The organism is Arthrobacter methylotrophus (assembly GCF_039539965.1).
GTDB lineage: Bacteria > Actinomycetota > Actinomycetes > Actinomycetales > Micrococcaceae > Arthrobacter > Arthrobacter methylotrophus.
In genome coordinates, this window is sequence record NZ_BAABED010000001.1 from 4,683,460 (window position 1) to 4,740,059 (window position 56,600).

General features: G+C 63.6%; 53 protein-coding genes and 1 riboswitch (1 of these 54 running past the window's edge). Of the genes, 34 read left to right on the forward strand and 19 right to left on the reverse strand.

The window, feature by feature from the left end; translation table 11 throughout:
• Window positions 1–295 precede the first annotated feature (295 nt).
• A complete protein-coding gene (locus tag ABD884_RS24115; RefSeq protein WP_345053433.1) occupies window positions 296–2,830 on the forward strand; it encodes a polysaccharide deacetylase family protein in 2,535 nt (844 codons plus the stop codon).
• A 111-nt stretch (window positions 2,831–2,941) separates the two neighbouring features.
• Here ABD884_RS24115 and ABD884_RS24120 read toward each other — a convergent pair whose 3' ends face one another.
• Window positions 2,942–3,646, reverse strand: a complete 705-nt coding sequence (locus ABD884_RS24120) for an alpha/beta fold hydrolase (protein WP_345053437.1) — start codon at window positions 3,644–3,646, stop codon at window positions 2,942–2,944.
• 74 nt (window positions 3,647–3,720) lie between these two features.
• On the reverse strand, window positions 3,721–5,655 hold the full coding sequence (locus tag ABD884_RS24125) for an FAD-binding monooxygenase (RefSeq protein WP_345053441.1): 1,935 nt from the start codon (window positions 5,653–5,655) through the stop codon (window positions 3,721–3,723).
• 221 nt (window positions 5,656–5,876) lie between these two features.
• Between ABD884_RS24125 and ABD884_RS24130 the strand changes: the two genes are divergently transcribed.
• The 6 genes from ABD884_RS24130 (at window position 5,877) to ABD884_RS24155 (ending at window position 12,399) form a co-directional block, all read left to right on the forward strand.
• Window positions 5,877–7,334, forward strand: coding sequence for a fumarylacetoacetate hydrolase family protein (locus ABD884_RS24130; RefSeq protein WP_345053446.1), 1,458 nt, complete (start codon window positions 5,877–5,879; stop codon window positions 7,332–7,334).
• A complete protein-coding gene (locus ABD884_RS24135) occupies window positions 7,331–8,032 on the forward strand; it encodes a GntR family transcriptional regulator (RefSeq protein WP_345053449.1) in 702 nt (233 codons plus the stop codon). The genes ABD884_RS24130 and ABD884_RS24135 overlap by 4 nt, the downstream gene beginning before the upstream one ends.
• Before the next feature lie 59 nt (window positions 8,033–8,091).
• A complete protein-coding gene (gene hpaE, locus ABD884_RS24140; protein WP_345053452.1) occupies window positions 8,092–9,618 on the forward strand; it encodes a 5-carboxymethyl-2-hydroxymuconate semialdehyde dehydrogenase in 1,527 nt (508 codons plus the stop codon).
• A 110-nt stretch (window positions 9,619–9,728) separates the two neighbouring features.
• Window positions 9,729–10,820, forward strand: a complete 1,092-nt coding sequence (gene hpaD / locus ABD884_RS24145; RefSeq protein ID WP_345053455.1) for a 3,4-dihydroxyphenylacetate 2,3-dioxygenase — start codon at window positions 9,729–9,731, stop codon at window positions 10,818–10,820.
• Between the two features lie 2 nt (window positions 10,821–10,822).
• Window positions 10,823–11,608, forward strand: coding sequence for a 2-oxo-hept-4-ene-1,7-dioate hydratase (gene hpaH / locus ABD884_RS24150; protein WP_345053460.1), 786 nt, complete (start codon window positions 10,823–10,825; stop codon window positions 11,606–11,608).
• Window positions 11,593–12,399, forward strand: coding sequence for an HpcH/HpaI aldolase family protein (locus tag ABD884_RS24155; protein ID WP_345053463.1), 807 nt, complete (start codon window positions 11,593–11,595; stop codon window positions 12,397–12,399). The genes hpaH and ABD884_RS24155 overlap by 16 nt, the downstream gene beginning before the upstream one ends.
• A 90-nt stretch (window positions 12,400–12,489) precedes the next feature.
• On the opposite strand, the gene ABD884_RS24160 is transcribed toward ABD884_RS24155, so the two are convergent.
• Window positions 12,490–12,924, reverse strand: coding sequence for an acyl-CoA thioesterase (locus ABD884_RS24160; protein WP_345053468.1), 435 nt, complete (start codon window positions 12,922–12,924; stop codon window positions 12,490–12,492).
• A gap of 226 nt (window positions 12,925–13,150) precedes the next feature.
• Between ABD884_RS24160 and ABD884_RS24165 the strand changes: the two genes are divergently transcribed.
• Window positions 13,151–14,044, forward strand: coding sequence for a cytochrome c oxidase assembly protein (locus ABD884_RS24165; protein ID WP_345053484.1), 894 nt, complete (start codon window positions 13,151–13,153; stop codon window positions 14,042–14,044).
• 46 nt (window positions 14,045–14,090) lie between these two features.
• On the opposite strand, the gene ABD884_RS24170 is transcribed toward ABD884_RS24165, so the two are convergent.
• From ABD884_RS24170 to purB, 3 genes are all read right to left on the reverse strand, one after another.
• Window positions 14,091–14,594: a GNAT family N-acetyltransferase gene (locus ABD884_RS24170; protein WP_345053488.1), complete on the reverse strand. Its 504-nt coding sequence runs from the start codon at window positions 14,592–14,594 to the stop codon at window positions 14,091–14,093.
• Window positions 14,595–14,717: 123 nt separating this feature from the next.
• Window positions 14,718–15,377 carry a histidine phosphatase family protein gene (locus ABD884_RS24175; protein WP_345053494.1) on the reverse strand — a complete coding sequence of 220 codons (660 nt, stop codon included), beginning with the start codon at window positions 15,375–15,377 and terminating at the stop codon, window positions 14,718–14,720.
• 179 nt (window positions 15,378–15,556) lie between these two features.
• A complete protein-coding gene (gene purB, locus ABD884_RS24180; protein ID WP_345053497.1) occupies window positions 15,557–16,999 on the reverse strand; it encodes an adenylosuccinate lyase in 1,443 nt (480 codons plus the stop codon).
• Window positions 17,000–17,195: 196 nt separating this feature from the next.
• Here purB and ABD884_RS24185 point away from each other — a divergent pair, with 196 nt between their 5' ends.
• Both ABD884_RS24185 and ABD884_RS24190 read left to right on the forward strand, forming a co-directional pair.
• Complete coding sequence (locus ABD884_RS24185; RefSeq protein ID WP_345053500.1) at window positions 17,196–17,504, forward strand: hypothetical protein; 309 nt, start codon at window positions 17,196–17,198, stop codon at window positions 17,502–17,504.
• A complete protein-coding gene (locus ABD884_RS24190; RefSeq protein WP_345053503.1) occupies window positions 17,504–18,925 on the forward strand; it encodes an alpha/beta hydrolase family protein in 1,422 nt (473 codons plus the stop codon). Before ABD884_RS24185 ends, ABD884_RS24190 begins: the two co-directional genes overlap by 1 nt.
• A gap of 26 nt (window positions 18,926–18,951) precedes the next feature.
• On the opposite strand, the gene ABD884_RS24195 is transcribed toward ABD884_RS24190, so the two are convergent.
• Window positions 18,952–19,380, reverse strand: a complete 429-nt coding sequence (locus ABD884_RS24195; RefSeq protein WP_345053507.1) for a phage holin family protein — start codon at window positions 19,378–19,380, stop codon at window positions 18,952–18,954.
• 74 nt (window positions 19,381–19,454) lie between these two features.
• On the opposite strand from ABD884_RS24195, the gene ABD884_RS24200 reads away from it, so the two are divergent.
• From ABD884_RS24200 to ABD884_RS24220, 5 genes are all read left to right on the forward strand, one after another.
• The gene (locus tag ABD884_RS24200; RefSeq protein WP_345053513.1) at window positions 19,455–20,573 is read left to right on the forward strand and encodes a histidinol-phosphate transaminase; all 1,119 of its coding nucleotides are present in this window, start codon (window positions 19,455–19,457) and stop codon (window positions 20,571–20,573) included.
• A 144-nt stretch (window positions 20,574–20,717) separates the two neighbouring features.
• Window positions 20,718–21,929 (forward strand): pyruvate dehydrogenase (acetyl-transferring) E1 component subunit alpha, encoded by a 1,212-nt coding sequence (gene pdhA / locus ABD884_RS24205; RefSeq protein WP_345053520.1) that lies wholly within the window; start codon window positions 20,718–20,720, stop codon window positions 21,927–21,929.
• Window positions 21,926–22,906, forward strand: coding sequence for an alpha-ketoacid dehydrogenase subunit beta (locus ABD884_RS24210; protein WP_345053525.1), 981 nt, complete (start codon window positions 21,926–21,928; stop codon window positions 22,904–22,906). Before pdhA ends, ABD884_RS24210 begins: the two co-directional genes overlap by 4 nt.
• Window positions 22,907–22,963: 57 nt before the next feature.
• Window positions 22,964–24,559 carry a dihydrolipoamide acetyltransferase family protein gene (locus ABD884_RS24215; protein WP_345053529.1) on the forward strand — a complete coding sequence of 532 codons (1,596 nt, stop codon included), beginning with the start codon at window positions 22,964–22,966 and terminating at the stop codon, window positions 24,557–24,559.
• Window positions 24,560–24,659: 100 nt separating this feature from the next.
• Window positions 24,660–25,247, forward strand: coding sequence for a phosphatase PAP2 family protein (locus ABD884_RS24220; protein ID WP_345055273.1), 588 nt, complete (start codon window positions 24,660–24,662; stop codon window positions 25,245–25,247).
• Here ABD884_RS24220 and ABD884_RS24225 read toward each other — a convergent pair.
• The 3 genes from ABD884_RS24225 to ABD884_RS24235 form a co-directional block, all read right to left on the reverse strand.
• Window positions 25,244–25,582, reverse strand: coding sequence for a hypothetical protein (locus ABD884_RS24225; protein ID WP_028267736.1), 339 nt, complete (start codon window positions 25,580–25,582; stop codon window positions 25,244–25,246). The two genes, ABD884_RS24220 and ABD884_RS24225, sit on opposite strands and share 4 nt — an antisense overlap.
• A gap of 140 nt (window positions 25,583–25,722) precedes the next feature.
• On the reverse strand, window positions 25,723–26,151 hold the full coding sequence (locus tag ABD884_RS24230; RefSeq protein WP_345053538.1) for a universal stress protein: 429 nt from the start codon (window positions 26,149–26,151) through the stop codon (window positions 25,723–25,725).
• Window positions 26,148–27,455 (reverse strand): aminotransferase-like domain-containing protein, encoded by a 1,308-nt coding sequence (locus tag ABD884_RS24235; RefSeq protein WP_345053552.1) that lies wholly within the window; start codon window positions 27,453–27,455, stop codon window positions 26,148–26,150. Before ABD884_RS24235 ends, ABD884_RS24230 begins: the two co-directional genes overlap by 4 nt.
• Window positions 27,456–27,568: 113 nt before the next feature.
• On the opposite strand from ABD884_RS24235, the gene ABD884_RS24240 reads away from it, so the two are divergent.
• Window positions 27,569–28,396 (forward strand): isocitrate lyase/PEP mutase family protein, encoded by an 828-nt coding sequence (locus ABD884_RS24240; protein WP_345053557.1) that lies wholly within the window; start codon window positions 27,569–27,571, stop codon window positions 28,394–28,396.
• On the opposite strand, the gene ABD884_RS24245 is transcribed toward ABD884_RS24240, so the two are convergent.
• On the reverse strand, window positions 28,385–28,783 hold the full coding sequence (locus tag ABD884_RS24245; protein ID WP_345053563.1) for a GerMN domain-containing protein: 399 nt from the start codon (window positions 28,781–28,783) through the stop codon (window positions 28,385–28,387). The two genes, ABD884_RS24240 and ABD884_RS24245, sit on opposite strands and share 12 nt — an antisense overlap.
• Window positions 28,784–28,793: 10 nt before the next feature.
• Here ABD884_RS24245 and ABD884_RS24250 point away from each other — a divergent pair, with 10 nt between their 5' ends.
• On the forward strand, window positions 28,794–29,126 hold the full coding sequence (locus ABD884_RS24250) for a hypothetical protein (RefSeq protein WP_345053568.1): 333 nt from the start codon (window positions 28,794–28,796) through the stop codon (window positions 29,124–29,126).
• Window positions 29,127–29,368: 242 nt separating this feature from the next.
• On the opposite strand, the gene ABD884_RS24255 is transcribed toward ABD884_RS24250, so the two are convergent.
• Window positions 29,369–29,935 (reverse strand): NAD(P)H-dependent oxidoreductase, encoded by a 567-nt coding sequence (locus ABD884_RS24255; protein WP_345053574.1) that lies wholly within the window; start codon window positions 29,933–29,935, stop codon window positions 29,369–29,371.
• A gap of 125 nt (window positions 29,936–30,060) precedes the next feature.
• Here ABD884_RS24255 and ABD884_RS24260 point away from each other — a divergent pair, with 125 nt between their 5' ends.
• The 5 genes from ABD884_RS24260 (at window position 30,061) to ABD884_RS24280 (ending at window position 34,028) form a co-directional block, all read left to right on the forward strand.
• Window positions 30,061–30,666 (forward strand): TetR/AcrR family transcriptional regulator, encoded by a 606-nt coding sequence (locus ABD884_RS24260; RefSeq protein WP_345053587.1) that lies wholly within the window; start codon window positions 30,061–30,063, stop codon window positions 30,664–30,666.
• A 48-nt stretch (window positions 30,667–30,714) separates the two neighbouring features.
• The gene (locus tag ABD884_RS24265) at window positions 30,715–31,761 is read left to right on the forward strand and encodes a Gfo/Idh/MocA family protein (RefSeq protein ID WP_345053591.1); all 1,047 of its coding nucleotides are present in this window, start codon (window positions 30,715–30,717) and stop codon (window positions 31,759–31,761) included.
• Between the two features lie 215 nt (window positions 31,762–31,976).
• A complete protein-coding gene (locus ABD884_RS24270) occupies window positions 31,977–32,633 on the forward strand; it encodes a hypothetical protein (protein ID WP_345053597.1) in 657 nt (218 codons plus the stop codon).
• Window positions 32,634–32,766: 133 nt separating this feature from the next.
• On the forward strand, window positions 32,767–33,318 hold the full coding sequence (locus tag ABD884_RS24275) for an RNA polymerase sigma factor (protein ID WP_345055277.1): 552 nt from the start codon (window positions 32,767–32,769) through the stop codon (window positions 33,316–33,318).
• Entirely contained in the window at window positions 33,315–34,028 is a 714-nt protein-coding gene (locus tag ABD884_RS24280) for a hypothetical protein (protein ID WP_345053605.1), read from the forward strand. The genes ABD884_RS24275 and ABD884_RS24280 overlap by 4 nt, the downstream gene beginning before the upstream one ends.
• Before the next feature lie 97 nt (window positions 34,029–34,125).
• Here ABD884_RS24280 and ald read toward each other — a convergent pair whose 3' ends face one another.
• Window positions 34,126–35,244, reverse strand: a complete 1,119-nt coding sequence (ald, locus tag ABD884_RS24285) for an alanine dehydrogenase (protein WP_345053613.1) — start codon at window positions 35,242–35,244, stop codon at window positions 34,126–34,128.
• 218 nt (window positions 35,245–35,462) lie between these two features.
• Here ald and ABD884_RS24290 point away from each other — a divergent pair, with 218 nt between their 5' ends.
• Entirely contained in the window at window positions 35,463–36,677 is a 1,215-nt protein-coding gene (locus ABD884_RS24290; protein ID WP_345055282.1) for a PucR family transcriptional regulator, read from the forward strand.
• A gap of 143 nt (window positions 36,678–36,820) precedes the next feature.
• Here ABD884_RS24290 and ABD884_RS24295 read toward each other — a convergent pair whose 3' ends face one another.
• Both ABD884_RS24295 and ABD884_RS24300 read right to left on the reverse strand, forming a co-directional pair.
• The gene (locus tag ABD884_RS24295) at window positions 36,821–37,792 is read right to left on the reverse strand and encodes a hypothetical protein (protein ID WP_345053619.1); all 972 of its coding nucleotides are present in this window, start codon (window positions 37,790–37,792) and stop codon (window positions 36,821–36,823) included.
• Between the two features lie 2 nt (window positions 37,793–37,794).
• Window positions 37,795–37,945, reverse strand: a riboswitch (cyclic di-AMP (ydaO/yuaA leader).
• A gap of 201 nt (window positions 37,946–38,146) precedes the next feature.
• Window positions 38,147–38,548, reverse strand: a complete 402-nt coding sequence (locus ABD884_RS24300) for a helix-turn-helix domain-containing protein (protein ID WP_345053627.1) — start codon at window positions 38,546–38,548, stop codon at window positions 38,147–38,149.
• Between the two features lie 48 nt (window positions 38,549–38,596).
• Here ABD884_RS24300 and ABD884_RS24305 point away from each other — a divergent pair, with 48 nt between their 5' ends.
• Together ABD884_RS24305 and ABD884_RS24310 are read left to right on the forward strand one after the other, a co-directional pair.
• Entirely contained in the window at window positions 38,597–39,367 is a 771-nt protein-coding gene (locus tag ABD884_RS24305) for a TetR family transcriptional regulator (RefSeq protein WP_345053636.1), read from the forward strand.
• 111 nt (window positions 39,368–39,478) lie between these two features.
• On the forward strand, window positions 39,479–40,726 hold the full coding sequence (locus ABD884_RS24310; protein WP_345053644.1) for an acyl-CoA dehydrogenase family protein: 1,248 nt from the start codon (window positions 39,479–39,481) through the stop codon (window positions 40,724–40,726).
• Window positions 40,727–40,977: 251 nt separating this feature from the next.
• Here ABD884_RS24310 and ptsP read toward each other — a convergent pair whose 3' ends face one another.
• Complete coding sequence (gene ptsP, locus ABD884_RS24315) at window positions 40,978–42,666, reverse strand: phosphoenolpyruvate--protein phosphotransferase (protein WP_345053650.1); 1,689 nt, start codon at window positions 42,664–42,666, stop codon at window positions 40,978–40,980.
• Between the two features lie 117 nt (window positions 42,667–42,783).
• Here ptsP and ABD884_RS24320 point away from each other — a divergent pair, with 117 nt between their 5' ends.
• The 3 genes from ABD884_RS24320 to ABD884_RS24330 all read left to right on the forward strand — a co-directional run bounded on the left by ABD884_RS24320 (window position 42,784) and on the right by ABD884_RS24330 (window position 46,693).
• The gene (locus ABD884_RS24320; RefSeq protein ID WP_345053655.1) at window positions 42,784–43,506 is read left to right on the forward strand and encodes a TetR/AcrR family transcriptional regulator; all 723 of its coding nucleotides are present in this window, start codon (window positions 42,784–42,786) and stop codon (window positions 43,504–43,506) included.
• 68 nt (window positions 43,507–43,574) lie between these two features.
• A complete protein-coding gene (locus ABD884_RS24325; protein WP_345053660.1) occupies window positions 43,575–45,545 on the forward strand; it encodes a PTS mannitol transporter subunit IICBA in 1,971 nt (656 codons plus the stop codon).
• Window positions 45,545–46,693: a mannitol-1-phosphate 5-dehydrogenase gene (locus ABD884_RS24330; RefSeq protein WP_345053664.1), complete on the forward strand. Its 1,149-nt coding sequence runs from the start codon at window positions 45,545–45,547 to the stop codon at window positions 46,691–46,693. The genes ABD884_RS24325 and ABD884_RS24330 overlap by 1 nt, the downstream gene beginning before the upstream one ends.
• 174 nt (window positions 46,694–46,867) lie before the next feature.
• Here ABD884_RS24330 and ABD884_RS24335 read toward each other — a convergent pair whose 3' ends face one another.
• A complete protein-coding gene (locus ABD884_RS24335) occupies window positions 46,868–48,352 on the reverse strand; it encodes an amino acid permease (protein WP_345053669.1) in 1,485 nt (494 codons plus the stop codon).
• 159 nt (window positions 48,353–48,511) lie between these two features.
• Here ABD884_RS24335 and ABD884_RS24340 point away from each other — a divergent pair, with 159 nt between their 5' ends.
• The 3 genes from ABD884_RS24340 (at window position 48,512) to ABD884_RS24350 (ending at window position 50,794) form a co-directional block, all read left to right on the forward strand.
• Window positions 48,512–49,015: a GNAT family N-acetyltransferase gene (locus ABD884_RS24340; protein WP_345053672.1), complete on the forward strand. Its 504-nt coding sequence runs from the start codon at window positions 48,512–48,514 to the stop codon at window positions 49,013–49,015.
• A gap of 74 nt (window positions 49,016–49,089) precedes the next feature.
• Window positions 49,090–49,545: a MarR family winged helix-turn-helix transcriptional regulator gene (locus ABD884_RS24345; RefSeq protein WP_345053677.1), complete on the forward strand. Its 456-nt coding sequence runs from the start codon at window positions 49,090–49,092 to the stop codon at window positions 49,543–49,545.
• A gap of 28 nt (window positions 49,546–49,573) precedes the next feature.
• On the forward strand, window positions 49,574–50,794 hold the full coding sequence (locus tag ABD884_RS24350) for an MFS transporter (RefSeq protein ID WP_345053680.1): 1,221 nt from the start codon (window positions 49,574–49,576) through the stop codon (window positions 50,792–50,794).
• An 88-nt stretch (window positions 50,795–50,882) separates the two neighbouring features.
• On the opposite strand, the gene ABD884_RS24355 is transcribed toward ABD884_RS24350, so the two are convergent.
• Together ABD884_RS24355 and rraA are read right to left on the reverse strand one after the other, a co-directional pair.
• Complete coding sequence (locus ABD884_RS24355) at window positions 50,883–52,535, reverse strand: MDR family MFS transporter (protein ID WP_345053685.1); 1,653 nt, start codon at window positions 52,533–52,535, stop codon at window positions 50,883–50,885.
• Window positions 52,536–52,641: 106 nt separating this feature from the next.
• On the reverse strand, window positions 52,642–53,124 hold the full coding sequence (gene rraA, locus ABD884_RS24360; protein WP_345053690.1) for a ribonuclease E activity regulator RraA: 483 nt from the start codon (window positions 53,122–53,124) through the stop codon (window positions 52,642–52,644).
• Between the two features lie 178 nt (window positions 53,125–53,302).
• On the opposite strand from rraA, the gene ABD884_RS24365 reads away from it, so the two are divergent.
• The 3 genes from ABD884_RS24365 to ABD884_RS24375 all read left to right on the forward strand — a co-directional run.
• Window positions 53,303–54,577 carry an MFS transporter gene (locus ABD884_RS24365; protein ID WP_345053697.1) on the forward strand — a complete coding sequence of 425 codons (1,275 nt, stop codon included), beginning with the start codon at window positions 53,303–53,305 and terminating at the stop codon, window positions 54,575–54,577.
• Between the two features lie 116 nt (window positions 54,578–54,693).
• The gene (locus ABD884_RS24370; RefSeq protein ID WP_345053703.1) at window positions 54,694–55,296 is read left to right on the forward strand and encodes a TetR/AcrR family transcriptional regulator; all 603 of its coding nucleotides are present in this window, start codon (window positions 54,694–54,696) and stop codon (window positions 55,294–55,296) included.
• Window positions 55,297–55,536: 240 nt separating this feature from the next.
• Window positions 55,537–56,600: the 5' portion of an NAD(P)-dependent malic enzyme gene (locus ABD884_RS24375; RefSeq protein WP_345053709.1), read on the forward strand. Its footprint extends 130 nt past the window's final position; 1,064 of the gene's 1,194 nt are visible here — the first part of the coding sequence; it begins with the start codon at window positions 55,537–55,539; its stop codon lies beyond the right edge, outside the window.

Genomic DNA, 56,600 nt, shown 5'->3' on the forward strand with positions numbered 1-56,600 from the left:
CTGCGAAAAACGACTGTACACGCCGGTTGCGTGGGCGACTAGCCCGTCTGCACTGCGGCTTTCGACGCTGAGCGTCTCTCCTTACTTGATGCCGGGGGGATACCCGTGAAACTAGAGTGGTGGCCCCGAAAGACAGGTAGCGGCCACTCAATCCGATGCTTGGAAACGAAAGTAGCTTGGGAGCGTCGGCCACCGGAGCGTTCAGGTGGCGGAGAGAATGCCCGTTCAGGTTCGTTCGGGCCATATCCTGGCAGGACGTGGGGACGAGCCGAAGTTGTGAATCGAGTTCGGTCCCATGCAACGATCCAGGCAGAGCGATACGCTATTCCAACAAACCTCTGCGGGGGCGGACCGGTGGACGGTTGCTTCGGTCCCGGAACGGGGCTGGCCATGGAAAATTCACAGAACCCACTGGACCGCCGCCGCTGCCATGGGCACGGCGTTATTTGTTCTGGCGACATTCTTCAACGTGGTCCTGCTGGCACCGGCGGCCCAGGCGGCCAGCCTCGTCACCGTGACCCTTACGTTCGATGATGCCCACGTCGATCAGATGGCTGCCGCGGCCTACATGAACTCCAAAGGCCTTCACGGAACGTTCTATACGCCGTCAGGCTTTCTAAACTCCGACAGCCTGCACATGACAACTGCGCAGGCTCTCGCGCTTCAGGCAGCGGGAAATGAGATTGGGGGACACATCATCACCCACCCCGACCTCGCCCAAGCTGACGCGGGTGAGGTTACCCGGCAGGTTTGCGATGACCGCACAAACCTGACAAACATGGGGTTGCGCGTAACGAACTTTGCATACCCATACGCCTCGTCAACCCCGGCTATAGAGACCATTGTTCAAGGTTGCGGATACAACAGCGCTCGTGGACTGGGTGATATCGCTAGCCAGATTCCTGCATCAGCGGGTATGCCCCTCGCCGAGACCATGCCTCCCGCGGACCCCTATCTCACGAAGGCGCCGGACCAAGTCGACAGCACATGGACGCTGCAGAATTTGGAGGACCTGACGCTCAAAGCCGAGCCGGCCGGCGGCTGGATGCAATACACCTTCCACCACATCAACGTCGCGAATAACCCGCTCAACGTGACTACCGCAAACTTCAATTCCCTCATTGATTTTCTGGTGGCCGAGCAGGCTGCGGGACGGATCATTGTCAAAACCGTCGACCAAGTGATTGGCGGCACTGTAAAGACCAATCCGGCCGGCCCGCCGCCGCCTGCGCCCATTACGTCCGGAAATCTGCTCCGTAATCCCGGATTTGAGACCGCCGGCCCTGTCGTGGGAGGGGCGCCTTCGTGTTGGGTTCCGGGAGGCTACGGCAACAACACCTATACCTACAGCACGGTGGCCGCGGCCCACACCGGGACCGCTGCCGAACAACTGGTGATGACCACCTACGCGGACGGTGACGCCAAAATACTGCCACCACTTGATACGGGCCAATGCACCCCAACGGTAACGCCGGGCAAGAGATACACGATGTCGGCTTGGTACAACTCGACGACGAATACCCAATTCGAGCTCTACTACAGACTGGGCCAGGGCAACTGGCAGTACTGGACGTCGAGTCCGCTCTATCCTGCCTCCGCGGCCTACACCCAGGTCACCTATACCTCTCCACCCGTGCCTGCCGGTGCCACTGCCATGACTATGGCCCTGACCCTTACCAGCTTGGGAACGCTGGTTACGGACGACTACAGCCTCACGGAAGCAGTGCTACCGCCCGGCGCGTTCCAGCCCTTGACGCCGATGCGATTGCTCGACACCAGGATCAGCAGCGGCCCCGTGGCTCCCAACGGGACAGTCTCATTCCAGGTCGGTGGAGTGAACGGAATACCGGCAAGCGTGTCGGCGGTGACCTTTAACCTGACGGTCGCGAACACAACATCATTCGGGTTCGTCACGGCCTACGCCTCTGGCACTGCGAGACCTAACGCATCCAACGTGAACTATGCCACCGGACAAATCGTCCCGAACCGCGTCACGGTTCCTGTTGGGGCAGATGGCAAGGTCACGCTGTACAACCAGTCCACCGGCACCGCCCAGCTGATCGCCGATGTTTCCGGGTATTACGTCGCTGGAACAGCTGCTGCCGCCGGAGCCTTCCAAGCCATCGCGCCAACCAGGTTCCTTGATACAAGGAGCACCCCCACGCCGGTGGCTCCGAACGGAACCGTATCGTTCCAGGTGGGCGGAGCCAGCGGAATTCCGGCAAGCGTTTCGGCGGTGACCTTTAACCTGACGGTCGCGAACCCAACTTCATTCGGGTTCGTCACGGCCTACGCCTCTGGCACTGCGAGACCTAACGCATCCAACGTGAACTACGCCACCGGACAAATCGTCCCGAACAGCGTCACGGTTCCGGTTGGAGCAGATGGCAAGGTCACGCTGTACAACCAGTCCACCGGCACTGCGCAACTCATAGCCGATGTTTCGGGATACTACCTGGCAGGCGTAGCAACGCTCCCGGGTACGTTCCAGCCGATCGCCCCAACGCGGTTCCTTGATACAAGGAACACCACGGCTGTGCCGGGGGACGGAACAATCTCGTTCCAAGTAGGTGGAGTTGGAGGTGTCCCGGCGACCGCGGCAGCGACGGTCTTCAACCTCACAGTTGCCAATCCGACATCGTTCGGTTTTGTTACGGCCTATCCCTCGGGAGCAGCCCTCCCGAATGCCTCGAACCTGAACTACGCTACCGGACAGATTGTCCCTAATAGCGTCGCTATTCCAATAGGACCAGATGGAAAGGTCAATCTGTACAACCGTTCCTCCGGTACCGCACAACTCATCGCGGACGTCTCGGGGTATTTCCTCTAAGCAAGGCGCACGAACGACCCCCACCAACAAAATCGGCGGGGGTCGTTCCGTGTCTGGACGTCCGTATTGGGGGAGTCTTGCTCAAACCTGGCCGTCCGGGCGGCGGGCGCCCTATCCCGTCCGCTCAACCGCAGCGAGAATGGCTTTCCCGAGTTCAACCGGTTTGGTGAATTGGGGCCAGTGTCCGGTAGGCACATCCATGAATTCGACGTCGTTGATGCGTGCGAGCTCGGCCACAAAGGGGTGGCCCGAGTCGATCCATTCGGCGAGCAGGCTTGAGGGGAACTCGCACGCGATGATGGTTGCGGGGACGTCGTAGCGGCGAACATCATGCAAGTGCTGCTTGTCCGTGGCGACATTTTTTGGCTCCGGGATGGCGCGGGCGCGGAAGTCGGTCCGCAGCTCTTCGTTGAGGTCCACAAGGTCTTCATCCTCGAAAAGCTCCCAAGGGGGCAAAGGCACGGCGTCGCCCTCAGCAGGCAGTTCGTCGTTGATGACACCGCCTTCGCCGAGCGGGCCACTGTCCACGTAGACCGCCCGGACTACACGGTCCGGGCGGGCGTCGACGGCGCCGTGGATGATGGCACCCCCGCCGGAGTGGCCAACCAGGACCACGGGATTGCCGACTGCGTCCACAGCCGCCACTACTGCGTCGATGTGGTCCCTGAGGCCGATGCCGGACCTGGGGGCGTCAATGGCCTCCAGTCCAGGGAGGGTAAGCGGGTGCACCGTGTGGCCCGCAGCAACGAGCGGCGGCGTGACCTCCGACCACGACGAGGCGTCCAACCAAAATCCGGGAACCATGATGATGTCCATGCCGGTACCCTACGACGAGCTACGGACAGAATGAACCCGTTCGCAGGTCAATCGAGGCGGCCCGCTCCAACGGTTCACACTGTTTCGGACGCTCCGACGCGAAGGAGCGGTGCGAAGAACGCGGCGAGCTCCGCCGTCGCGGTCAAGGGCAGCACGTTCGCCACGTACTGGTCCGGACGCACCACCACCACCACGCCGCCACGGTCCAGGCCACGCAACTCAAAGATGTCCGCCGTCGGATCCGTGGCGTAGACGTTCTCGAGGTAGCTGAGCTTGAACGGCCCCACTTGCGGCTTGAACGCCGACGGCACGGCGCCGATTTCAACGCCCGTGTGATCCTGCTGGTAGATCACCTTCACGTCGAACCATGCGTCCCGGTCAGCACCCGACGGCGTTGCGGCCAGCGGTGAGTCCGGTGAGTTCGTGATCCACTCGGCAAAGTCGGCGACGGGCGCCCCGTGTGCCGTTTCCTGTTGTGCCGTTCCGGCGGATGCCGTTCCGGCGGATGCCGCGTCAGCGAAGACGTAGATCCGCCAGCGGCCGTCCGCCTTGGCCTGGTGGCCGAGCTGCAGCGGGTTGGTGTCGCAGACCCGGATCACGGGCGCCGACTTGAAGCGTTTCCCGATGGTGAAGCCGGTTGCTAGGCCTTGGTGTGCTGGCTCGGCGATGAGTCGCGAGGGGGCGTACTGGGTCATGAAACCGGCGGGGAATTCGGCGGTGCTGACATAGAAGTCCTCAAGCTCGGAGGGGTTTTCGAATTCCTCGGGCTTCTTCGCCATGAGCGTGGACCACTGTTTGTCGAAGTCGATGAGGTTCTTCGCGATTACCTGGCGTTCGGCCGAGTACGTGGACAGCAGGCTCTCCGGACTGCGGCCCTCCAGCACGTGCCCGAGCTTCCACGCCAGGTTGAAGCCGTCCTGCATGGAAACGTTCATGCCCTGCCCGGCTTTGGCGCTATGGGTGTGGCAGGCATCGCCGGTAATGAACACACGCGGCGTGCGGGTGCCGCGCCCGTCCGGCAGGACGTCGTCGAACCTGTCCGTGAGGCGGTGGCCCACTTCGTACACGCTGTGCCAGGCGACGTTTCGCACATCGAGGGTGTACGGATGGATGATTTCGTTGGCCTTGGCGATAATCTCCTCGATGGAGGTGTTGCGGACGGCGCCCTTGTCATGGGAGTCGACCTCGCCGAGGTCCACGTACATGCGGAAGAGGTGCCCGCCTTCGCGCGGGATCAGCAGGATGCTGCCTGCCTCGCCCTGGATGGCACACTTCAAGCGGATGTCCGGGAAGTCCGTGACGGCAAGGACGTCCATGACGCCCCAAGCATGGTTGGCTTGGTCGCCGGCGAGCGTGCAGCCGATCGACTCCCGCACCTTGCTGCGTGCGCCGTCAGCGCCGACGACGTATTTGGCCCGGACAACGCGCTCTTGGCCCGCGTGGGGACCGGCCGTGTGGAGGAGCGTCACGGTGACCGGGTAGTCGCCTTCGCCGGTGACGTTGAGGCCGCGGAACTCGTAGCCGTAGTCGGGTGACATGCGGGTGGGGGAGTTCGCCATGAACTCTGCGAAGTAGTCCAGTACGCGGGCCTGATTGACGATGAGGTGAGGGAACTCGCTGATGCCCATTTCGTCGTCGACGGCGCGGGCCGCCCGGTTGATGCGCGAGGGGTCGGCGGGGTCCGGCTTCCAGAATGCCATCTCGGTGATCCGGTACGCCTCTGCGATGATCCGCTCGGCGAAGCCGAAGGCCTGGAAGGTCTCGACACTTCGGGCTTGGATGCCGTCCGCCTGGCCAATCGCGAGCCTCCCGTCGCGGCGCTCCACGATCCGTGTGGTGATGCCCGGGAACTGGGACAGCTGTGCGGCGGCGAGCATACCCGCGGGCCCGCTGCCGACGATGAGCACATCGACCTCGTCGGGAAGGTCTGCTGGTCGGTTGATTCCGACGCCGGCAACCGCTTGGACTCGCGGGTCACCGGATACGTATCCGTGGTGATGGAACTGCACGGGCTTTTCCTCACTTCGTTGTGTGGTGGTCTATCGTCTTCGAGTTCGATAATGGAACGCAAAGTTCTATTATCGAAACAACTCCTTGATCCAAGACTCTACGGCAGGTGTGGCGCAGGTTACAAGTGATCCCGGAAGTGCCCGAGAGTACGGGGTTGACGACCCGAAATTCCTGGGTAATAGTTATCGTATACGATTTCGTACTCGATGAGGAGTGAAACTTGGAACAGGTCACCGACCACACCCTGGCCGCGGCCCGCAAGGTCATCGCGGTGCATATCAACTACCCCAGCCGGGCAGCGCAGCGCGGCCGCACACCGGAACAGCCCTCGTATTTCCTGAAGCCTTCGTCGTCCCTTGCGCTCAGCGGGTCACGGGTGGAGCGCCCGGCCGGCTGTGAACTCCTTGGTTACGAGGGCGAGATTGCGCTGGTCATTGGCAAGACCGCCCGCCGGGTCGGTGTTGAGGATGCCTGGGGCCATGTCGGCTGGGTCACGGCGAGCAACGACCTCGGCGTTTACGACCTCCGCTACGCGGACAAGGGCTCCAACCTCCGCTCCAAGGGCGGGGATTGCTTCACGCCGGTGGGCCCGGGGCTGATCCCGGCGGCCGACGTCGACCCCTCCGCGCTGCGGATCCGCACCTGGCACAACGGCGAACTGGTCCAGGACGACACCACCGAAGACCTCCTGTTCCCTTTTGCACGCCTCGTCGCTGATCTTTCCCAGCTCCTCACGCTCGAAACCGGCGACATCATCCTGACCGGCACCCCGGCCGGGGCGTCGGTCGCGAAGCCGGGTGACGTCGTCGAGGTCGAGGTCACCGCAGGCGGCCTCAGCAGCGGCCGCCTGACCACCACCGTGACGGAGGGTACGACGGCGTTCGCGGACTTCGGTGCCCGGCCCAAGTCCGATGACACCCAGCGGGAGGAAGCGTACGGTTCGCGGGAAGCGGCGGGCTTGCCTCCTGTGGAAGGCATCGTTCCGGTCCTGAGCCCGGAGCTGAAGAAGAAACTGGAAGGCGTCGCCACGGCCACCCTGTCCTCCCAGTTGCGCAAGCGCGGGCTGAACAACGTGAGTATCGACGGTCTGCAGGCCACCCGCCCGGACCGTCGCGTCGTCGGTCTGGCCCGGACCCTGCGGTACGTTCCCAACCGCGAGGATCTGTTCACAACCCATGGCGGTGGTTTCAATGCGCAGAAGAAGGCGATCGATTCCGTGAACGAGGGCGAAATCCTGGTCATGGAAGCCCGGGGCGAGAAGGGCACCGGGACCGTGGGGGACATCCTGGCCCTGCGTGCCCAGGTCCGGGGTGCTGCGGCCATCATCACCGACGGCGGGGTGCGCGACTACACGGCGGTGGCAGGACTGGACATGCCCACCTATTTCGCCAATCCGCACCCGGCCGTGCTCGGCCGACGCCACATCCCGTGGGACACGGACATCACCATCGCCTGCGGCGGCGCCACGGTCCAGCCCGGGGACATTATCGTGGCGGATTCGGACGGCATCCTGGTGATTCCGCCGGCCGTCGCCGAAGAGCTCGTGGACGATTGCATCGAGCAGGAGAAGGAAGAGGCCTTTATTTTCGAGATGGTCAAGCAGGGCAACAGCGTGGACGGTCTCTATCCGATGAACGCGCAGTGGCGTGCCCGCTACGAGCAAACGAGCCCAAAGTGACTGAAACCGCCGTCGGGAGCGTCGCCGCGGGCGAGAAGACCGGGAGCAAGTCCGAGCAGGCTTATGCGGCCGTGAAAGCGCGCATCGTGGAGGGTACCTACACCCCGGGTTACCGGCTGGTACTGGCCAAGATTGCCGAGGATCTGGGCGTCAGCGTGGTCCCGGTCCGGGAGGCCATCCGCCGACTGGAGGCCGAGGGGCTCGTGAAGTTCGAGCGGAATGTCGGCGCTACCGTGTCCGGGATCGACCCGACCGAGTACCTCTATACGATGCAGACCCTGAGCATCGTCGAAGGGGCGGCGACCGCGTTGTCCGCACCGCTGATCGGCGCGGCGGACATAGCCCGGGCCCGTGCGGTGAACGCGCAGATGCGGGACTGCCTGGAGCATTTCGATCCGGTCCGCTTCACGGCTTTGAACCAGGATTTTCACGGCGTCCTCTTTGAACACTGCCCCAATCCGCACATCCTGGACCTCGTGCACCGGGGCTGGAACCGGCTCGCGTCGATCAGAGCCTCGACCTTTCGCTTCGTCCCCGGCCGCGCCCAGGAATCCGTACAGGAACACGATGCGCTGCTGCAGCTCATCGAGTCCGGTGCCGATTCCGACACCATCGAACAGGCCGCCCGCCGCCACCGCAGCGCCACCCTGGAAGCGTACCTCGCCCAAAGCAACGCGGGGTCACTTAGCGCCCATTAGACGGCCCAACTTAGGCCGTAAGTGACCCCGCGTTGCGACTAGTACTAAGGAAAGAAACAATGACGTTCACTGCACCAGAAACCACCACTCATTACGTCCCGAAGGACCTTCCCACCCATATCCAGCACTTCATCAACGGCCAGTTCGTTGACTCGGTCAGTGGGGCGACCTTCGACGTCCTGGACCCGGTATCCAACAGCAACTACGCCACCGCCGCCGCCGGCCAGAAGGAAGACATCGACCTCGCCGTGGCCGCGGCGCGCGAAGCTTTCGTGAACGGTCCGTGGCCGAAGATGAAGCCGCGCGAACGTGCCCGGGTCCTGAACAGGATCGCCGACGCCGTCGAAGCCCAGGAAGAGCGTCTCGCTGAACTCGAGACCTTCGACACAGGCCTGCCGATCACCCAGGCCAAGGGCCAGGCGCTGCGTGCGGCGGAGAACTTCCGCTTCTTCGCGGACCTGATCGTGGCGCAGTTCGACGACGCCATGAAGGTCCCTGGCGCCCAGATCAACTACGTGAACCGCAAGCCGATCGGCGTCGCGGGCCTCATCACGCCGTGGAACACCCCGTTCATGCTCGAGTCCTGGAAGCTCGCCCCGGCCTTGGCCACGGGCAATACCGTGGTCCTCAAGCCAGCCGAGTTCACCCCGCTTTCGGCCTCGCTCTGGGCGACCATCTTCAAGGACGCCGGCCTGCCCGACGGCGTGTTCAACCTGGTCAACGGCCTGGGCGAGGAAGCCGGCGACGCCCTCGTGAAGCACCCGGACGTGCCGCTGATCTCCTTCACAGGCGAGACCACCACGGGCCAGACGATCTTCCGCAACGCCGCCGCCAACCTCAAGGGCCTGTCCATGGAACTTGGTGGGAAATCCCCGTGCGTCGTATTCGCCGACGCCGACCTGGACGCCGCGATCGATTCGGCACTGTTCGGGGTCTTCTCACTCAACGGGGAACGATGCACCGCCGGCTCCCGCATCCTGGTCGAACGTGCCATCTACGAGGAGTTCTGCGAAAAGTACGCCGAGCGCGCGAAGAACATTGTCGTCGGGGACCCGCACGACCCCAAGACCGAGGTCGGCGCTCTCGTCCACCCCGAGCACTATGCCAAGGTGGCCTCCTACGTGGAGATCGGCAAGACCGAAGGCCGGCTGCTCGCCGGCGGCGGACGCCCGGAACACCTGCCCGAAGGGCTCAACAACAGCAATTACATCGCACCGACGGTGTTCGCCGACGTCGCGCCCGAGGCGCGGATCTTCCAGGAGGAGATCTTCGGTCCCGTCGTCGCGATCACCCCGTTCGAGGACGACGACGAAGCGCTCGCCCTGGCGAACAACACCAAGTACGGCCTGGCGGCCTACATCTGGACCCAGAACCTGACCCGGGCCCACAACTTCGCCCAGAACGTCGAGGCCGGCATGGTGTGGCTCAACTCCCACAACGTGCGGGACCTGCGTACCCCGTTCGGCGGCGTCAAAGCCTCGGGCCTGGGTCACGAAGGTGGCTACCGCTCCATCGATTTCTACACCGACCAGCAGGCCGTGCACATCACCCTCGGCACCGTCCACACCCCCAAATTCGGCGCCTAGCGTCTGCTAGCCCAACTAGCTCGCACTTGTTGTCGTTCTGAGCCTCCAAAACGACGACAACTGCCAGTCAGTTGGGTGTTGAAGACCCCTTTCAAAGAAGAGAGAACCCCATGAACAAGCAAGTTCCACAGGACAATGTCATCCCCAAGCCCTCCGTTCCGGCCCCGGACATCGTCCGCTGCGCCTACATGGACATCGTGGTCACGGACCTCGCCAAGTCCCGCGAGTTCTACGTGGACCTCCTGGGCCTGCACGTCACCGAAGAAGACGAGAACACCATCTACCTGCGCTCCCTGGAGGAGTTCATCCACCACAACCTGGTGTTGCGCAAGGGACCGATCGCTGCCGTCGCAGCGTTCGCCTACCGGGTAAAATCCCCGGCCGAAGTGGATGCTGCCGAGGCCTACTACCGGGAGCTTGGCTGCCGGGTTGAGCGCCGCAAGGACGGTTTCACCAAGGGCGTCGGCGATTCCGTCCGCGTCGAGGACCCGCTGGGCTTCCCCTACGAGTTCTTCTACGACGTGGAGCACGTCGAACGCCTCACCCAGCGCTACGATCTGTACACCGCCGGTGAACTGGTCCGCCTGGACCACTTCAACCAGGTCACCCCGGATGTCCCGCGGGGCCGGAAGTACCTTGAGGACCTGGGCTTCCGGGTTTCGGAAGACATCAAGGATTCCGACGGCGTCACTTATGCCGCGTGGATGCACCGCAAGCAGACCGTGCACGACACCGCCCTGACCGGCGGCGACGGCCCGCGCATGCACCACGTCGCGTTCGCCACGCACGAAAAACACAACATCATCCAGATCTGCGACAAGATGGGCGCCCTGCGCATCAGCGACCGGATCGAACGCGGCCCCGGCCGGCACGGCGTCTCCAACGCCTTCTACCTGTACATCCTGGACCCGGACGGCCACCGGATCGAGATCTACACCCAGGACTACTACACCGGGGACCCGGACAACCCGGTGATCACTTGGGACGTCCACGACAACCAGCGTCGTGATTGGTGGGGCAACCCCGTGGTCCCCTCCTGGTACACCGAGGCCTCCCTCGTCCTGGACTTGGACGGGAACCCGCGGCCCATCACCAAGCGCGAGGACAAAAGCGAAATGGCTGTCACCGTCGGCGCCGACGGCTTCTCCTACACCCGCGAACCGGGCGAGGAAGTCGGCTTCAAACTCGGAGCGCAGCTGTAGCCATGCTCGATGCCAAGACGATAGAGGCCATCGCCGATGAACTCCTCGAGGCCGGCCGGTCCCGGACCCCGGTTCCGTTGTTGACTGCCCGGTATCCGGGCATGACGGTGGAGGATTCCTATGCCGTGCAGCGGTTGTGGCGGCGCCGGAACGAGGAGGCGGGCCGGAAGTTGGTGGGGCGCAAGATCGGGCTGACGTCCAGGGCGATGCAGGCGGCCACGGGCATCACGGAACCGGACTACGGCGCGATTTTTGATGACATGGTCCTGGAAACGGGCTGCTCGGTGGCTTGGGACCGGTACACGCACCCCCGGGTGGAGGTGGAGTTGGCGTTCGTGCTCAAGAAGGACCTTTCCGGCCCGGGTTGCACCATCTTCGATGTTTTGAACGCGACGGACTATGTGGTTCCGGCCTTGGAGATCCTGGATTCGAGGATCGAGATGGAGGGCCGGACCATCGTGGACACCATCTCTGACAACGCGGCCATGGGCGCCATGGTGATCGGCGGCAACCCGGTCAAGCCCGACGCCGTGGACCTGCGCTGGATCTCGGCGATCCTGTATAAGAACCAGACCGTGGAGGAAACCGGCGTCGCGGCCGGGGTCCTGGACCACCCGGCGAACGGTGTGCATTGGCTGGCAAACAAGATCGCCGCGCACGGGGACGGGATGAAGGCCGGGGACATCATCCTCGCCGGTTCCTTCACCCGGCCGATGTGGGTGCACAAGGGAGATACCGTCCACGCAGACTACGGAAACCTGGGAGTCATCACATGCCGCTTCGAGTAGAGGACACCTTTCGCGATGCTTTAGCCGCTACGCACCGCCCGCTCGTGGGCATGTGGGTGTGCTCCGGCAGCCCGCTCATCGCCGAACTGTGCGCCGGGGCCGGGCTGGACTGGCTGCTGATCGACGCCGAACACAGCCCCAACGACCTCGAATCGATCCTGGCCCAGCTCCAGGCCGTCAACGGCTACCCGGTCCACACCCTGGTCCGGCCGCCGGTGAATGAGACTGTGCTGATCAAGCAATACCTGGACCTGGGCGTGCAGAACCTGCTCATCCCCATGGTGAACTCCGCGGACCAAGCCGAGGCTGCCGTCGCTGCGACCCGCTACCCACCACACGGGGTCCGCGGTGTCGGCTCGGCCCTGGCACGGTCCGCACGCTGGAACCGGATCCCGGACTACCTCACCCGCGCCAACGAGACCATCAGCCTCACCGTCCAGATCGAAACCAGCGCGGCCGTGGCTGCGGTCGAGGAGATCCTGGCGGTCGAGGGCGTCGACGGCATCTTCCTGGGGCCATCCGACCTCGCCGCGTCCCTGGGACTGCTGGGCCAGCAGGAGCACCCGAAGGTGCGCGCCGCCGTCGAGCACTGCCTTTCTGCGGCGAAGACGGCAGGCAAACCTGCCGGCGTGAACGCTTTCAACGAGGGCACGGCCCGGGCGTATATGGCCGCGGGCGCGTCCTTTGTGCTGGTCGGCGCCGATGTCGCGCTGCTCGCCCGCGGCACGGAAGCCCTCGCCGACAAGTTCATCCCCGCAACCCCCGACGGCGCAGCGCCCGCCAGCTACTAAGTCTCCATTTGGCTCACAGGTTCCCAACTAGCTCGCAGTTGTTGTCGTTTTGAGCCCCCAAAACGACAACAACTGTCAGCTAGTTGGGGCTCAGTCCTCTTGAAGGGCTCGCGTCAGGTGGTGCGTGGGGATGCGGTCGCGCTCGTAGGTGATCTCGGTATAGCCGTGCGGTTCCGGCCGACCATCGCGGCCGAGGTTGACGAATACTATTTCCTCGATGGTCAGGATGCTCTCGCGGGTGATCATGTTGCGCACCTCCGCTCGCATGGTCAGCGATGTCCGGCCAAAGCGAACTGCAGTCAGGCCCATTTCCACCAAATCGCCCTGCACCGCTGAGCTGACGAAGTTGATTTCGGAGATGTACTTGGTGACCGCGCGGCCGTTTCCGAGTTGGAGGATCGCGTAGATAGCTGCTTCCTCGTCGATCCATTTCAGAAGGCTTCCACCGAAGAGAGTGCCGTTGGCGTTGAGGTCCTCCGGACGTATCCATTTGCGGGTTCGGAACGTGATGTCGGCCTTTTCCATAATGCGAGATTAGCCGAGGCCGGGCGCCCACGTCTTCTGCGGCGTGCCATGGTGAGCGCGACTCCGTAACATGGATACGGTGCACCCGGTTCAGCTCACGACACGAAACGCCGATTCGCGCACCATGCGGCACGCCGGGAACACGCTGGAGGAAGACCATGAAGATCGATAAAACCCACAATAAGGCCGGGCTGACCGCCCAGCCTTCCGGCCGGGACTGCTGATCATGCCACCATTGGACGTTGTGCTGGGATCCTGGTCCATGAACTGGCCTGCCTCGGTCATTCTCATTGCCGCCGCCATCTTGTATTCAAAAGGCCTGGTGGCCGCCAAACGCCGGGATATCCGCTGGCCCTGGTGGAACTCCATTGCCTTTTTTGTCCTTGGCCTGGGTAGTTTCGCTGCCTTGAGCTTTGGATTCCCGGGCACCTACAGCCACGACCTGCGGTGGGCTTTCACCCTCAAGGTGACGTCATACCTGTTTGTGGTTCCGTTGTTGATTGCCTTGGGAAAGCCCCTGACGCTTGCGCGGCAGACCCTGGGCCCCCTCGGCGCAGCAAGGGTGGAAGCGGTCCTCGGCCACAGGCTCGTCCGCATGCTCAGCAACACGCTCGTGGCGGCCTTTCTGGGTCTCGCCATGTTCACCCTGTTCTTGACCCCGTTCTTCTACGTGCTCCGGACCAACCCAGGCGCCGACGTCGTCCTGACTTTGCTGGTGCCTGTCATGGGACTCTTCATGACAGTTCCGATCATGGAAGACGGTGCAGGGCGCGCGGGGTCACTCATTGTGGTCGAGTTCATCTTTGTGTTCATCGAGTTGCTCGCCGACGCCGTGCCGGGAGTCCTGATGCGGCTCAGCCCGGGAATTCTCGACGGCGCCACCTCGATCTTGGGCAACCATCCAGCCTGGTTCCCCTCACCGCTGCGCGACCAACAACTCGCCGGAGACCTGATGTGGTTCCTCGCGGAGACCGTTGACCTCCCGCTCATCATCCTGATGTTCGTCCGATTCTCACGCAGCGACAGACACGAAGCCCGGAGCTTCGATGACCTCAGCGACGACGAAATCGAAGCCCTGAACCGGGCGCATTTAGGGCAGGGTGGCCGAAGCCTGAATTGATATCGCCTGCCTTAGCTGTGAGTCGACTGCGCCGAGGGCCCGGCCTTTAGGCCATCGCCGTGTGGGAAGCGCTGCGCGAATCGATCGGCTTCGAGTAACACTGCGAATGGCTAACGCCGACGTACGGGCCAAAGTTGGGGACCGCCGCGAAGCCGGCGCTCTCGTAGAAGCTGCGCCCGTCCGATTGGGCCGATCCAGCCTCCGCGGTGATGACGCTGAATCCATAGGAGTGCGCTTGCGCCTCGAGCGCGGCAAGGATGGAGCTCGCCACTCCCGAGCCCCTCGCGTAAGGAACAACGTAGAGGCGCTTGATTTCCGCGGTCTCGGCGTCCAGAATCCTTAGCCCGCCGCAACCCAGAGGCTGGCCTGAGCACTTTTCGTAGGCCACGACGAAAACAGCGGTATCAGCCTCCGACGGCGCGGGTCCGGGCTCGTGTTCCGAGTTGCCGAATCGTGTGTCCAGTTCCGCTTGCTGCGCTGCGCGGAGGTCTGCACCCACGGGGTTAGCCCACGTGACCTGTCTGATGTTGAGCCGCGGATTGGGTTGCATCGGAACCTCATTCGCCGGAGGGGTTATGCAAATCAAGCTTAGGAAGCTGGGGTTACCGCGGTGTTTCCTGCGGGTAAGGGTCCGGAGAAATAGCGGGGCGTTGGGGTTGGTTTCAAGCAGCCGTCATTCGACGGCGTCGCCGGTGGGATCTTCTGCCGTCCGGCCGGCCAGGGCAAGTCCGCTCACGGGGCTTTGGTCCCAATGATGCAGGTGCCAGCCGCGCTCCGGGTCGCCCTCGAGCGCGACGATTCCGGTGTTCTGCAGCTGGTGGGTCGCGGCGAACTCGCGGCCGACATCATACGCGCGGCGCCCGGCCCAGCAACGGATCGCGGCACCATGACTGACCACGACGGCGGACTCGTCGCCTGCCGCGACTACCTTGGCAATGGCTGCGTCGTAGCGGGCAAAGAACTCGTGACCGTCACCGGCTCCTGGCATTCGGATATCCAGGTCCCCGTCTGTCCAGGCGAAAACGGTGCTCATGTATTGGTGGTGCGATTCGTGGTCTGTGAGCTTTTCCAAAGCCCCGGCCTCAATCTCCTGGAGACCGTCCAAGACGGTGGCCTCCAGCCCGAGAGCATTGGCGAGCGGGCTGGCGGTCAGTTGGGTGCGGATCAACGTGGATGCGTAGATGGCCGTGAAGTCTTCGCCGGCAAGGGAGTTGGGGAGTGCAGCGGCTTGACGTTCGCCGAGTTCAGTCAGCCCCGGACCGGGAAAGGCTGTGTCTAATTGCCCCAAGACGTTTCCAGAGGTTTGTCCGTGGCGGATAAGCAAGAGCCTCATGCTGACACAGTTCCTTACATCGATTCGGAAATGCCGGGTTCACGCGGCGTTTTGACCCGGTGATTCTCAGCCAATCAGGACCGGAGCCCTGACGCGAGGCCGACACCCGGCCCGGACGGCAGCGCTGCGGAGGCAGCCGGGCGACAGCATCGGCCGACTGCCCTCCGCGGCGCTGGGTCCTACCTCAGGTGGTCGACGAGTTGCTCGGCGATACCGGTGTACTTGCCTGGCGTCAGCGCGAGCAGCCGAGCCTCGGCTTCGGGAGACAATCCCAGGCCGGAGACGAACTCTTGCATACGGGCGGCGTCGACCCGCTGTCCGCGGGTGAGATCTTTGAGGCGCTCGTACGGGTTCTCCATACCCTTCACACCGGCGATGGCCTCGGCGCGCATGACCATCTGGATGGCTTCGCCCAGGACCTCCCAGTTGGTGTCGAGGTCGGCCGCGAGCACATCCTCGGCAACGTTCAAAGCCAGCAGTCCCTTGGCGACGTTCGAGATCGCAAGAAGCGAATGCCCGAATGCGACACCGATGTTGCGCTGCGAGGAAGAATCCGTGAGGTCTCGCTGCCAACGGGACGTCACCAGGGTGGCCCCCAAGGTGTCCAACAACCCGTTGGAGATCTCCAAGTTGGCCTCGGCGTTTTCGAAGCGGATCGGGTTGACCTTGTGCGGCATGGTGGAGGAGCCTGTGGCGCCAGCGACCGGGATCTGCCGGAAGTAGCCGATGGAGATGTAGCTCCAAACGTCCGTGCAGAGGTTGTGCAGTATGCGGTTGAAGCGCGCGACGTCGGCGTAGAGTTCAGCCTGCCAGTCGTGGCTTTCGATCTGGGTGGTCAGCGGGTTCCAGGTCAGTCCCAGGCTCTCCACGAATGACTGGGATACGGCCTGCCAGTCGGCGCCGGGAACCGAAGCAACATGCGCAGCATAGGTTCCGGTAGCGCCGTTGATTTTGCCCAAGTACTGGGTCTTGGAAACGCGGTCCAGCTGGCGGCGCAGGCGGTGGGCGGTGACTGCCAGTTCCTTGCCAAGCGTGGTGGGTGTGGCCGGCTGGCCGTGGGTGCGGGAGAGCATCGGGACGGCGCGGGTTTCTTCGGCCATCGCTGAGATCTGCGCCACCAAGCCACTGGCAGCGGGGAGCCAGACATCTTCCACTGCACCTTTGACGCCCAAGGCGTATGAGAGATTATTGATGTCTTCGGAGGTGCAGCCGAAGTGCACCAGCGCAGTCAGCCTTTCGATACCGATCGCGGGCAGGCGACGGCCGATGTAGTACTCAACAGCTTTGACGTCGTGGACCGTGACGGCTTCGATTTCGGCGAGTTCGGTGACCGCCGCGGCGTCGAACTCGGTGACGATGTCGCGGAGCTTCTCCTGCTGATCGGCGGTCAGGGGACCGGCGCCTGGGAGCACACTGTTGTTGGTGAGGTGGATGAGCCACTCGACTTCGACGGCCACACGGTCGCGGTTGAGGGCGGCCTCCGACAGGTAGTCGACCAAGGGAGCGACGGCGGACTGATACCGCCCGTCCAGCGGCCCCAAAGCGATCGGCTCCGGCGAGGCGGCAAGAGCTAGGCGTCCAGAGGGCGTACGGGTAACGGCGGCGGCGACGGTTTCAGGCATGAGCCAATTCTTTCATGAACTAGGCCCGCGCCATTAAGCCGCGCTTCTCTATGTGCATAACACCAGCACTTTCCCTTCACAGCAGCGTTATCGACAGTTTTGTCCACATAACGCGGCACGGCGGTTCCGCGCCTTAGAGGCTCGACGTAGCGTCGGTGCCAGCAACAACCATCGAGCCTGGAGGGCGAGCAACGTCATGAGCGTTACATTGATGCCGGTCGGTGGACCGGATGTGGATTCCGAAGTGTGTACTTCACGCGCAGGGGAAGTGCAGCAGCTCGCATGGCGGATGACCGTCTGTGCAGACCAAGTTGATGCCGTGCTTGCCAAGCTGGCGCAGCTACAACTGAATCAATGGGAGTCCCCGGCCGGCCGTGCCTACCGGACCACCATTGCGTTGCAAGCCGCTTCCCTCCGACGGGGGCGTGATGCTTTAAGCGAGGCCGCTGCAGCAACGCTTCGGCACGCCGCGAAACTGACATCGAACACCCCGTCCGGCTTCTGATGGCCGAGATCGCTCCCGTGGGTGGCGGTACGGCACCCCATCCCCAACCTCCGGGGCCGGATGGGACCCTGCGCATCCGCGGCGGCGTCGGCGGAATCAACTTCCAGTTTGAAGAGTTGCTTGCTGGCGCGGCCGCCCTGGACGAACTTGTACTCCAATTGCAGGCTGTTGAGAGGGAGGCTGAGGCGGTGCGAACTGCCCTATTCCCTTACCAGGCTTCCTCCTACGGGAGCGGAAGCAACGCCATTATTGCCGTCGGGGAAAGCGGCAGGGACATTGGGCGCGTCCGCGAACAGCTTCAGCGGATCGGCAGCGACGTCAGGGCAAGCCACAGGGAATATGAGTTTGCGGAATCGCATCTGGCTATCAGGCTGCGAACGGGCATGGGACTGCCGGTCCTCAGCGACGGTCCGAATCGCTTGGATCTTGGCGCGCGGGGCGCCACTGAAGGAATTGTCCAGGATCTGCCCCGGATCTTGGCATCGATGATGGGGCTACCGCCGGTAGCCGCCAACCTCGTAGGTGCCATCGTTGGACCAACCGACGTCGGCGCCGTTGTCAGGACCATCGCCGCAATTCCGGCGTTTGACTTCCTCAAGCCCCGCCCCATTACGGTCAGCGGTGGCGGGACCATCAGCAAGAGCGTGGACCTGTCAGCGGCAGGAATGTTGGAGGAACTGAGGCACGTATCGGCTGGTTCGGAGGGCGAAATTGCGGTCGTGCAGGTGGACAAGGACGGAGAACGGGCTTGGGTGGTATTGATCCCGGGTACCCAGCTTGGCAACCCTCCAGGGGGGAGCAATCCGTGGGACGAGGCCGGTATTGCCGACGCACTGGGCTACAACTCGAAGGAAACCAGCAAAGCCATCCGGCAGGCGTTGCTCGAGGCGGGTGCGGTGGCGGGCGAGACGGTGGTGGCCGTGGGCCACAGCCAGGGCGGGATCCATGCCATGAATCTGAGCCAAGACAAGGCGTTCCTTGCCGAGTACAACCTCAAGTTCGTCGTAACGGCTGGATCACCTGTCGGGGGAATCACGCCGCAGGCCGGGATCGGAAGCTTGCACTTGGAGCACGAACACGATGTAGTCCCGGGCGCTGACGGCAAAGTGAACTCGGATACCAAGGACAGAGTCACTGTCACCATGACCAACCCGGTGGATCTGGCACCGGGTGAAAACCTGCCGATCGGTCCAGCACACAAGCTTTCCGGTTATGAGGAAGGGGCAAAACTGGTGCAGCTCAGTTCTGATCCTTCGCTCGTGGCATCCACAGCCGCTCTGGGCGGGTTGCTAGGCGTTGGGGGAATGGCCAAGGTAAGCAGATTCAAGCTGAGCCGTGACGCTCCACAGCCCGCGGCCACCCCGTCGCGAACTAAGCCAGCCGTTCCCTCAGACATCCGTTCAGGATCGGGAGCGCGGTGAGGCACGACGGTGAGACTCAGGGCCTTCTACCGCCTGTTGGCGCCTGGAATCCAGCTTGCCACCATGGAGATCAGGCTGATGATGATCGCCGCGAGAACCGCGGTCCAGAAAAAGTTGTCGATGGTGAGGTGCACCGGTGTGTAGCTGCTCAACCAGGCTGTGAGGGAGAGCATGGCCGCGTTGATGACAATCGTGAACAGGCCGAGCGTGAGGACCGTGATCGGGAGCGAAAGCAGACTGACCAAAGGCCGGACCAACGCATTGACGATGCCGAAAATCAGGCCTATGAAAAGGTACGCAAGAACCAAGCCCAAGGTGTCGCCGCCTTGGGTGACCCCCGCTTTGTTGACTGCGTTGGTGGTCGCCGAGGTGGAAATATCCATCCCGGGCAGAATCCAGCTGGCAACCCAGAGGGCCAGGCCGTTGATCAGGACACGCACAATGAATGAACCCATGCGCCCATGCTTTCACATGCGCAGTCTGGTCGGCTCGCCCGCATGGCTCGAAGCCCTACAAGTAGGCTGGTGTCATGAATTCTTCTGACAACGCACCGGTGGGGGTGCGTCCCCGCCCGGTGGTGGACAGGCTCCCTAAATATGCTGCAGGCAAGCCGCCTGTAGCGATAGAAGGCCTTACCAGCTACAAACTGTCGTCCAACGAAAACCCGCTGCCGCCGATTCCCGCTGTGCTTCAGGCAATTGCCGATCAGTCGGATATCAACCGGTACCCGGACCCCTTGTCCACCAAGTTGCGCACGGCCCTCGCTGACTTCTTGGAAATCCCCGCTGACGACGTCGTCACCGGAGCCGGAAGCCTCGGCGCGCTGAACCAGATCCTTTCAACGTTTGCGGGACAGAATCACGACGGCAAGGCCGATGAGGTCATCTACGCCTGGCGCTCGTTCGAGGCCTACCCCATCAGCGTGGGGCTTGTCGGGGCTGAGAGTGTGCAGATCCCGCTACTTTCCGACGGACGGCACGATCTTGAAGCCATGGCGGCTGCTGTTACCGTCCGCACCAAGGTGATTTTGCTCTGCACGCCTAACAACCCCACAGGCCCTATCCTCACCGCGGAGGAAACCGAAAGGTTCATCCAATCCGTACCGACGGGCGTCGTTGTTGTTATCGACGAGGCCTACCAGGAGTTTGTCAGGGACGAGAATGCCGTGGACGGCATCAAGCTGTACCGCAAGTATCCCAACGTCGTTGTTCTCCGTACGTTCTCCAAGGCACACGGCCTCGCAGGGCTCCGCGTTGGATACAGCGTTTCCGGTCCGGACCTCACCCAGCATCTGCGCGTGGCCGCCACGCCGTTTGCGGTTTCGCAAATCGCCGAACGCGCAGCCATCACCTCGCTGGAGAATTTCGACCAGGTTGTTGAAAGGGTACAAAGCCTGGTTGACGAGCGGGACCGGGTGACGGTAGGACTCCGGGAGTTGGGATGGTTCGTTCCTGAGGCCCAAGGCAACTTCGTGTGGCTGAACCTGGGAGAGAACAGTGCCGAATTTGCTGGACTAGCAGCCGAGCGGGCGTTGTCCGTGCGGGCCTTCGGCAACGAAGGCGTCCGGGTCAGCATAGGAGAGGTTGAAGCCAATACTCGATTCCTCGAGCTCTGTGCTTCCTATACAAAAGCGCCGCAGGCTTCCTAGCGGTTAACAAATGCCCCTGCGTCCCTTACTGCGGATAAAGTAAGGGACGAAAGCCAAGATATGCCGATTCGGGAATGCATTCCCGAATCGGCATATATCAGCGAATATTGCTCAGCGTCGGGCTGCAGCAGGCAAGGAGACGGAATGGGCGCAACTCAATTGCCCACGCCCGGGACCAACGGCGCGGCGGTGGATCAGCAGGTTCCCTCGGGGTGCGTCTTGAGCGATCCCGCAGCCGAGATGATCCAGCTGCTGGGGCCGGACGGCAAGTTAGGAACCGATCCTGTCTTCTCGGACTACGCCAAGCGCCTTGAACCTGGGCAGCTGCGGGGTTTCTACGCCGACATGGCCAAAGTACGCCGTTTCGATCAGGAGGCCACGGCCCTCCAGCGCCAGGGCGAGCTTGCTCTTTGGGTTCCCCTGACCGGACAAGAGGCCGCCCAGATCGGTTCCGGACGTGCCACCCAGCGGCAGGACTACATCTTTCCCACGTACCGGGAGCACGGCGTTGCGTTGACCCGGGATGTGGATCTGGCCGAACTCTTGAAGCTGTTCCGCGGAATTTCGAATGGCGGCTGGGACCCCACCGAGAATAACTTCCATCTCTACACGCTGGTCCTGGCGGCCCAGACGCTCCATTCCGTTGGCTACGCGATGGGCATTCAGCGGGATCAGAAGCTCGCGGAAGCCGGCGGTTCCAACGAACCGAAGGCTGCTGTTGTTGCCTATTTCGGCGACGGCGCCAGCTCCGAAGGAGATGTCCACGAATCCATGGTCTTCGCAGCGTCTTACAACGCTCCCGTGGTGTTCTTCTGCCAGAACAATCACTGGGCCATCTCAGTCCCTACCGAGGTCCAGACCAAGGTTCCCCTGTTCAACCGGGCCAAGGGATACGGCTTCCCGGGAATCCGGGTGGATGGAAACGACGTCATCGCGGTCCACGCAGTCACTGAATGGGCGCTCGAACACGCACGGGAGGGTCGCGGGCCTGTGCTCATTGAGGCATACACCTACCGCGTCGGTGCCCACACCACGGCGGACGATCCCACCAAGTACCGCGACTCGGCGGAAGAGGTCGCCTGGCGGGGCAAGGATCCGTTGGATCGCTTGGAAAAATACCTCCGAAGCGAAGGCTTGGCCGACGACGCTTTCTTCGAGGAAGTCAGGGTTGACGGGGACAAACTCGCAGCCCACGTCCGTAGCACCACCCAAAGCCTTACGGGCCCGAACATCCGCGAGTCGTTTGCCGGTGTCTACGCCGAGCCGCACCCGCTGGTGGCTGAGGAACTTGCTTGGTTCGAAGAATACTCCGCCGGATTCGAAGCCGACGACGAAGAGGAGGCCGGCAACCGATGACCACCATGACCATCGCCAAGGCCATCAACGAGGGCCTGCGTGCTTCCCTCACCAACAACCCGAAATCCCTGCTCATGGGAGAAGACATCGGACCGCTGGGCGGCGTCTACCGTGTGACTGATGGCCTCATCAAGGAGTTCGGGGCAGACCGGGTCGTGGATACCCCTCTGGCGGAGTCCGGCATCGTCGGCACCGCGATAGGGTTGGCGCTCCGCGGCTACCGGCCCATTTGCGAAATCCAGTTCGACGGCTTTGTCTTCCCCGGATTCAACCAGATCACCACGCAGCTGGCCAAGATGCATTCGCGCAGCGCGGGCAAGCTGACTGTTCCTGTGGTCATCCGGATTCCCTATGGCGGCGGTATCGGCTCGATAGAACATCATTCGGAATCACCGGAAGCCCTGTTCGCCCACACTGCGGGCCTGCGCATCATCACGCCCTCCAATGCGCACGACGCCTACTGGATGATCCAGCAAGCCGTTGACTGCACGGACCCGGTCATCTTCTTTGAACCCAAGCGCCGATACTGGCTCAAGGGCGAGGTAGACACCGAAAATCCCGGACCGGCGTCGGACCCGTTCCAGGCGCACATCCTTCGCGAAGGTTCCGACGCCACGATCGTGGCTTACGGTCCGCTGGTTCCGGTCGCACTGGCTGCCGCAGCCGCGGCGCAAGAGGATGGACATAGCGTAGAGGTGATCGATCTTCGCTCGATTTCCCCCATCGACTTCGACACAGTCACGGCATCCGTCAAGAAGACCGGCCGCTTGATCGTTGCGCACGAGGCGCCGACGTTCGGTGGGATCGGCGGCGAGATCGCTGCGCGGATCAGCGAGCGTGCATTCCTGCATCTTGAGGCTCCGGTGATCCGCGTGGGCGGTTTCCACATGCCGTATCCCGTGGCGAAGGTGGAAGAGGACTACTTGCCGGACATCGACAAGATCCTCGAAGCCTTGGACCGTTCCCTGGCGTACTAGCCGCCCCTGATTGCACCCGCCGCCCTGCGGACGGGTCAGCCGAGATCGAGGACCTAAGTGACTGTTAAGAAATTCAACCTGCCGGACGTCGGCGAAGGCCTGACTGAAGCGGAAATTGTCTCCTGGAAGGTCAAGCCCGGCGACACTGTGGCGATCAACGACGTCATTTGTGAAATCGAGACCGCCAAGTCCCTTGTGGAATTACCGTCCCCGTATGCCGGGACGGTGGCTGAATTGCTCGTCGCCGAAGGCATCACGGTCGAAGTGGGAACCGCGATTATCGGCATTTCGGACCTTGCCGCGGGAGAGCCAGAGCCCAACCTAACGCCCGCAGCGCCCACGGCCGCACCCGCCGTTACGCAACAAACTACGCAACCAGCCGCAGAACCGCTCGCCGAGACCTTGATGTACGGCAACTTACCCGACGACGCCGTACCGTCCGACGCTGGGCCTGCCGCCAGCCCGCTGGTCGGTTCCGGTCCCAAGGCCGACGCCGTCAAGCGCCGCCCGCGTAAGCGCCCGGAAGGTGTCGGTGAGCCAGCCGCATCCGTCCTGCCAGCGCAGGCTCGCGCCTCAACGACGGCGCCCGCCGTCGTTGAGCCCGTGGTCGAACCCACCGTTCCGGCCCTTCCGCTGCGCACCATCGCCGAACAACAGCCCCCCACCGCAAACCAGGGAGCGGCAGACCAGGGAGCGGCAAGCCAGGCGCCGGGCTTCACCACCGGACTTGGTGCAACGGTCAGCGGCCTCGTCTACCGGGTGTTGGCCAAGCCTCCTGTGCGCAAGATTGCCCGAGATCTTGGCATTGACCTCGCCGACGTCGTTCCTACGGGAGCCCGCGGCGAAGTGACGCGTGACGATCTGGTCAGTTACCAGGCGCAGCGCGATGCCGAGGTGGACCAAGCAGACAGGTTCTGGGGTGCGTCCAAGAAACCGCAGGACCAGCGCGTGGAACGGATCCCCGTCAAGGGCGTCCGCAAGGCCACTGCCAAGGCCATGGTGGAATCGGCCTTCACGGCGCCGCATGTGAGTATCTTCGTCGACGTCGATGCCAGCCGCACCATGGAATTCGTGAAGCGGCTCAAGGCCTCCAGGGACTTCGAGGGCATCAAGGTGTCGCCGTTGCTGATCCTCTCCAAAGCCGTCATCTGGGCGGCGGCCCGCAACCCGAGCGTCAACGCGACGTGGGTGGAGAACGCCGACGGCAAGGGCGGTGCGGAGATCCACGTCAAGCACTTCATGAACCTGGGAATTGCCGCGGCCACGCCGCGCGGACTCATGGTGCCCAACATCAAGGATGCGCAGGACCTTTCCCTCAAGGAACTGGCCCTCGCGCTCAACGAACTGGCCAGCACGGCGCGGGCGGGCAGGACGCAGCCTTCGGCAATGCAGGGTGGTTCGCTGACCATCACCAATGTCGGGGCGCTCGGTATCGACACGGGAACGCCCATCATCAATCCGGGTGAGGTCGCGATCGTCGCGTTCGGCACCATCAAGCAAAAGCCGTGGGTGCTCGACGGCGAAGTCATCCCGCGGTGGATTACCACGCTTGGTGGCTCGTTCGACCACCGTGTGGTGGACGGGGACCTCTCCGCCCGCTTCATGGCGGACGTAGCATCCATTCTCGAAGAACCGGCGCTGTTGCTTGACTGAGCAGGGCGGCGTGCGGGGACAGCGGCACGGCGACGGCGGTGCGGCGGCCCAGCCGGTGACCCACCCGGTAGCCAAGCCTGCAGTCAGGCCCGCCTCCGCGGTGCCGCACCGTGTTGCCCGGATCCTGACGGAAGTCTTCCAACCGCCCGTGGTGGTGTCCATCTTGCTGCTTGTCAGCCCTGCGGTGGAACCGGGCTTCCCGGGGACGATGTGGTTCGGGGCCCTCGGGGCGTTCTTTGTCTGCGTACTGCCGCTGGCCTATGTCCTGGCCATGGTGAGGCTCGGCAGACTGAGCGACCATCACGTCAGCGACCGCAGGGAGCGGGCACCTCTGCTGATGCTGGCACTCGTCTCCGTGGTTTTGGGGCTGTTGGTCCTGAACGCCATCCACGCTCCGACGAGCGTTTCAGTGATGATCCTTGCGTTGATCGGCGGCATCGCGGTGTTGGCTGCGGTCAGCATTGTGTGGAAGATCAGCGGTCATGCGTCGGCGATCTCCGCGGCCGCGGTCATTGCGGCTCTCATTTTTGGACCGGCGTGGCTGCCGTTGCTGCTTCTGGTCCCGGCGGTCGGTTGGTCGCGGGTAATGCTGCGGGACCACACGCTCGGCCAGGTCATCGCAGGCTCGTTGTTCGGCGGTGGGGTCATCGCAGGACTCTGGTGGGAACTGCGGAGTTGGCTGGTCTAGTAGGCCGTGTAGCTGAGCGCAAGATCGCGCAGTTGCTGAGCGCCCATGCCGCCGATCATTCCAAACGACAGCAGCATGGCCAGGGTTCCAACGGCCAACATGGCGGAACTGACCGCAAGCAACAATTTCCAGTCGGAACGCATGACGCTTCGGAAAGTCTCCGGCATCTGGAGCAGTGGGGTAATCATGTTCGGGGCGCTGTCCACTGAGCCATCGTCGAGCAATGCCACGATGCGGTCATTGGCCCGGTCGAAGCGCATGGAGCTGATGTGGTTGCCGTGGCGGGCAAGCAAGATGTCATGTCCGACGCGCTGGCGTGGCTGCAGAGTAAGCAAAGGGATCCCCTACGGGTTGTTGTGGTGGGCGGCTCACGCCCTTGGGGGCCACCTCAATTCTACCGGCAGCGTCCTAGCCGCACGGTTAAAATCGGGGTGAGACCGCCCACCACAACACGTGATCCCCGTCAAGTGCGGGCTTATGGTTCGTCTGTCTTAGCGATGTAGACGTCGCACGGCGCCTTATGGGCGACCGTGTTGGCAACGCTGCCCAGGACGCGTCCCAGTCCGTGCATCCGGCGGTTGCCGACGACGATCACTTGGGCTCCCACGCGTTCGGCTTCTTTGACCAGTGCGTCTCCGGCCTTGCCGAAGACGGCTCCATAGCTTGTGGTCAGCTGGTCGGAGGCGAGTTCCGCGGCCAAGGTGCGGGCTACCTTTTCGGCGGCGTCGGCGTCGGAGAGAATCCATTTGTCCCCTCCGCTTTCGACAACCTCCACGTGGTCACCTTCAAACGCGGTGATCACGCGCAATTCCGCACCCAATGCTGTCGCCAAATTCTTTGCTGAATCGGCGGCCCGTCTTGCTGTTTCGCTGCCGTCGACTCCGACGATGACTATTCCGGTCATATCTGTGCTCCTTTGCTGATGACATCGATGGCTTCTTGCAAAACCGGCGCCAGCCGGCGGACGCCTTCGGCGATGGATTCCGGTGGCACTGCGCTGAAGGCCAGTCTCAGTTTGTTGGATGGCTCGTCAGAGTGCGTGAACGCCGCGCCGGGGATGAACACGACCCCGGCCTCGATCGCCTTCTTGAGTAGCGGGTAGGTGTCCACGCCATCTGGCAAGGTGACCCAGACGAAGAAGCCGCCCTCGGGCTTGGTCCAGCTGAGGCCGGGTGGCATGTGTTCTGCGAGGGCCACCAGCAGGGCGTTGCAGCGTTCCTCGTACAAGGCCCGGTAGGTGTCAATCTGCGCACGCCAGTCGTAGTCCCGGAGATATGCCGAGATGATCATCTGATTCAGCGTGGGAGGGCAGAGGGTTACGGCTTCCGATGCAAGGTAGAAACGGCGCTGCAGGTGTTCGGGAACGAGGGCCCATCCGATCCGTAGACCCGGGGCGAAGATCTTGGAGAATGATCCCATGTAGATGACGTCATGCGCGTTGGCGGCCCGCATTGGTGCCAGCGGCTTGCCGTCGAAACGCAAGAGCCCGTACGGGTTGTCCTCGAGTACCAAGATATTCGCATTGCTGCATATATCGACGATGTGTTGACGCCTGGCTGGGGAGAGCGTTATGCCGGACGGGTTGTTGAAGTTCGGGATCGTGTAGAGGAACTTGATGTTCTTGCCCTCGGCCTGAAGCTCCGCGATCTTGGCTTCCAGCAGCTCCGGGACTAGTCCGTTGTCGTCCATGTCCACGGTCTCGACCTGCACCTGGTAGGCCTCGAAGGTGTTGAGCGCGCCCACATAGGTGGGGTTTTCCACGAGGACGACGTCGCCCGGATTGCAAAAGACCTTGGTGGCCACATCCTGGGCGGATTGGGAGCCTGCGGTGATCACGACGTTCTCCGGACGGGCGTCCGTAATGCCTTCCGCGGCCATGATCTCGCAGATTTGGGTACGCAGTTCCTCGGTGCCTTGCCCGCCTCCGTACTGCAGCGCCGTCATGCCTTCTTCGGTGATGATGCGAGCGGCGGTCTGGCCGAGTTTCTCAAGGGGCAGGGATTGCAGGTAGGGGTTTCCGCCGGCGAGGGACACGAGTCCCGGACGCATTGAGATGTCGAAGACATCACGTACGGCTGACTGCTTGATGTGGGCGGCGCGCTCCGAGAAGAGTCCCTCGTGGCGGTGGGCGGCGGTTGCTGCCCGCTCGATTGCGTCGATTGCTTCAGCGGGCAACTCCGGCCCGGCATCCAATGTTTCGTGGGTCACATTGACAGGATACTCCCCGAAGTTGTCAGTTGAGCAACGAATGTTTCATTAGAAGGTTTAAGTTCCCGCGCGCTGCGCTTTACCTTGGGACCGCGGAAGGCTGGAATAGAGCCATGACGACGCATCCTGAACTCGAATCCAAGGTACGCCTCTTCCACGAGCTCCATGCTGCGCCGCAAGCGCCCTTGGTGTTGGTGAATGCATGGGATGTTGCATCGGCTCGGATGGTGGAGGAAGCAGGCGCGACGGCGGTGGCCACCTCCAGCTCGGCCGTCTCCTGGAGCCTGGGGTTCCAGGACGGCGACCACCTTCCACGGCAACTCGCCATGGAGGCGCTGTCGCGGATAGCTGCTGCCACTCGCTTGCCCGTGACTGCAGACATCGAGACGGGCTATGGGCGTACTGACGAAGAGCTCCAAGCCACGGTCCGGGCAGTGCTGGATGCGGGCGCCGTCGGAATCAATATCGAAGACTCGGCGGAACAGCCGCTGAGCGATATCGCCGAACAGTCCAGCCGCATTGCCCTGATCAGGCAGGTTGCCGACGACGCCGGCGTCGGGCTTTTCATCAATGCGCGTACGGACACTTATTGGTCCGGAAAGTTTCCGGACACCGCCTATGAAGAAACGCTGCGACGTGCCGATGCCTACCAGCAGGCCGGAGCGGACGGAATATTCGTGCCGGGATTGGTGGATCTCCATATTCTCCACGAACTTTCCCGCCGGATCCCCGCGCCACTCAATGCGCTGGCAGGCTTGGGCTCGCCCTCGCCGGGTGAATTGCATGACGCCGGCGTGCGGCGCATCAGCATCGGCGGCAGCACTGCGAGGGCCGCGTACGCGACGGTCTCCAAGTTGGCGTTGGAAGTTCTTGGCGACGGAAACTGGTCCGGTTTGGCCGGTACCCGGAGCTATGCCGAGATGGATGCGTTATTCGGGTGAGTGGCCACCTAGGCGCAAACTCAAGGCGTCCGCCAGGGTGTTCCCGTCAATGTAGATCGCGGCCTGGGATGCTCCCGAAGCAGCCACTGCGGTCTGCGCCAGCTGCGTTTCGATCCGCGTTTGGTCGCACAAGCCTCCGGGGCGAAGTGACCCGCTCAAGTTCACGACGGCGGTAGTGCCGTCGAGGTAGCCCGAAACGTAGCGCAGTCCGGAGCCCGCGAGCGCGTTGTACCAGCCTGCCCGGGCCGCGGTGTCGGCGGGTGCAAGCAGCTGCCCCATCGCCACGGCCAGCGGGTCGCTGCCCGGAAGTGCAGTGATGTGAACAGGCACGAGGCTATCGTCGCAGCCGAACCGTACACCGCGGCTGCCGCCGTCGCCGATTGCCACGAAATACACGGTGGTCCCGGTCGATGCGCCGGTGGTCGGGAGGGCTGCAGGTGCCTGCGGGTTTGCCGTGGTTGGCGGCAATGGTGCGGGTGGCGGGTTGAAATACGGGGGAGGTGCAGGGCGGGGCATCGGAACGGGCCCGGCTACCGGCTCCAGCGTCGCTTGGGCGGAGTCCGGCGAAGCCGGCCGTGCGGTGGGCGAAGCGGCCGGGGAAGCGCAGCCAGCCAGGCAGAGCGCGAGGGATAGGCACAGGGCGGCGATCGCCGTCGTCGTGCTTTCCGCGCCGCGCCTGGCCCGCATGACAGCCTCCGATCCTGCCCTGATCGCGTTTGGTGCCCTGTAAATCAACGTTACGGCTGGCCGTCCAGGTGGGGACTGCTCCGCCCATGACGGTTCGGCCTCAGCTCAGTCACGGAACGGTTGCGGACGGGCTAATCCCGCCCCTTTGATCTTCCGCCCCGCTGGGGCCAGGCCGTCATGTGTCGCCAAAAATGCCCCTGCCCACGCCTCAATGGCGGGACAAGGGCATTCCTCGCGCGCGGCCGGCACGCTTGGCGCGCAACCGGGGCGCGTGAACGGTGGGGACTAGGCTGCTGCTTCGTCTTCCTGGACGGCGGTCAGGGGCTCGAAGATGCCCTTGATCTGCTCAACAACTTCGGCGTCGTCCTTGGGGTGCAGTTCGGCGAAGCGGATCATGGAACCCGGAACGGCGAGCTTGACGTCTTCAAGGACCTTGGCGCCGGCGATGCCTGCGGCCTTGCGGGCTTCGTCTTGTGCCCAGACTCCACCGAACTGGCCAAACGCGGTTCCGACGACGGCGGTCGGCTTGCCCGCGAGGGCGCCGGCGCCGTAGGGGCGGGACAGCCAGTCGATGGCGTTCTTGAGGGAAGCGGTCAGGGTGCCGTTGTGTTCGGGCGTGACAAACAGGAGGGTGTCAGCTTCGGATGCGGCTGCACGCAAAGCCGCGGCTTCAGCGGGAACCTGGCCTTCGACGTCGATGTCTTCGTTGTAGAACGGGATGTTGCCGAGGGAACCGTGGATCTGGACGTCCACGTTTTCCGGGGCGTTGAGCTGGATGGCTTCGGCGAGCTTGCGGTTGTGGGAATCGGCGCGGAGGCTGCCGACAAGGGCGAGAACGGTGTTCTTGGACATAGGAACTCCTTGGGGTCTGGCCGCGGACGGTGCCGCAGGCGCTCGGTTTCTGAGGCATTTTCTGCCTTCGTAGGTTCTAAACGGACTACGGTCCGGTTAATATTCCCACGGCTAGAATGTTTCTTGTGAGCCTCATCCCCATCCGGCCCGAGTTGCCCTCGGGGGCACCGCCGGAGCGTAGCGACGCCGCGCGCAACCGCGAACGGCTCCTCCAAGCTGCCAGGGAACTGGTGGCAGAGCACGGTGTGGACGCCGTCACCATGGACATGCTCGCTTGCCGTGCCGACGTCGGGAAGGGGACGGTCTTCCGTCGCTTTGGCAGCAGGGCGGGACTCATGATGACCCTCCTGAGCGACGCCGAGGCGGACTTCCAGCACCAATTCATCTTCGGTCCGCCACCCCTCGGCCCGGGAGCGCCTCCACTTGAGCGGCTCATTGCCTTCGGCGAGGCCCGCATCAAATACGTCGAAGAGTACGGCGAGCTGGCCCGCGCCGCGGCAGAGCATTCCCCGCAAAACCGGCACGACGCCCCGCCAGTGGTCTTGTGGCACCGGCACCTCGAGATGCTGTTACGGGAAGCCGGCCTCAGCCGAGATCCGTGGCTACTGGCCCATTCACTCGGCGCCACCCTGGATCCCGAGCGCATGCTCCATTCCCTCCGGGAGCACGGCATCACGCCGGAACGCTTGGCGGCCTCCTGGCGCGAGCTTGTCACCCGATTGTTGCGGTAACGCTGACACGACCTTCGCCCGGCTACCTTGGCCCGGTAGCGTAGCGGCATGACCCACACAGCCATCCGCACCGCCGTCGTCGGCTACGGCCTTTCGGGCAGCGTCTTTCATGCTCCGTTCATCGCCGCCCATCCCGCGTATTCCCTTGACGTCATCGCCACCTCGGACGCGGGCCGCAAAGCCAAAGCGCAGGAGCGGTATCCCGGCACGAGGATCGTGGACAGCCCGGACGACGTCCTGGCGCTTGCAGGGCAACTGGATCTCGTGGTCCTTGGTACGCCGCCCGCAACGCACCACCCGCTCGCGAAGGCCGCGCTGGAAGCCGGGCTCGACGTCGTCGTGGACAAGCCATTCGCCGTGACCAGCGCACAGGGGCAGGAGCTGGTTGAACTGGCCGGGCGACTGGGCCGGGTGCTCACGGTCTACCAAAACCGCCGCTGGGACGGCGACGCGCTGACCGTGAAGAAACTCCTCGACGCCGGAACCCTGGGCGAGGTCATGCGTTGCGAAGCCTCCATGGAGCGGTGGGCGCCTGCCATCAGCAAAGCGTGGAAGGCAAGCGCCACGGTCGACGACGGCGGCGGCCTGCTTTTCGACCTGGGCACCCATTTGCTGGACTTGTCCCTGCAGATGTTCGGCCCTGCCGAGGTTACTTATGCCGAAATCCTGGCGCGACGGCCCCAAGAGAAGGCTGATGACGACGTTTTCCTTGTCCTGAAGCACGTTTCCGGCCTGATCAGCCACGTGGCGATGAACGTCAACAGCCGGCTTCACGCTCCACGGTTTCGCATCCTGGGCAGCAAGGGCGGCTTCGTCAAGTACGGAATCGATCCGCAGGAGCCGTTCATCGTGGCGGGCGGACTCCCGACGGACGACGGCTACGGCGTCGACGATCCACAGCACTACGGCACCCTGGAAATCGACGGCGTCCGGACCACCGTTGCCACGGAGCGCGGCGCCTACCAGGAGTTCTACCGAATCTTGGCCGAGAAGATCGTCGACGGCGGCGCCACCTCTGCTTTGCCGCTCCCGGTGGATCCGGCCGGGCCAGTTGAGGTACTCAAGCTGATCGAGCAGGCCAGAGCCCTCGCCTAGACCCGCGCGAACTGGCAGCAGATTCCCCCAAACCGCGTGGGAAAGGTCAACTGCTGCCAGTTCGCGCGAAGAGGAGGGTGAAAATTTCTTGGATCGGGCGTAACCTCGCCGCGACCGCCAGCGATGTAGAGGGAGTGCGGACCGTGTCCGCACTGATCATCCGGTAGCGACAAAGCCGCCGCCGGAGCAGTCCCAAAACGTTTGTCGGAGGTTTCATGTCCTTGTTCACTGTCCTTGCCACCAGCAAAATCGCAGCCGGCGTCCTTGCCGCCGGAGCTGTAGCGGTTGGCGGAACCGGCGTCGCAGCCTTCAACGGAGCGCTTCCCGGCGATCTGCAGAAGAGCGCCCACGACCTAGTCGGGGCTCCTGCGCCGATCGCCTCGAACGCTGCAGACGCCTCCAAGACCGCCACGTCGAAGGCCACTGACGCCGCTGCCGACGCCCGGTCGAAGGCCACTGACGCCGCGGACGATGCAAAGTCCACGTCCACCGCAGCAGCCACCTCGGCCAAAGCCACCGCCCCTGAAGCATTCGGCCTCTGCACCGCCCTCCTCAACGGTGGCCTGAAGGCTGACGCCAAGGTTCCCGGCTACTCCTCCCTGGTTGTGGCCGCCGGCGGCGAAACCAACGTCAAGGCCCACTGCGCAACCGTGGTGGCCGAGGGCAAGGCTGCCGGGCTGAAGGCCGACGGTTCGGCTTCCGCCAAGGCCGACGCCGATGGAACCGCCGCGCTGCCGGCAACCCCCGCCGTGCCGGCCGTTCCCGCAGTGCCGTCCACCCCGGCTGTACCGGCTGTACCGGCCGTTCCCGCCGTGCCGTCGCAGGTTCCCACCACGCCCGTGCACGTGCCGGCTGATTCTGTCCGCCCGTAACACCACGGCTACGCTTGAACGGCGGGGTTCCTTGCCGAAATGACAAGGAGCCCCGCAATGCAACAGACGGCGGCAGTGGTCATTTCCCCGGCCAAGGAAGATGACCGTGCTGCGTGGGATGGAGGGGTCGCGGGTGCTTGACCCTTTGGCTGAAGAATATTTGCAGGCGGACGAGGATGATCGAGCCCTGCTCTTCACGGCTGCCTACAACAACTTTTCCGGACAGGTTCTTGGATACCTGCGCGCCCGCGGAGTAGACGATCCGGAAGCAGTCACGCAGGACGTGTTCCTGGCCCTCTATCCCAAACTGGATTCCCTCCGCGGAGGCCTCCAGGGGGCGAAGTCCCTGCTTTTCTCCATCGCGCATGCCCGGATGGTGGATCATTACCGCAAGCGCGAGCGGACTCCGGATTCCGCGCCCTATGAACCCGATCTGGACGTGCGGAGTGCGCCTTCGGCTGAGGACCAGGCATTCGGACATAGGGACGGACTGGGCGTGACCGAGTTACTGGCCGACCTCAGCACCGACCACCGCGAGGTCCTGGCATTGAGGGTCGTCGCGGACCTCTCGGTAGAAGAAACAGCGGACATCATGGGCAAGTCCCAAGGAGCCGTGAAGCAGTTGCAGCGCAGGGCATTGAGTGCACTCAGAGAACGTGCACTACTAAGGAACGGCACACCATGAGCGAAAAATCCGCGTCCTGCGGCGAACAGGGCATCGACCGCCTGCTTGCTGAAGCCGGACTCGATGAAGCGTACGAGATCCGGCCGGAGCTGCTGGAACTGCGCGCCCTCGCGGGCGCCCGGCCACAGCCATCGGCCGCCGTGCAAGCCCTGATGGTGCCTGCACGCGTCGCGGCTGTCCCTCGCGCGGCTGCACCTGCACCTGTTGACGAACTGGCGGCCCGCCGTCGTCAGAAGGGCCGCATGACCTTCGCCGCCGTTGCCGTTGCAGCGTCCCTGGCGGCCGGGGCCACTGCCGCTGCGGCGTCCGACGGCGGCATCCCAGGCACCATTGAGCATCTGGGCGCGGCAGTGGGGGCCGTCGTCAAGCAGCTCACGCCCGGATCGGGCGGCAGCGCTCCACGACAGCAGGGGACACCTTCCGGACAGGGTCCCACGCCAAGCCGCGAGACCAGCGTTCCCACATCGCCCACCCCGGCGCCGAGCAGCCCGGACACTCCCGGCAGCAGCACGCATCCCACGCCGCATTCGACTCCCGGGACCACAGCACCCGGTTCCCGGACGGGGGATCCCCACAAAGGACTGCAGGACGTAGCGAAGGGCCGGCCTTCACCGGTGACGATTCCGACGCCCGCATTCCCCACGCCCACGCTCCCATTGCCTCAGCCCGTTCCCTCGGTGGTTCTCCCGGGCAACCCGGTCAAACCGTAGTAACGGTGTAACCACTTAAATCACGACGGCGGGGTGCGGCTTCCCAAGGAAGCCGCACCCACACACCGTTTATCGGACAGTCCCGGCTTGTTAAAAGCTAGGCGGAGACCAGGTTGTGCCAGTCGGCCACGAGGGGCAAGCCGTGTGCTTCGGATACCGAGCGGTGTGTGACCTTGCCTGCGGCGATGTTGAGGCCGGCTGCGAGGGCGGGGTCGCGGTCGAACGCGGCCTTGACGCCGAGGTTGGCCAGGGCCACGGCGTAGCGCAGGGTGACGTTGGTCAGTGCGTAGGTGGAGGTGTTCGGAACGGCGCCGGGCATGTTGGCGACGCAGTAGAAGATCGTGTTGTGGACCTTGTAGGTGGGTTCCTGGTGGGTGGTGGGGTGGGTGTCCTCGAAGCAGCCGCCCTGGTCTACGGCGATGTCCACGAGCACGGAGCCGGGCTTCATGCGGGAGACCAGCTCGTTGGTGACCAGTTTGGGGGCTTTGGCGCCCGGGATCAGGACGGAGCCGATCACGAGGTCCGCGTCGATGACTGACTTTTCGATTTCGTACGCGTTGGAGGCGACAGTCTTCAGGCGGCCTTGGTAGAGGGTGTCCAGTTCGCGCAGGCGGTTGATGTTGATGTCCATGATGGTGACGTCGGCGCCGAGGCCTAGGGCCATGGCGGCTGCGTTGGTTCCGGCGACGCCGGCGCCGAGGACAACGACTTTGGCGGGGCGGACACCCGGAACGCCGCCCAGCAGGACGCCCTTGCCACCCGCCGGAGCCATGAGGGAGGAGGCGCCGACGACGACCGACAGGCGGCCGGCGACCTCGGACATCGGTGCCAGGAGGGGAAGGGTGCGGCCGTCCTGGACGGTTTCGTAGGCGATGGCCGTGACGCCGGAGTTGATGAGTTCCTGGGTCAGTTCAGGTTCCGCCGCGAGGTGCAGGTAGGTGAAGAGGATCAGGTCCTTGCGGAAGCGGTGGTATTCGGCCTTGATGGGTTCCTTGACCTTCATGACCATGTCGGCGCCTGCCCAGACGTCGTCGGCTTCGGCTACGATTTCCGCGCCGGCAACGGCGTATTCCTCGTCTGTGATGCCGGAGCCCACGCCTGCGCCCCGCTCGACCAACACGGTGTGTCCGTGGGTGCGGAACTCATGAACCCCCGCGGCGGTGATGGCAACGCGGAATTCGTTGTTCTTGATCTCTTTGGGGACACCGATAATCATTTTGGGCTCCATGTTCGAAAGGCTTCAACGGCCTTTTTCTGCGGGGGACTGTGTTTCCAGAATAAATCCGCTGTGAGGCAGGCGACACGAAAGGTGATAGCCGTCTTAGCGGACTTCCGCATGATTTCAAGGTTTTCGCCTTGGCAGACTCGACATTTGTCGATGCTGGAAGCGTCAGGTGTCGCCTGATGTTCGTCGAGCAAAGTAGTCTTTCCTCCATGCAACAGGACGTGGAAAAGATCGTCGAGGATGTCGCGCTCAAGTTGGGCCGCGGCCTCTCCCTGGAAGATCTCGACGGCGTCCTCCTCGCCTACAGTTCCAACCAGTCCCACGCCGACAGGGTGCGCGTGAATTTCCTGCTGAGCAAAAGGGTCCCACTGGACGTCAGTGCATGGCAGCTCTCGCACGGCATCGCCACCGCGGTGCGTCCCGTCGTCGTGCCTGCCAACGAAGAACTCGGCATGGTGGGGCGGGTCTGCGTCCCGCTGCTGGTCCGCGGTTTCCGCGTGGGATACCTCTGGGTCCAACAGGACCTTGACGAGCAAACGGCGACGGCGATCCTCGCCCAGCTGCCGGGCGTCCGGGACGAGTTGGACCTCCTTTCGGGGCTGCTGCTCGATTCAAACACTGCGGAGTCCGAGTTCCGGCGTCAGCGGGAGCAAGACTTCCTGGCCGCATGCCACGGCGAATCCAACGCCGTGGCAGCAGTGGCCGGATGGAAGGAAATCCAAGGCAGGGGTCCGTGGCAACTGGTGACCGTGCTCGACGCGGAGAACAGCGGCGGCGTCGCCGATCCCATCGCGGCCACCTTGACGCACCGTTCCGCCGCGCTGCAGGCCACCATCGGCGTCGACTCCGTGCTTTTCAGTGCCGGCACTGAGACGCATGCGGTCTTGTTGTTCCGTGAAACAGCTGGCAGGGCCGAACACGCCCAGGTCCTGGTCCATTATCAGCTGGAGCTCGCCAAGCGCGCCGGCCGGAGGGTGGACCGGGTCATTTTGGGCATCAGCGAACCGTTCTCGGTTATCCGCCAACTAGGGCGGGCGTACCGCCAATCGAAGCTCGCGGCCCAGGCGGCCGCCGTCGATCCTCGACTCGGCGAGCTCGTGGACAGCCGCGCGGCAGGAATCTACCAACTATTCGAGCGCTTGCAGGCGCCCGGCGGTTGGGACGATTCGAGCTCGTCCAACTTCCAGGCGATCGAGGATGCCGACCGCAACGGGGAGCTCTTGCCCGTGCTCGAACTGCTCTACGACAGCGACGGCTCGGTGCAGGAGGTGGCCGCGACGCTGCATCTGCATCGAAGCAGTATCTACAACCGGCTGGCCCGGGTGCGGCAGCTCATTGGTGCTGATCCTCTGAACGGTGTGATTCGGCTTGAATTGCACGCGGCGTTGAAGGCCCGGCGGTGGGCTGTGCGACCGCGGATCTGAGGTTGCGCCGGCTCAGTGCCTCGACAACCTCAACCGGAGGCCGCAGTGCCAACGGTCCGGGCGGCGTTGAACCGCTGGCATCCAAGGGCGTGCGCAACACTGTCCGTGCCACTGGACAGAAGGTGTTTTGTGCGGTCCCATCCTCACTGCAGGGCCTGGCTTGCCGGGTCCAAAATTGTGCCCAGATCCAGGCCTGACTGAGCGGGCTGCGGTGAACCCGTCGAGGCGCTGCGCTTTCCCGGTGGCTTCGAGTGAGCTGGCGGCGTCGGAGAGGACGGGTCGCTCGGCGAGGGGGACGGAGAGGACGGGTCGCTCGGTTCCGGCGTCGGGGTTGGGGCCGGTGTGACCGTGACCGGTGGAACCGGGCCGGGGGCAGGAGCCGGCTGAGCGGGGGCGGGAACGGCTGGCGCGGGGGCAAGGATCGGGGGCAGGGTTGACGGGATGACCGAAGGAACCTGAACCGAGAGTGACGGTGCCGGAACGCTGGAAGGTGCGACGGCGGGCGTGCCTCGCGGGGGTTGCGCCGGCTCCGCGGTTTGACCTGCTTTGGCGGTTGGCGTGGCTGCCGAAAGTGAAGCGGTTGCGGTGGGGGAGATGCTGGCCGCTGCGGAGGGGGGGCCGGACAGGGGGGAAGCTTCGGTATTTGCCGTGGACACGTCTTGGGCCGGGGATTCGTGCCCGAAGAAGGGCAGCTCGAGGGCCTGGCTGACGGAAGCTGCCGCCAGCAGGATGCCCAGGGCTCCTGTCACCATTACCATCCGGTGGCTCATCGTCCGGACGGTTGCAGTCTTCTTGAGGACGATATGCGGTTCCTGGTTGAACGACGAACCGGTGAAGGACGCCGGAGCATGGTTGGGACGCGAGGCCGTGTGTGCTTCCGCGGTGGCCTCGGTGGCGATCATCGCTATGGCTGCAGTCTCGCTGGTTTGAGCCGCTCGTTTCCGTTCGGCCGCTCGGGCGGCCGCGCGGGTGGTGGGTACCGCCGTCGAACGTGAAGGTTCAGATGCTGGCGCCGGAATGAACGGGGCGCTGCCTTCGGCACGACGGCGTCCGCTTGGTTTGGTGCGCTCGCGCGCCACTTGGGCACGACGAGGCTGATCCATGGTTGGGGACACGGTGATTGCCTCTCAACGCCTTCGAGGTTAGCTGTCGGGTTCGGACGAGGCCGTCCGGCCGCGCGTGGCGGCTTCACCCCAAGGGCCCATGGAGAACTAGGCCCGGAGACTCTGGGTCCCCCGTCTCTGCCGCGGTTCTGGCGGATTCCGGGTTGCGGCAGAGCTCGGCGTCAGCCCGGAAGCGGCCCGCTGGGGATTGGGTCGCGCCCTCGACGTTACAACAGCCGCACGGTAAAGTCACATTTGGGTAACGGGGCGGATGGTCGGTATTCCTCCTCCGCGAGTCCCCGACAGACGTGGTAGGCGGGTGACTCCAGCGGCAGCGAGCTCTACCGCCGAAGAACCACCCCTTCGCTACTCGCTGGTGCTTTCCCCGTCCGCCGCCGGCTTCTTGCTCTTCTGTGTCTCCAGCCACGCCATGATGTCCGCGAGCCGGATGCGGCGGTGCGTGCCGCGGTATTCGACAGGGATTTCGCCACGATCGGTCATGTTGCGCAGGTAGGTGTGCGAGATCCCCGCAAGTTCAGCCGCCCGCGACGTTGTGAGCATTTCCTCCACGCTACTGACCGTCACTGCTTCGCCGCGGCCTAGCCGGCCAAGGAGGTCGACCACGGCGTCCCTGGCCTCATCTGGCAGCCGGTGAACGGTGCCGTCCACGAAAACGGTGATGTCGTTGCTGTCCTGGAGCGAGCGTGCCAGGTTCCGGGCGTCGTCCAGGGCCAAGCCGGGCGTCACGCGGGGAGCTATCAATGCCATGGCAGAAGCCTAGCTGTATGCCTCCTCTATCGTGTTAGATTCACGCCTATGGTCAATTACCCAGCCGTTCCGGATCCGGGCACAGCCGTCGCTACGGCAATCGAGCTCCTGGCGCGGCAAGGGTACGAGGCGACATCCGTGGATGATCTCGCCGAAGCAACCGGCATGAGCCGCAGTACGTTCTTCCGGAAGTTCGGCTCCAAAGAGGACGTTGTGTTCGCGGACCACGACCGGATACTGGCGCGGGTTCAGGAACAGCTTTCGCGCACGACGGCGGATCCGTTTCGTCCCGTTGTGGATGCGGCGCTCTTGGTCTTTGGCCACCATGTGGGCAATCGGAAGACCTCCCTCGCCCGCTACGAACTTCTGCACCAGGTACCTGCTCTTCGAGACCGCGAACTCGTCATGACGCATCGCTATCAGCGCGCCTTCCGGAACCACCTCTTGTCTGCCCTGCCCGTGGGGGAGAGCCGGGAGGTTACCGCCGTGGCCTTCGCTGCAGCCGTGGTTGCCGTGCACAACAGCATCCTGCGCCAATGGCTGCGGGCAATTGCTGCTGGTGGGGAACAATGCGAGGGCGTCGAGCGCGGCGAGCGTGATGCGCGGGAAGCCGAAGCCCAAGGGTTGGCCGTCCGGCTCGGGCGTGAATTGGGCGCTTTGGCCGATACTTTTGCCCGGGTTTCAGCCGGCGAGGCGAGCAGTGTGCCAGCCGGAGCGTCGTCCGCGGAAAGTGGCCGTCCCGCCGTCGTGGTTGCTGTCTTTGATCCGGCAGCGGGCACGGAAGAGATCCTTCAAGCGGTCCGGGACGCCCTGGCTTAGCTCTTTTTCGACGCCGGCGTCGGATTTTGCTGAAACTGAGTTCCTTGACATGAAACTCAGTGTCAGCGCATGCTGGGAGCGGAGAACGCAACCCTGAGTGAGGAACCACCCATGACCACGACGTCCGAGAGCACTTCCGAAGAACTCGATGCCGTTTTCCCGGCGGGCACCATGGAGCCCGAGTATGTCCTGGGCGGCGCGCTGGATCCGGATCCCGCCTCCGTCTTCAAGGACGTCAGCCACGAGGATCGGGCCTACTGGGACCGCGCCCGGACCTTCGTCCAAGACGAGGTCCTTCCTGTGATCGCCGGGTACTGGGAGCGCGCGGAGTACCCGCTGCACCTTGTGAAACGCCTGGGCGAGCTCGACCTGCTGCGCGACGGAATCGACGTGGACGGCTTTCCGGCCATGAGCAAGACCGCTGCCGGGCTGGTCACCATGGAACTGAGCCGCGGCGACGGCTCCATGGGTACCGTGGTTGCCGTCCAGGGCGGTCTGGCTTTGCGTTCGGTGGCTGAATGCGGTTCCCCGGAGCAGCAGGCCAGATGGCTTTCCTCGCTGGCCCGAGCCGAAGAATACGGCGCCTTCGCCCTGACTGAACCGGCGCACGGCTCCGACTCGGTGGGGCTTGAAACGACCGCAACCGCCGCCGCCGGCGGTTATGTGCTCAACGGCGAAAAGAAGTGGATAGGCAACGGTTCGATCGGCGGGCTGACGGTGGTGTGGGCCCGTGGCGACGACGGACAGGTTCATGGCTACCTCGTTCCGCAGGATTCTCCGGGCTATTCCGCCACGACCATTGACGGCAAGCTCTCCCTCCGGGCGATCTGGCAGGCGCACATCCGGCTTGAGAACGTCTTTGTGCCGGTGAAAAATGTCCTGCCGGGTGCCCGGGGCTTCAAGGACACGGCCCGCGTCCTCTTGGCGACCCGGCTGGGAGTGGCTTGGTCCGCCGTCGGGCATGCCACGGCCTGCTACGAGACGGCGGTGCAGTACGCAGGCCAGCGCCAGCAGTTCGGCCGCCCTTTGGCTGCCTCGCAGATTGTGCAGGAGCGACTTGCCCGGATGCATTCCGAGCTCGCGACCATGCAGCTCATGGTCATGCAGATGACCCGGCTGGACGAAGAAGGCGTCCTGACCCCAGCGCAGGCGGCGCTCGCAAAGTTCACATGCACCCGCACCGCCCGAAGCGTTGCTTCGAATGCGCGGGACCTGCTGGGTGGCAACGGAATCCTGTTGGCCAACCGCGTGGCCCGGCACTTCGCCGACATAGAGGGCATCCATACCTATGAAGGCACGGAGACGGTCCAAGCCTTGATTATCGGACGCTCCATCACGGGTATCTCCGCCTTCGCCTGAGCGCCACCCCCGGGCCCCCCGCCACCCCTGTGCACCCCCCTGACGCTCGCTCATCTATATGGCCAAAGTCGCGGACGCTCGCTCGGATATGAGGCGAATCGACGGGACGCTCCTGCAATCTGCACAAGCGCGCCTTTTCGGCCGGTCCTGTTTCTGCAGGAGGGTTTGGCTGGGGGCCGTCATACGTGAGCGAGGATCGGGTGACGACGTCGCCCTTCGCCGCACCAAGCGTCATGAGCGAAAGGATGCTGTCAGAGCCCGAGTTCCTCAAGGATTGGCAGCTTGGCGCGGACCCAGGCCTTTGCGTCAAGCGCATCAGGTGCACTGAGCGCAAGCCGGGCCAGCTCCTGCGCCTGCTCCAGGGTCACCGTCTTCAGTACGGTTCCGACGGCGGCCAGCGAGCGGGCGGTCATGGACAGCGTGGATACGCCCAAACCAACCAGTACGACGGCGAGGGCCGGGTCCGCGGCCGCTTCACCGCAGACGCCCACGGGTTTGTTGTTGCCTTCTTCCGCTGACCCGGCAACCGTCAGCTGCACGAGACGCAGGACGGCAGGCTGCCACGGGGTATTGAGGTCGGCAAGGGGGCCGAGCTGCCGGTCGGCGGCCATGGCGTACTGGGTGAGGTCGTTGGTGCCCAAGGACGCGAAGCCCACGTGGCGCAGGACCGAAGCCGCCGTCAGTGCCGCAGAAGGGACTTCCACCATGACGCCGGGTGTCTTGATTCCCGCGGCGCCGCACAGTGCGGCAAAGCGGGCGGCTTCCGCCTGCGTCGAGATCATGGGCGCCATGACCCACACGTCGGCTTCTGATTCGCTGGCCGCGATGGCGATGGCCTCGAGTTGGCGTTCCAAAACGCCGGGCGTGGTGAAGTCGGTGCGGTAGCCGCGCACGCCGAGGGCCGGGTTGGGCTCGGTGGCGTCGGTGAGGAAGGGGAGGGGTTTGTCGGCACCGGCGTCAAGGGTCCGGAGCACTACCTTCTTGCCAGGGAAGGCGTCGAACACGCCCCGGTAGGCGGCAGCTTGTTCCAGTACGGTCGGCTCGGTGTCGCGTTCCAGGAAGCAGAATTCGGTGCGGAACAGCCCCACTCCCTGGGCGCCCAGCGCGGCGGCCGCGGCAGCGTCCTTGGCCCCGCCCACATTGGCGAGAAGCGGTACCAGGTGGCCGTCCGCCGTCGTGCCGTTTCCGTCAAAAACCGCCAGAGTGGCGGCATTTTCGAGCCACGCGCGGGCGGCTTCCCGCTGTTCGGGGGACGGTTCGAGGGCGAGGGAGCCCGCGGCGCCGTCGACGAAGACTTCGGCGCCGTCCGGGATCTCGTCCACTCCGCGCGCGGCGACGACGGCGGGCAGCCCGAGCGAGCGCGCGATGATCGCCGTATGGGATTGCGGTCCGCCGCCAGAAGTGACCAGTGCTGTCACGACGGCGGGGTCCAGCGTTGCGGTGTCGGCGGGGGCCAGGTCTTCGGCCACCAGGATGAAGGGAGTGTCCGACGCCGGGATGCCCGGGGCGGGGACGCCGCGAAGTTCGGCGACGATCCGCGCGCGGACGTCCAGGACGTCGGTGGCTCGTTCGGCCATGTACCCGCCCAGGTTGTGGAGCATTTCCGACACGGATGCGCCGGCTTCCCAGATGGCGCGTTCGGCGGAGCTGCCGTTGTTGTTGATGAGCTTGGTGGCCGACTTCAGGAGCATGGTGTCCTTGGCCATCAGTGCGGTGGCTTCGAGCACGGCCTTGCCGTCACCGCTGGCCTTGTCCGCGCGTGCTTTGAGTTCGTCGTGGACTGACTGGGCTGCCGTTTTCAGTCGCGCGACAGCCTCTTCCGCGGTGGTGGAAGAGGCTAGCTGCTCTCCCGACGGCGGTTCGCTGACTGGCTTGGGCATCTGGCGGATAGTGCCAATGACGCGGCCGGGGCTGACGCCTACTCCTTGGAAATTCTGCACTGAAATCCTCTGTTCCTGCTCTCGGATCGGACCCACCGGCTACGGCGCCTCGAGTTCCGAACAAATCTCCTGTGACTCACTTCATATAGCATTGCTATAGGTGCTAGGGTAGCGGCTATGAGTTTCGATGACCAGCTTCCGCCCAAAACTCGGCTGCTCCGTGCAGCTGCCGAGTTGCTGGCGAGTTCGGACGGGTCACCGGTCTCTACGCGCCAAATCACCAAACTCGCCGGCGTCACGGCGCCCACGCTCTACCACCACTTCGGCGACAAAGAAGGGCTGTTCGACGCCGTCGTTGCAGCCGGCTTCGAGGAGTACGTAGCGGGAGAGCGGGACTTCTCGCCCTCTGGGGAACCCCTGGAGGACGTCAAACGGATGTGGGACAATCACGTCCAGTTCGGGCTGACCCAACCGCACCTCTACTTGGTGATGTTCGGCAACATCCGTCCGGAAAGCAGGCCGGCCATCGTGGCTGATGCCGAGTCGCTTTTGGAGGAAATGCTGAGCAAGGCGGCCATTGCCGGGCAGATCAACGTACCCCCGCGGGAGGCAGCAAGGAGCATCTTGGCAGCCAACGTTGGTGTCACGCTCATGCTCATTGCAGAACCCCTGGAAGACCGGAACCTCGAGCTCTCCACCATGACCCGGGATTCCATGATTTTCGCCGTGTCCACGGATACAGCCCGTGGCGCCGCAGCAGACGACTCCGGTAAGTCGTCCGTTGTTGTTGCGGCAATCGCGCTGAATGCTGCACTCCAAGCCTCGCATTCAGACCAGCTATCCAGTTCGGAGTTGAAGCTTTTCCTTGAATGGCTTCACCGAATCTCCAGCAGCTCCTAGAGCTGTCCTTCTTCGAGAGATATCGACTGACCCCGCACTGCTGTGGGGCTCACGTTAGGAATTCACACATGGCAACAGTGTCAGTTGCGAAACCGCGCACCAGCGTGCGCGTTGGTGTCCAAAAGTTCGGAACGTTCCTGTCCGGCATGATCATGCCCAACATCGGCGCCTTTATTGCATGGGGCATCATCACCGCCCTGTTCATCCCGGCAGGGTTCTTACCCAACGCGGACCTCGCCAAACTTGTGGCTCCGATGATTACGTACCTGTTGCCGCTCCTGATTGGCTACACCGGCGGCCGGGCGGTTCACGGCATCCGCGGCGGCGTGGTGGGAGCCGTCGCCACGATGGGCGTGATTGTTGGTACGGACATCCCCATGTTCATCGGCGCCATGATCATGGGCCCGCTCACGGCCTGGATCATGAAGAAGCTCGACAAGGTATGGGAAGGCCGGGTCAAGCCGGGCTTCGAGATGCTGATCGACAACTTCTCCGCGGGCATCGTCGGTGCCGCCTTGGCCATCTTCGGCATGTTGGTGATCGGCCCGGTGGTGAAGGCTTTCAGTGACGGTGCGAGCGCCGTCGTCGAATTCCTCGTCCACAACGGCCTCTTGCCGCTGACCAGCATCTTCATCGAGCCAGCCAAGGTCCTCTTCCTGAACAACGCCGTCAACCACGGCATCCTCACGCCGCTCGGCACCGAACAAGCGCTGCAAAACGGCAAGTCCATCCTGTTCCTGCTCGAGGCCAACCCCGGTCCCGGCGTCGGTGTCCTGCTCGCTTACATGGTCTTCGGCAAGGGCCTGGCACGCGCGTCCGCTCCTGGCGCCGCGCTGATCCAGTTCGTTGGCGGCATCCATGAGATCTACTTCCCGTACATTCTCATGAAGCCGATCCTCATCCTCGCCACCATCGCAGGCGGCATGACCGGCATCTTCACCCTGGTGGTCACGGGCGCGGGGCTGCGTTCGCCGGCAGCGCCGGGCAGCATCATCGCGGTCTTTGCCGCAACAGCGAAGGACAGCTACGTGGGCGTGGGCCTGTCCGTGCTCCTCGCGGCCACAGTCTCGTTCCTCATCGCTTCGGTCATCCTGCGAACCAGCAAGACCACCGATGTGGACGCGCTGGGCCAGGCAACGTCCAAGATGGAAGAACTCAAGGGCAAGAAGAGCTCCGTTTCCTCGAGCCTGCTGGGCGCCGGCGGCGGTACTGCCGTCCTGACCCGTCCTATCCAGAACATCGTGTTCGCGTGCGACGCCGGCATGGGCTCGAGCGCCATGGGTGCCTCGGTACTCCGGAACAAGATCAAGGCAGCCGGTTTCCCCGACGTCAAGGTCACCAATTCCGCCATTGCCAACCTCAGCGACACCTACGACGTTGTCGTGACGCACCAGGACCTGACCGAGCGCGCCCGCCCGGTAACCGCCAGCGCCGTGCACGTCTCCGTGGACAACTTCATGAACAGTCCCCGGTACGAGGAGATCGTGGAGCTGGTCAAGAGCAGCAACGCCGAGCCCGGCGCCGAGGGCACGACGGCGGCTGCCGAACCGGCCGCTGGTGCCCAAGCCGCCCAGCCGGCCACCGCCCAGGCGACCGTCGTCGGGGGCAAGGATGTCCTGCTCCCCGAAAGCGTGATCCTCGAAGGATCCGCAACGGACCGCGACTCGGCCATCGACGAAGCCGGCAAGCTCCTGCTGGACTGCGGCTCCGTGGATATGGGCTACATTCACGCCATGCATGAGCGCGAGGAATCCGTGTCCACGTACATGGGCAGCTTCCTGGCCATCCCGCACGGCACCAACGCGGCAAAGAACCACATCCTGCACTCGGGTGTGTCGATTGTCCGCTACCCCGAGGGCATCGACTGGGGTGGCAAGCAGGTCAAGTTCGTCGTGGGCGTCGCCGGCATCAACAACGAACACCTCCACATCCTGTCCTCCATCGCCAAGATCTTCACGGACAAGGCGCAAGTGGCCCAGCTTGAGCAGGCCACGTCGGTGGATGAAGTGCTGGATCTGTTCGGAAAGGTCAACGCATAGTGAAGGCAGTCCATTTTGGGGCAGGGAACATCGGGCGGGGATTCGTCGGCTTGCTGCTGCACGAGGCTGGATATGAGGTGGTCTTCGCCGATGTCGCGGATGCCTTGATCAGCCAGCTCGCCTCCGCATCCTCCTATGAGGTCCACGAGGTGGGCGAAAATGGCGACGTCAAGACCGTGAGCGGGTTCCGGGCCCTGAATTCGGGCTCGGAGGAGGCTGCCGTCGTCGCGGAAATCGCGACGGCGGACCTCGTCACCACAGCGGTGGGGCCGCATATCCTCAAGTTCGTGGCACCGGTGATTGCCCGGGGCATCGCCGGCCGCTCGCCGTCGTTGGCTCCGCTGCAGGTGATGGCGTGTGAGAACGCGATCAATGCAACGGACCTCCTGCATGCCGAAGTGGAAGCCGCTTGGGACGGCGCCGCTGGCGACCTTTCCTCCGTGGCGGTGTTTGCGAATACCGCGGTGGACAGGATCGTCCCCACCCAGGCGCCGGGTCAGGGCCTGGACGTCACTGTGGAGACCTTCTATGAGTGGGTCATCGACCGGACTCCGTTTGCGGGGGCGGCACCGGTGATCCCGGGAGCGACTTTAGTGGACGAGCTCGGTCCCTATATCGAACGGAAACTGTTCACGGTCAACACGGGCCACGCCGCGGCCGCGTACTTCGGCTATGGCGCCGGGCTGGAAAAGATCTCTGATGCCATGGCGGACGCCTCCATTGCTGCCCGGGTGCGGGCGGTATTGGAAGAAACCAAGCAGCTTCTCGTGACCAAGCACGAATTCGTCGAGGCGGAGCAGGAAGCGTACGTGCAGAAGATCCTGTCCCGCTTCTCCAACCCGTACCTGCCGGACACCGTGAACCGGGTAGGCCGTGCTCCGCTGCGCAAGCTGGGCCGGCACGAACGGTTCATCGGTCCGGCTGCGGAACTCGCCGAGCGCGGAATCACTCCTGTTGCCCTTCTCGATGCGATGGCTGCTGCCTTGCGTTTCGACGACGGAGCGGACGACGAAGCTGTGGAGCTCGCCCGGATTCTCTCCGAGATGGACGCCGCCGAGGCGGTCGAGCGCATCACGGAACTGCCGCCGTCGCACCCGTTGTTCCCGCAAGTGCGGAAGCTGATCGAAGACCGCAAAGCCGAGTCCTAGGCTCCCCGCCGACCCTCCTGCACGTTTGGGGCCGTTTTCCCAAACGCTCACTCACTTTTGGACCGATTCTTACCGACCCTCCTGCAGATCTGACGGCCACTACGCGAACCCTCCTTCACATCATGATGTGAAGGAGGGTTCGTCGTTCGTGGCGCTTAAACGTGAGCGGGCGTCTTAGCGTGCGGCGGTCTCGACGGCGGTCTCGACGGCGGTCGTTTCGGTTTCGGCCATCGCCTGCCACTCCGCGACCCGGGCCTGGTGCAGCGGCGACTTCCGGACCAGAGCGTAGGCGACGGCGAGGATGACGAACCAGATGGGCGTTACGAGCAAGGCCGTGAGGGTGTCCGGCTGGGTGGTCAGCGCCCAGACCAGGAAGGCGAAGAATGCGAAGACCACCCAAACCATCGGGATGCCGCCGGGCATTTTGAAGCTCGATCCCTCGTGCAGGCGGGGCCGGCGCTTCCGGAAGACGAGGTAGCTGGCCAGGATGATCGACCAGACGAACATGAAGCAGACGGCGGAGACCGTGGTGACCATGTCGAACGCTGCCCCGATGTCCTTGCCCGCGTAGAGCAGTGCGACGCCGCCAAGCAGCAGCACGCAGGACAGGAACAAGGCGTTCTGCGGTACCTTGCGGCTGGACAGGCGGCCGAACACCTTGGGGGCATCGCCGTCGTTCGCCAGGCCGAACACCATGCGGGAGGTCGAGTAGATACCGGAGTTGGCCGAGGACATGGCGGAGGTCAGGACCACGAGGTTCACCACAGTGGCCGCGATGCCCAGGCCGGCCAGCGAGAACATGGCGATAAAGGGGCTGTGGCCTGCCTTGAACTCGGTCCAGGGGATGACGGACATCAGGATGATGAGGGCGCCTACGTAGAAGAGCATGACGCGGACCGGGATGGCGTTGATGGCGCGGGGCAGGTTGTGCTCCGGATTCTTTGTCTCGGCTGCGGCAGTGCCCACCAGCTCGATTCCCACGAAGGCAAAGACCGCGATCTGGAAGCCGGCGACGAAGCCCATGAATTCCTTGGGGAAGAAGCCGCCGTGGCTCCAGAGGTTGGTGAAGCTCGCGGCTCCGGCGTCGGACGTGAATCCGGTTGAAATCATCACGATGCCAACAATGATCAAAGCTGCGATGGCAATGATCTTGATGAGGGCGAACCAGAATTCGGTTTCGCCGAAGGCCTTCACCGTGGGGAGGTTCAGCAGCAGCAGGATGGTGATGGTCGCGAGGCCAGGAATCCAGAGCGGTACCCCCGGCCAGAGCTCATTGGCGTAACCTGCGATGGCGATGACATCGGCCACGCCGGTTACTACCCAGCAGAACCAGTAGGTCCATCCTGTGAAGAAGCCCGCCCACGGTCCGAGGAGGTCGCCCGCGAAGTCGCTGAAGGATTTGTAGTTCAAGTTGGAGAGCAGGAGCTGACCCATGGCGCGCATGACGAAGAACAGCATGAAGCCGATGATCATGTAGACGAAGATCACGGACGGCCCCGCCACGGAGATGGTCTTTCCCGAGCCCATGAACAGGCCCGTGCCGATGGCGCCGCCAATGGCAAGCAACTGGATGTGCCGGTTGCTCAGCGAGCGCGCCAAGTGCGGCTCGCTGTCATTGCTGGAGGCAGTGCGTTGCCCCGTGGTTGTCTGGTCAGACATATGTGCATCCTTCGGGTCATTCGCCGCAATGGTGATGTGGCTAACAAATCTGCTAGTCCAAACTAACTCGAAGCATCCAAAAAACCGTGATTGATCGTTTTACCCAGAATTCATGACGTTTGTGGAACCGAAGCCACCAGCCTGTGTCAGGCTGGTGTTATGAGTCACGCAAATCCCGGATTGAAGCCGCTGTTGAGCATGGTTCTGGACGAAGGCGTCTTCACGCTCCGCCGGGCCCATTGGGAGGATCTTCCGGCCATTCTGAGACTGCTCGCCGCGGACCAGTTGGGCAGTTCCCGCGAAAACGCAGAGGACGTTGGTCCCTATCTGCAGGCGTTCCAACAGATCAACGAGGATCCTGCCCAGCTGCTGGTGGTGGGCCACTTGAACGGCACTTGCGTGGCGACATTCCAGTTGAGTTTCATCCCGGGCTTGGCGCGAAAAGGTTCTTTGCGATGCCAGATCGAGGCCGTCCGTGTCGCCGCCGAGCTGCGGGACCAGGGGGTCGGTGCCGCAATGATGCAGTGGGCCATCGAGGAGGCCCGGCGCCGGGGTTGCACTTTGGTTCAGCTCACCAGCGACAAGTCTCGCAAGGATGCCCATCGCTTCTACGAACGGCTTGGATTCGTGGCCAGCCATGAGGGGATGAAGCTGGCGCTCTAGCCGGTAATTCCCTCGAGATCCTGGACCTTGCATCCCTTGATATTTAGGCTACCTAACTGTTAGGATACCTAAATATGAATACCTATCAAGCTGACGATTCACTCCTTGGCCTCGCCCAATCATTCCGGGAGGCCTTGCGGCAGAGCGTCTACGTGATGCGCCGCCTCGATTCCGAGGAGCAACTCAGTTCCGCGCAGCTTGGCGTCCTCAAGATGGCGCTCGACGGCGGTGCCCGCGTCGGAGAGATCGCCCGGAACCTCGGGGTCAAGGTTCCTAGCGCCACGGAGCAGATCATCAAGCTCGAGCGCGCAGGTCTCGTTAAGCGCGAGGCAGACCCGGATGACTCCCGCGCCGTCCGCGTCGTTGCGACCGCGGCGGGGCGTGCCGCCGTCGAAAACGCAGACCGCCGCCGCAATGAATTCATCGCCGGGATTCTCGCAACGCTGAGCCAGACGGAACGCGACGCTGTCGAGGCCGCCCTTCCGGTGTTCGGCAAGATCGCCAACCTCAATAGCCCAGTCCAGAACTGAACAAGCAAAGAAACTAGGAGAGCAGTCCATGAACGGCCAGCTCGCAGACCAACTGCAGCCAGCGGAAGAAACCCTCGAGGCCGAGAAGGCCTCGTTCCTCGAGCAGCCCAAAGCTGTGTGGGCCACGGCGATTGCCGCCGTCTTCGCCTTCATGGGCATCGGCTTGGTGGACCCGATCCTGCCGGCCATCGCCAAAAACCTTCAAGCCAGCCCCAGCCAGGTGTCCCTGCTCTTCACGAGCTACTTCTTGGTGACCGCCATCGCGATGCTCGTGACGGGCTTCGTTTCGTCGAGGATCGGCGGCAAGAAGACGCTCATGATCGGCCTGGCGCTGATTGTCGTGTTCGCGTCGCTGTCCGGCTTGTCCGGCAGCGTGGGTGAGCTGGTCGGATTCCGGGCTGGTTGGGGACTTGGCAACGCCCTCTTCGTGGCCACAGCGCTTGCCGTGATTGTCGGTGTCGCGAGTGGTGGAACGGGAACCGCCATCATTCTGTACGAGGCCGCCTTGGGTCTGGGTATCTCCCTCGGCCCGTTGCTCGGCGCACTCCTGGGCGGCTGGCAGTGGCGTGCACCTTTTTTCGGCACCGCGGTCCTCATGGCCGTTTCCTTCATCGCCTTGCTGGCCCTCTTGCCCAAGACCCCGGCCACGAAGGCGCGTTTGCGTGACCCGCTCCTAGCCTTGGGCCACAAGGGGCTTCGCACCACTGCAGCCAGCGCGTTGTTCTACAACTACGGCTTCTTCACCATCCTGGCTTTCACCCCCTTCATCCTGGGGATGGACGCTTACGGTATCGGCGCGGTGTTCTTCGGTTGGGGCGTGGCGGTGGCCGTGTTCTCGGTCTTCGTGGCGCCCGTGCTGCAGCGCCGCTTCGGCACCACGAACGTCCTCGTCGGCACCCTCGGGGCCCTCTTGCTGGACCTTGTTGGGCTGGGACTCGCCGCGGGGCACTCGGTGACCGCCGTCGTCGTGCTGGTCATCGTGGCAGGAGCCTTGCTGGGAGTCAACAACACGCTCTACACCGAGCTGGCAATGGAGGTTTCCGACTCGCCGCGCCCCGTGGCGTCCGCCGGTTACAACTTTGTGCGCTGGATGGGTGGAGCACTGGCACCCTTCATCGCGGCACAGCTGGGCGAGCACTTCGGGCCGCAGGTTCCGTTCTTCGCCGCGGCGCTGGCCCTCGTCTTCGCGATCCTTGTAGCCGCCGGTGGACGCCGCTTCCTGAAGTCGCACGAACCACACCTCGTGTAGCCCCCCAAGTAGCTCGCATTTGTTGTCGTTCTGAGCCTTCAGAACGACAACAAATGCGAGCCAGTTGGGTGCGGGCAAACGGAGGAACTTAGTGGGCCGGAACCGACTCTTTCGCTGCCGACTTCGGGTCCGTCAGTTTCTTGTTCGGCAAAGCGAAAGTGATGAGGAACGCGAGGCCGGTGAGAGCTGCGGCAGTCAACATCACGGCGTCGATCGACTGCGCGAAGCCCTCAAGGATGGGCCGCGTGAGCGCCGGGTTGGCGTGGTGCAGCCAGCTGGTGTCGTTCAGCGAATCGTTCGTTGCGCCGTTCTTGAAGAAGTCGTACAGCTTGGCGTTCGCGGGGTCAGCGGCAACAGCGGGATCCTTGAGGACCTTGAGATAGTCGGCGCTGCCCATGGCGTCCTTCATGCCGGAGGCGATCTTGTCGGCGGCCAGGCTGAACAGCATCGAGATGAATACCGCGGTACCCACGGCGCCGCCCATGGAACGGAAGAACGCCGCGGTGGACGTGCCCACGCCCATGTCCTTCGACGGCACGGAGACCTGCATGGCCAAAGTGAGCGGCTGCATGCAGAAGCCCAGGCCCATGCCGAAGAATACGGCGATCAGGCCGGGAACCCAGAGTCCGGTGTCCACACCGAGGGACAGTCCCATGACGATGGCGGCGGCGGTCAGGATGCCCGTGCCGAGGATCGGGAAGATCCGGAAAACGCCCGACGACGAGATGGTCCGTCCCGCTGAAATGGAACCGAAGAGGATGCCCACCGTGAAGGTGATCATCATGAGGCCAGCTTCGGTGGGAGTGAGGCCCTTGACCAGCTGCAGGTACATCGGGAGCATCGCGATGGCCCCGAACATGCCGATACCGATGATGAAGTTCAACAGGGAGGACAGCCCGAAGGTGATGTTCCTGAAGAGCCGCAGGGGGATCAGCGCGTAGTCGCCGGCGCGCCGCTCAACAAGCAGGAACGCGACGATGCCTACGACGCCGAGGCCGTAGCAGATCCAAGAGTTGACAGAGGTCCAGCCCCAGCTGCGGCCCTGTTCAGCCACGAGCAAGAGAGGCACGATCGCCAAGGTGATGGCTGCTGCGCCCCAGTAGTCGATCTTCTGCTTGACGTGCTTTGCGGGCAGGTGCAGGTAGAGGAACACCACGGCCAGGGCGGCGAGGCCTATGGGCAAGTTGATGAAGAAGACCCAGCGCCAGCCGTCGAAGCCAAGGATGTTGGAGGAGCCAGCGAAGGCGCCGCCGACTACGGGGCCGAGGACCGAGGAAACGCCGAAGACTGACATGAAGTAGCCCTGGAACTTGGCGCGGTCCTTCAGGGCGACGATGTCGCCGATGATCGTCAACGCGAGGGCCAGCAGGCCACCGGCGCCCATACCCTGTATGCCGCGCGCAATGGCGAGCTCGGTCATGGAGTGCACCGAGCCGGCGTAGAGCGAGCCGGCGAGGAAGATCAGGATAGCGGCCAGGTACAGGGGCCGGCGGCCGAAGATGTCGCTGAGCTTGCCGTACAGCGGGGTGCTCACCGTGGACGTGATGAGGTAGGCCGTGGTGGCCCATGCCTGCAGGGAAAGGCCATCGAGATCGTTGGCGATGGTGTAAATGGACGTGGACACGATGGTCTGGTCCAGGGAGGACAGGAACATGCCGAGCATGAGGCCCACCATGACGGTGAGCGTCTGACGGTGCGTCAGGACCTCACCGGCGGCCCGTCTGGGCGTGGTTTTGGACATTGCTTCTCCAAGGGTGGGAAAAAGGGGACTAAGCAGGATAGTTGCTTTCAGTAACTATCCTAATCGTTCCTGTATTCCCTGTCTTACCCGATGGGGGGGAAAATTGTCAGCGCTCCACGAGAATCCCATCGGGATCGCAGTAGATCAGGTTGCCGGGTTCGATGTGCACTCCGTCAATCACCAGGGGGATGTCCACTTCCCCCCGGCCCACCTTGGAGCTCTTCTTGGGATTGCTTCCGAGGGCTTTAACGCCCAAGGGCAGCTTCGCGATCGCCACGCGATCTCGAATGGCCCCGTTGATGACGATGCCGGCCCAGCCGTTGGCGACCGCGCTCTCGGCGATCATGTCCCCCATGAGGGCCGTGCGCAGCGAGCCATACCCGTCCACCACCAGCACGGCGCCGCCGCCGGGAGTCGCGAGGACGGCCTTCACCAAGGCGTTGTCCTCAAAGCACTTGATGGTGCGCACCGGCCCGTTGAAATGGGAGACGCCACCAAGATCCTGGAACTGCAGTGATATCGACTCGACATCTTCGGCGCGCTCGTCGTAAAGATCGGCGGTGTTGATGGGGTTCGCGGGCGTGTTCATCGTTGCTCCTCCTCGGTCCGTTGGAGTTACCCTAACGCGTACGGACCCGAGTGCCCTGCGCATGCAAAGGCAGTTGTCCACATAGGCGACTTCATGACGGCGGATCGGACTCTCGCAGCGCTAGGCTGAATCCACACGTCCATTCGCTAGGGAGCGCCGTCATGAGACCGCCAGAGTCATGAGCCTGTCAGATCTGCCCACAGGCCCGACGACGGCGCTCGCCGAGCCGGTGGAACGCGTCCGTTCCCTGTGGGTCACCGGAGTGGTGCTCGTCAATGTGGGCATCAACGCTGCTTTCTTCGGTCCCATCCAGGTTTTGCTGGGGCAACAGGCCATCCAATTCAACGAAGGCCAGAAGGAAGCCATCCTCGCCCTCGTCACCGGCTGTGGTGCCGCGGTGTCCCTCGTGGCGAACCCGCTCTTTGGTGCGTTCAGCGACCGCACCACGTCCCGTTTCGGGCGGCGAGTCCCGTGGGTGCTCTTCGGCGCCATCCTGGGCGCGGCAGCCTTGGTAGCACTGGCAGGCGCTCCCAATGTGGCAGTCATGGCCATCCTTTGGTGCCTGGTTCAGGCCGGCTGCAATGGGGCGTATGCTGCCCTGACGGCAGCCATCCCGGACCGGGTGCCGGTGCCCCAGCGCGGCACCGTCGGCGGGCTCGCAGCCATGGGCCAGACCGCAGGTATCCTCGCTGGTGCGGTGATCGCGTCCGCCGTCTCGGGAAACTTTGCCCTTGGCTACGTCGTGTGCGCTGCCGCGTTGCTGGCCGGCGTCGTGCTTTATCTTTTCAAGAACGACGACGTTCCCCTCCCGGCGGAGACCCGGCCACAGTTCAGGCTGGGGACTTTCGTCAGGGGTTTCTGGATTTCGCCGATCAGGTATCCGGACTTCGCGTGGGCATGGCTGACCCGCCTGCTGGTCAACGTTGGCAACCACATGGTCACGTTGTACTTGCTCTTCTTCCTCAAGGATGCCGTGCATCTCGAGGAAACGCGGGGGATCAAGCCCGAGTTCGGGGTCCTCATCCTCACAGGCCTCTATGCCGTCATGGTGATAGTCACCAGCGTCGTCGGGGGTGCTATGAGTGATCGCATGGGCAAACGCAAACCCTTGGTGATCGTCTCGTCGCTGGTGATTTCGATAGCCGCCTTGATCCTAGGCTTCGAACCCACGTGGGCAGGAGCCGTTGCCGGCGCGATGGTCCTCGGTATCGGTTTTGGCGCCTATTTGGCGGTTGACTTCGCCCTCATCACCCAAGTGCTCCCCACTGCACTTGACCGGGGACGGGATCTCGGTGTCATTAATGTAGCCAACTCCTTGCCCCAGGTGATCGCGCCCCTTATTGCCTACCCGTTTGTGGCTTTCTGGGGCGGTTATGTCGCCTTGTACGTGGCCGCGGCGGTTATAGGGCTGTTGGGCGCGGTGTTCGTGGTGAGGATCAAGGGCGTTGCATAGCTCGGAGCTTGTTCTCAGGGAACTGACAACTTGCTGCCGTATCATTGTCAGGACGCGCCCGGCCTAGGGGGCCGCGCTATCTCCCAGAACGAAGCCCAACCAACAGAACGCCGGTAATGTCCGAACCGAACTCCTTGGAACCGTATTCGCTGGATCTGGCCGCGGGTTTGCCCCAGATGGCGGCTGCTCCCACAACGCCCCGACAGCTATTGCGGTACGCCCGGATATTGAAGACTGCCGCAGGATTCGCCCAGCGGCAGTTCGATACCGTGAGCCTTTCGGACGTCTCTACCAGGGCCCACGTTCCACTGGGGACGCTCTACCGCTACTTTCCATCCACTGTCCACCTGATGCTTGCGGTCTACCGGCAGCAGCTACGGGAACTCAATGATGCCAAACCGGCATCCTCAAGGTGCAGCCAACAGGAGCTCACCGGACTTGGCATGGAGATTTTCCACATGCGGGTGATGCAACCCGCCGTCGAACACTGTTTGTCACGCACTTGGGACACCCGCGATGGCGACATCCCCGTGCTCTTGAAGGATATCGAAGCGCTCTCTGCCGGGATGGTCACGGCAGCAATCGGGGACGCCGGCAAGGCGAGGATTCTGCTGCACGTGATCAGTGGTCTGGTCCAGTCGGTCAACTGCCGTAGGATCTCGCTTTTCGACGCGGAGAAGGACCTCAAGAACGCCTGCAAGCTGTTCGCGGACGCGTAGCTTTTCCAGGAATAAACGTAATTGGTCTAGACCACTACGGGCAAAAGTATGCGTTTATGCCTGAATGTCTCTAGTCTTCCTATCAAGCACCTGTCTACGAAGACAGGAGCCAAGCGGCTAGCAGCCCATATCCGCAGGAGTTTCACAGCACGGACCAGCCACCCTTGGCCCGGCACCGAAGCCGCTACACCTGCCCCGAATTTCGCCGTGGGTACACGGCTAGCCTGAGGAGACAACGACGTGTCCGTCGAGACCATCACCCCTGAACAGAACCTGACCGCACTGGCGCTGAGCGAAGAGGAAATCTTCGCTGCCCACGAAGGCGGCAAGCTCTCCGTTTCCAGCACCGTGCCGCTCTTGAACAAGCGCGACCTTTCCATTGCCTACACCCCTGGCGTCGCCGAAGTGAGCCGGGCAATTCACGCCAACCCGGAGCTGGCCCGCACGCACACCTGGGCCGAGCGCCTTGTAGTGGTTGTCAGCGACGGAACGGCGGTCCTGGGCCTTGGCGACATCGGCCCCAGCGCCTCCCTCCCTGTCATGGAAGGAAAGTCGGCGCTTTTCAAGGCTTTCGGCGATCTCGATTCCATCCCGTTGGTCCTGAACACCACCAACGTGGACGAAATTATCGAGACCCTGGTTCGCCTGCGTCCGAGCTTCGGTGCCGTGAACCTCGAAGACATCTCCTCGCCGCGCTGCTTCGAACTCGAAGAGCGCCTCATCGAAGCCCTCGACTGCCCCGTCATGCACGACGATCAGCACGGCACCGCCGTTGTGGTTCTCGCAGCCTTGACGAACGCCGCCAAAGTGACCGGGCGCGAACTTGAAGGACTGAAGGTAGTGGTTTCCGGTGCGGGTGCCGCAGGCATTGCAGTCTCCGAGATCCTGCTGACGGCGGGCATCAAGGACGTTGTCCTGCTGGATTCCAAGGGCATCATCAACGCCGAGCGCGCCGATCTGGTGGCCGATTCGGGCAGTGTCAAGGCCCGCTTCGCTCAGCGCACCAACCCTCGCGGCCTTTCCGGCGGACCCGCCGAAGCCCTACAGGGTGCGGACGTCTTCATCGGCGTCTCCTCGTCCAAGCTGGCCGAGGAACACCTGAAGCTCATGAACCAGGACTCGATTGTGTTCGCCCTGTCCAACCCGGACCCGGAAGTCCTGCCCGAGGTTGCCGTCAAGTACGCCGCCGTCGTGGCTACGGGCCGCAGCGACTTCCCGAACCAGATCAACAACGTCCTGGCCTTCCCCGGGATTTTCCGAGGAGCCTTGGACGCCGGTGCGCGCCGCATCACCCCGGCGATGAA

Coding starts and splice junctions, on each gene's coding strand:
- ABD884_RS24175 (WP_345053494.1), bottom strand. CDS start 15,377: ATGAGGCTCTTGCTTATCCGCCACGGACAAACCTCTGGAAACGTCTTG.
- ABD884_RS24200 (WP_345053513.1), top strand. CDS start 19,455: ATGAATTCTTCTGACAACGCACCGGTGGGGGTGCGTCCCCGCCCGGTG.
- ABD884_RS24340 (WP_345053672.1), top strand. CDS start 48,512: ATGAGTCACGCAAATCCCGGATTGAAGCCGCTGTTGAGCATGGTTCTG.
- hpaD (WP_345053455.1), top strand. CDS start 9,729: ATGAACAAGCAAGTTCCACAGGACAATGTCATCCCCAAGCCCTCCGTT.
- ABD884_RS24115 (WP_345053433.1), top strand. CDS start 296: ATGCAACGATCCAGGCAGAGCGATACGCTATTCCAACAAACCTCTGCG.
- ABD884_RS24335 (WP_345053669.1), bottom strand. CDS start 48,352: ATGTCTGACCAGACAACCACGGGGCAACGCACTGCCTCCAGCAATGAC.
- ABD884_RS24265 (WP_345053591.1), top strand. CDS start 30,715: ATGACCCACACAGCCATCCGCACCGCCGTCGTCGGCTACGGCCTTTCG.
- ABD884_RS24325 (WP_345053660.1), top strand. CDS start 43,575: ATGGCAACAGTGTCAGTTGCGAAACCGCGCACCAGCGTGCGCGTTGGT.
- ABD884_RS24270 (WP_345053597.1), top strand. CDS start 31,977: ATGTCCTTGTTCACTGTCCTTGCCACCAGCAAAATCGCAGCCGGCGTC.
- ABD884_RS24210 (WP_345053525.1), top strand. CDS start 21,926: ATGACCACCATGACCATCGCCAAGGCCATCAACGAGGGCCTGCGTGCT.
- pdhA (WP_345053520.1), top strand. CDS start 20,718: ATGGGCGCAACTCAATTGCCCACGCCCGGGACCAACGGCGCGGCGGTG.
- ABD884_RS24170 (WP_345053488.1), bottom strand. CDS start 14,594: ATGCAACCCAATCCGCGGCTCAACATCAGACAGGTCACGTGGGCTAAC.
- purB (WP_345053497.1), bottom strand. CDS start 16,999: ATGCCTGAAACCGTCGCCGCCGCCGTTACCCGTACGCCCTCTGGACGC.
- ABD884_RS24365 (WP_345053697.1), top strand. CDS start 53,303: ATGAGCCTGTCAGATCTGCCCACAGGCCCGACGACGGCGCTCGCCGAG.
- ABD884_RS24345 (WP_345053677.1), top strand. CDS start 49,090: ATGAATACCTATCAAGCTGACGATTCACTCCTTGGCCTCGCCCAATCA.
- ald (WP_345053613.1), bottom strand. CDS start 35,244: ATGATTATCGGTGTCCCCAAAGAGATCAAGAACAACGAATTCCGCGTT.
- ABD884_RS24370 (WP_345053703.1), top strand. CDS start 54,694: ATGTCCGAACCGAACTCCTTGGAACCGTATTCGCTGGATCTGGCCGCG.
- ABD884_RS24240 (WP_345053557.1), top strand. CDS start 27,569: ATGACGACGCATCCTGAACTCGAATCCAAGGTACGCCTCTTCCACGAG.
- ABD884_RS24320 (WP_345053655.1), top strand. CDS start 42,784: ATGAGTTTCGATGACCAGCTTCCGCCCAAAACTCGGCTGCTCCGTGCA.
- ABD884_RS24300 (WP_345053627.1), bottom strand. CDS start 38,548: ATGGCATTGATAGCTCCCCGCGTGACGCCCGGCTTGGCCCTGGACGAC.
- ABD884_RS24290 (WP_345055282.1), top strand. CDS start 35,463: ATGCAACAGGACGTGGAAAAGATCGTCGAGGATGTCGCGCTCAAGTTG.
- ABD884_RS24305 (WP_345053636.1), top strand. CDS start 38,597: ATGGTCAATTACCCAGCCGTTCCGGATCCGGGCACAGCCGTCGCTACG.
- ABD884_RS24195 (WP_345053507.1), bottom strand. CDS start 19,380: ATGGGTTCATTCATTGTGCGTGTCCTGATCAACGGCCTGGCCCTCTGG.
- ABD884_RS24280 (WP_345053605.1), top strand. CDS start 33,315: ATGAGCGAAAAATCCGCGTCCTGCGGCGAACAGGGCATCGACCGCCTG.
- ABD884_RS24255 (WP_345053574.1), bottom strand. CDS start 29,935: ATGTCCAAGAACACCGTTCTCGCCCTTGTCGGCAGCCTCCGCGCCGAT.
- ABD884_RS24165 (WP_345053484.1), top strand. CDS start 13,151: ATGCCACCATTGGACGTTGTGCTGGGATCCTGGTCCATGAACTGGCCT.
- ABD884_RS24155 (WP_345053463.1), top strand. CDS start 11,593: ATGCCGCTTCGAGTAGAGGACACCTTTCGCGATGCTTTAGCCGCTACG.
- ABD884_RS24230 (WP_345053538.1), bottom strand. CDS start 26,151: ATGACCGGAATAGTCATCGTCGGAGTCGACGGCAGCGAAACAGCAAGA.
- ABD884_RS24190 (WP_345053503.1), top strand. CDS start 17,504: ATGGCCGAGATCGCTCCCGTGGGTGGCGGTACGGCACCCCATCCCCAA.
- hpaH (WP_345053460.1), top strand. CDS start 10,823: ATGCTCGATGCCAAGACGATAGAGGCCATCGCCGATGAACTCCTCGAG.
- rraA (WP_345053690.1), bottom strand. CDS start 53,124: ATGAACACGCCCGCGAACCCCATCAACACCGCCGATCTTTACGACGAG.
- hpaE (WP_345053452.1), top strand. CDS start 8,092: ATGACGTTCACTGCACCAGAAACCACCACTCATTACGTCCCGAAGGAC.
- ABD884_RS24120 (WP_345053437.1), bottom strand. CDS start 3,646: ATGGACATCATCATGGTTCCCGGATTTTGGTTGGACGCCTCGTCGTGG.
- ABD884_RS24185 (WP_345053500.1), top strand. CDS start 17,196: ATGAGCGTTACATTGATGCCGGTCGGTGGACCGGATGTGGATTCCGAA.
- ABD884_RS24160 (WP_345053468.1), bottom strand. CDS start 12,924: ATGGAAAAGGCCGACATCACGTTCCGAACCCGCAAATGGATACGTCCG.
- ABD884_RS24355 (WP_345053685.1), bottom strand. CDS start 52,535: ATGTCCAAAACCACGCCCAGACGGGCCGCCGGTGAGGTCCTGACGCAC.
- ABD884_RS24350 (WP_345053680.1), top strand. CDS start 49,574: ATGAACGGCCAGCTCGCAGACCAACTGCAGCCAGCGGAAGAAACCCTC.
- ABD884_RS24310 (WP_345053644.1), top strand. CDS start 39,479: ATGACCACGACGTCCGAGAGCACTTCCGAAGAACTCGATGCCGTTTTC.